Raw genomic sequence first — 57,671 nt, 5'->3', positions numbered from 1 at the left:
GAACTCTCACAAATCTATATTCTACGGTAAAACTTTGAAATGTGAGAACTCCAATATTTTAGTCTTTAAAAAAGGAACTATTTCATTATAAAAAGAACAGTTTCCACTTTCTAGTAAGCTCGTTCTGCGACAACTCAAACAAGAACTACCAAAATCTATACATGTGGGAACTCACACAAATCCGAGTTTTACAAAAGGGAACTTTTTTATGATTGTGATGGCCGCAAAACAGCGATTTTACGCAAAAATTTGATTGGGACGGTCATCTTTTTTTAGATTTTTATAGAAGTCTCAATCACAAAAATCCGTTCAAAACCAATAACTAAACAAACTCAGTGTCAGATTTTTATTTTATGAAACTTAATTTTTCCGTAAAAATAAAATGCGGGAACTCACACTAATTCCAATCGCGAAAAATAAGTATTTAAATATTCGTAATGTGACAAAATTTGTGGGAACTCTTACGTTTAGTATTTGTCCCAAAACCTAAAAGAATTCTATGCAATCATTCTTTAGAAATTTTTAATAAAATAATAGCTCCTACAATTAAATCACATTTGGTAATTTGCGAACTTTCAAGCAGTTCTAATCTCGTTCAATTTTCGTAATAGTTCCCACATTGGACGGTTTTGTGACAAGTTCTCCGTATAAACTTCGATTTTACTGATAGATAAGCTTTTATTTTATATCTAAAAAAGTCGATTATGATACAGCAAGCACCATCAAAGTTCAATTTTGTCGACAAAAACAAAACTTTCCTATTTGAAGCTAAAAAACGATCCAGCATAAACTTCAGCAAAGTTACCCAACTCATAAAAAAATATATTAAAATAATAGAATATATAGTTTCTATAAAAAACCTAATGACCTAAGTTTAACGCGAAATAATCCACTTTCTATCAACCTTTGAAAAATACAAAGGTATCGAAAAACCTTTCGCTTTGTTCGTGATCGGGCTATAACCAGATTGAGAAGTTACAGTGATTACTTTTTGATCCGAGATTAATTGATATTGAAGTTTTTTAAAATCGATCTTATCCAGTTTTCCTTCGATCATTTTGAAAATACTCTCTCGAATCATCATTTTGAAATTCTTTATATATTCTTCAGGTGAATCGTAATAGGCGCGGGCATATTCTTTTGTTTTGAATTCCAAAAGTTTTTTTCATGTTTCCTTTGAAGTACATTGTGTAAATCTACAATACGCTTTTAAATTTTCTCCTTATCTGTTTCGGTCAATTGGATTTTTTCCGCAACTTTCCAAAGCTCACTTCAGTCGGAGTAAAAATAATTTCCTGTTCTGCCGGAGAAAGATTCCCATCCCATTCAAAACCTGTAATTTTTTGTCCGTCGCTTGCCAATTGTTCTTTCTGTGCCAGATAAAGAATCGCGCTTAAATATGGGACAGGTTCATCCATTTTTCTTTTACGGATTCCTTTGATCTTGATTTTGTTTTCTCCGGGAAGAATCCAAACATTCATACTAACTTGCCCAGCTACGTTTTCCTTTTTAGATTCTGAAAGGATCGTAATACCGTTAAATTCTATAGAACCAATCACACCGTCTTTAGAATAAACAAGTGAGTAATCCCCACCAACTTGCACTTGTGCATTGGAAGGAGTAATGAAAACGAATAAGAATAATAACCAAAGACAAAAGTTTCCCAACAATGCTTTAAAATGAAAACAAGAAAACCTGCAAATAGAATTGTCCATTGAATTCTCCATAAGATTATCCAATTATAATTTTAAAAACGAATTGTCAATTCTTGAACGATTCTTCGACAACTTTCCGAACCAAACAAAACAAAACAAATTCAACTCGAAAAGCAATTTACAAAATGTTCGGTTCGATTTCACTAACGGAATCCGAAACATACAAAATCGATTAAAAACAAATGAGGAAAACGTTATGAAATCAGCCGCAGAAATAACCAAAGAATTTTACGAAGCTTTTCAAAAAAAAGACGCAACAAAAATGGGAACACTCTATTCTGATTCTGTCATATTCAACGATCCAGTTTTTAACAATCTTAACGCAACCGAAGCCAGAGGAATGTGGCAAATGTTGATCTCCAGAGGAAAGGATCTAGAGTTAAAATTCGGAGAAATTCAATCGGAAGGAGATACCGGAAAAGTTACCTGGGAAGCATATTATACATTTTCAAAAACGGGAAAAAAGGTGCATAACGTAATTCAAGCAGAGCTAGTTTGTAAGGACGGAAAGATTATAAAACATACGGATCGATTTGATTTTTATCGTTGGTCAAGACAAGCTCTCGGGCTTCCGGGTTTATTGTTTGGTTTTTTACCTTTTCTTAAAAACAAAATTAGAACAGAAGCCAGAAAAGGCCTAGATCTATATCTTAAAAGACAAAAATAGATCAAAGTTTATAACGATTCAATTCATCATTGGAAAAACATTGTTATAAGTTAGTCGCCTTGACTTAAAAGTTTCATTTTAAAATGAAAGCACACTTAATGTTCTTTCACCAAATCATAAGAATTTTAAAAAAGGATTAGATTAAAAAATTCAAAATTACAGTCGTATCTAGTAATTGAAAAATTCTATAAATAATCACAAATATTCTATGATAAGAAAAGATTTATGCAAAAAGCGTCTAACCACAACTTAAAAATAATTGGTTCTGGAAATGAAACCATCGTATTCAGTCACGGATTCGGTTGTGATCAATCTACTTGGAACAAACTCATTCCTCATCTAAAAGATTATTATAAACTTGTACTTTTTGATACGATCGGTTCCGGCAAAACCGATCCTTCTCTTTTCAGTGCAGATCGTTATTCTAATCTTTATTCGTATGCAGAAGATCTAATTTTACTTATGGATGAAATCGGAATTCGAAATTCTTTTTACGTAGGACATTCCGTCAGTGGGATGATCGGACTTATAACTTCGATTCGTAGACCGGAACTTTTTTCTAAACTTACTTTTATCAGTGCATCTCCACGTTATTTGAACGATACAAATTATAATGGTGGGTTCGAACAAAAAGACTTAGATCAACTTTTTGCGGCAATGGAAACAAATTTTTTCTCTTGGGCAGGTGGGTTTGCTCCTATCGTTATGGGCAATCCAGATCGTCCCGAGTTGGCTCAGAGTTTTGCAGAATCACTCAGAGAAATACGTCCGGACATAGGACTTACCGTTTCAAGAACCATCTTTCAATCCGATCATAGAAAAAATCTAAATGATTGCAAATTGCCGGTTCTCATCTTACAACCTTCTTCGGACATAGCAGTTCCGATCGAAGTAGGAAAATATCTCAGCGTAAACATTCCTCAGGCAATTTTTAAATCGATTCCTGCTACAGGGCATCTACCTCATTTCAGTTCTCCGGAATCTGTACTTAAAGAGATTAAATTGTTTTTTTAAGTTTCCAAAATTTGAATGAATGAGTCCTCCAATAAAATTTTTACCGATAAGATCAACGAATTCTATAAACGTTCGTTTGAACTTTTTTCAAAGGGATCTTATTTGGAAGAGATGGACAAATTCTATTCCCTTTGTAAAAACACTTTACATGCAGATTCTATAATTCTTTTAGAAAGCAGGGATTCATTATCTATTAAAATTGCCGAGTCTCTACCTAAATTCGATTTTTCTATAAATCAGACAAATATCAATTTATTGTCCATTTCTTATTCCGAAAACCGACCCGTTTTACCGTATACAATGATGCGCCAAGAAATTAAATTCTCCAACTTTGATGCTCTGGAAGAAATTAATTTTGAACAAATGATTGTATTTCCAATTCCGAACGCAAATTCAGAAGACCAAAGAAAATATATTCTTTTATTTTTATATTCAAAAAATACGGAACATTTATCTGAATTTTTAAAAATCATCCAGGAATTATCTCCCAGGATCTATGAAATTTTTTCAATCAGAAACAAAGAAATTCTGCTCAATTCAGTTCATTCCAGATTGGATTCTATTTTAAAAACGATACCCCAACCAATTATCTTTATGGATTCAAGAACCGGAAACACCTGGATCAACGAAAGTGCGGCAAAACTTCTTTCTATTTCTCATGGAGGAGACGTTTCTTCTTGGAAAGTTTCCACTTCGATGACCGAGCTGATACAATCCGCAGTAAATCAAAAGGAAATTTTTTTAGAAATAAATCAAAATTTATCCGATCCGAATTTGGAAAAATTTTCTACCCAATGGATCTTTTCCAATCCTGAAAAAAAAGTGTTCGAAGTTGTATGTGTTCTTTTACCGGGTAAAACCGCTCCGGGAAGACTTTGGTTTTTCGAAGACATCACTTCTTTTCATTCGCAACAAGAAACATTAGCTTTATTGAATCAAGCTTTGAAAGAAAAAAGTGAAATCGCACAGCAGGAGAATCAGGAAAAAACAGTTTTTATCTCTAACATCAGCCACGAAATCAGAACTCCCATGACCGGAATATTAGGAATCACCGAATTGTTGTTAAATACTCCTTTAAATTCAGATCAAAAGGATTATTTGGAACTTATTCAAAGAAGCGGTAATAATCTTCTTAAAATCGTAAACCACTTGCTTGACTTTTCCAAAGCGGACACTGGTAAAATCGAATTAGAATCCATTCCGTTCAGCATGCAGCAATTATTAAACGATCTTGTTTCCCTTTTACGTACGGAAATTATTAAAAATAAAAATGAATTGAACATACTCATTCCTCCCAACTTTCCAAAATTACTCAAAGGAGATCCTGTCAGAATCGGCCAGATTCTTACAAATTTAGTTTCAAACGCGACTAAATTTACAAAAGAAGGAACCGTCGAAGTCGGATTTCATATATTAGAAAAAACGAATACAGAATTGAGTTTCAGAACCTGGGTTTTTGATACCGGAATCGGAATCCCTCCCACAAAGTTCAACTCCGTGTTTGAACCTTTCGTTCAATCCGACAAATCCATCACAAGACATTTCGGTGGAACTGGATTAGGTTTATCGATTACTAAAAAACTAATCGAATTGATGGGAGGTAAAATTTATGTGGAAAGCCAACCTGGAATCGGAACCAAATTTTGGTTCGAACTCAAATTGGAAATTCCAGAATCTATAGGCGAAGAACTCTCTTTTGCAGATTTTGAAACCGAAGTTATAATCAATGAACCGGATCTCTCCCGTCTAAAGGTTTTGATCGTAGAAGACAATCCGATCAATCAAAAACTTCTCGGTAGAATTTTGAAAAAGAAAAAAATAGAACCTTATTTAGTAGAAGATGGAATGGAAGCGATAGAAAAAGCGCGAAAGTTTCATTACGATTTGATATTTATGGATATTAATATGCCGGGAATCGACGGATTTTCCGCAACGGAAATTATCCGTAAATTTCCAAAAGGAAACTCAATTCGGATCGTAGGACTTACAGCAAACGCCGCCCCTGAAATTCAAGAGATCGCGACCCAAAGAGGAATGGATAATCTACTTACAAAGCCGTATAACGTTTCTCAAATAGAAGAAATTTTAAATCTATTTGAAAAACGTTAATTTTAAACTAACATGAGTTTGGCGTAAGAAAATTAGGGCGAATCCGGCTTGCCACAGGCAGCCGGACCGGGCTCTCCGCTCTGGTCAATAAATTGAATACAGGAAACGTTATATAATAATCTACTTTAGTTTTTCAATTTATTGACCTCGCATCGATCCCTTTCGCGTTCATTCGTTTTATTTAGGAAAATTTAAACTTTTAGAATATTCTAAAAAATTAAATCTTTTACTGATCTCTATAAAATAGGTACCGTTAATTTTATCACAAACCACTGATTTTATACAAAATATTAGGTACTTTATTATATAGTTCTGAATAACATCAAAATCTTAAAAAATCAGAATCATTTTAATTGCTAAACTTCTGTGTAAAGTTCCAACATTTTCAAAGTTTAACCGTAATTTGTATAAGTTCCCCCATTCTAAGATTTTAAAACGAGCCCTATTATTCGGTCGGTTCCAATTGTCTTATTCCATTTTGTTCGTGTCTATATTTTGCAATCGTTTCATATGCAACTTTTCGAATGCGATTAATTCCTCCTAAAGGACGATGTTCAGCCAAAGAATGCCAAGGATTTAACGAAAGATTCTCACAAAAACGATCCTGCTCCGGAGTTGCAAACTCTTGTTTAGTAATTTCTAATCTAGCGACTGTAATAAAAGGAGAATCCTTTTCATTCCAGTGAACAGCCGGGTCTTCAATCGGCATAGAAATCGGATTTCCCTGTTTCTGAATCATAAATTCAAAACAAGCGGATTTCTCATTCAGATGGGACATCATCGTTTGACGTAAATAATTCTCCGCCGGATTTTTTGGAATTTCCAAATTTTTTGTTTCGCAAGGTATTGCGGAATATTTTACAGCACTGATTTCATTTCCTAGACGATACGGAGTTGTACTCCAATAACGGATTTCTAAAACGTCTGGAATTTTTTTTCTTCGAATTGCAATCGATTCCTGCAAAGCGGTCAACTTCCAGTTCCAAGGCATTCCTCCAAAAAAATAAGACATCGGTTTTTTAGCAAACGCAGCTTGAAACAGAGCCAGATACTCATCCGGCGCACCTACGGGAAGAACGGGATGATTGATTAGTAAAAAATCCTGGGTTTTATTTTCGTCCGCAGACAGTTTAGATCCGTCCACACCTAAAAGTTTAATTCCCATTCCTCTAATATCTCCTTCTTGATCCGGCTTTTTTGTAATGGAACCATTTGAAAATCGAATCCAAGCCGAATAGGTTTTAGGAGATTTGAATATTCCGAATTTAAATTCTTCCGGAATAGAAGAAGATACCATAAAATTAGCTCTGACACAGCCGTGTGCAAACGGATGTGCGTCCCGTTTAACTTCGCCTGGTTGATACTTTTCTTTGAGAGAAGAAGCCAAAAGAGAAAGAGTTTCTTCTGTGGTCTTTTCCTCACCTGGAAAAATAAATTCTGCCCCAGGTTTTATATCCTTGGGTATAGAAACCCTAGGACCTTGTCCGATCCAATAAAGTAACAGTAGTAAAAGTAAAATTCCAAGTGTGACATATACGATTTTTTTTCCCATCATTGATACCCCGATTGATCTGAAAGACTCAAATCTTAAATTTTAAAAAATTCTCCCGTTTTATTTTTACAAAATAAGAATTCAAGCTCTTTATCTTATAATTCTATGTATCAAAAATTAACGGTCGATTTTACCAAAGATACAAAAGTTCTCAAAAATTACGTCTAATTCGAAATTGTTGCTTTTTTGAAGAAAATCCATATTCTAATTTTTTGAACAAATACATCAGAGTATATTTATACGGCTTTGTAGTAAATTGCGGCAAATCTTTTCTGCGAATTTTGTTTTAGATAGATAAAGACGCATAACGCGTTTAAGGAAATTAAAACCTAATTCTCAAATAAACTGCAATAAATTATATTTCGATTTGTTTTGAATTAGAACGATTCGATTCCGAATTACTTTTTTTGAATTCTAAAAAAAGCGGAACCAAGTTTGACGTCTTTGGTCAGAAGTGTAGATAATGGGGGAAATCCAATGAAAGGATTTTTTAAAGTTTCCGGTTTGATTCTTTTGGGGACGATTTTATTTACCAGTGGTTGTAGACATTATAGGTCTCCTGAAAAAAGAGCGGAGTTTGTAGTAAAAAAGATTAATTCCGAATTAGATCTAAATGATTCTCAAAAGAAAGAACTCTATCGGATTAAAGATGAGATTTTGTCTAAAAGAAAGGAACTCAAATTACAAGGCCCTAGAATTCCGGCTGAAGTTCTCGCAGAGTTTCGTCAGCCGACTTTAGACGAAAAAAAAATTAACAAGTCATTTGAGTTAGAAATGAATAAGATGATTGAGATGAGAACCTTTATGACAAAAAAGGCAATCGAATTTCATTCAATTCTAACTCCGGAACAAAGAAACCAACTGGTGGATTTAATTACAGAGTTCCAACAAAAACATCGTCATCATGATGACTGAATCCGAATTTACGGAAATCGTTAATTCCACCCGGGACACGGTCCTCTCTGCGATTGAAAAAAATCTCGCAGAGAGGTTTTATTATGCTATAGATGATGTGGCTCAAGAAACGTATTTTCGTGCTTACAAAGCTCTCAAAAAAAATCAATTCCGCCAAGAATCTAAACTCAGTACTTGGTTATATACGATCGCTAGAAACGAATCTTTAAGAATGAACGATAAACTTAGAAGGGAAGAAGCGCGCGCGGAGAGATTGATCAACTCCAAAAAAGAGGAAGACTTTCTAGAAATCAATTCGAATCTGAACGAAAACTCTGAACGGAATTCTCAGGAAGTAATTGGATTGTTACGTTCACTTTTAATTAAAATTCCAAATAAATATAGAAAGGTTCTAGAATTTTATCTTGCAGGGTATTCCGAAAAACAGATTGCAAAAACGATGGGTGTTAAACCTGGAACCGTTAAATCAAGGGCGGCGAGAGGAAAAGAAATGATGAAACGAGTTGGCGCGAAGGAGAAATTTTATGAAGAATGATCGAACTTACTCTATGAAGTCGGAAATCCTCAAAAGAAAAAAAGATCAAGATTGGGTGACACGCATTTCTTCAAACGTAATTCAAATGGATCGAAAAGAAATTAGAAACAAACGTGTGTTAGGTGGTTCTCTCATTTTATTTTTAGGTTTGAGTGTTTATGTTAGCTTTTGGTTTCAGGATTTTGATCCTGGAGATTCGGATCTTTTGAGCACTGGTGTTTTTGAAGAATTGGAGAGTGCTTTGGATAAATGAAATCTTTTTACGTAAAAATTAACCTTCGTTGCTGTAAAATCTGAAAACGGTGATTTCAAGTAATCCTACAGATTCAGTCATATTACAAATTTTTAAACATTCATTTTTCGTGATTGGAATTTGTTTTAGTTCCCACATTTTAGAAATCGACTTATAAAGTTCAACTTTCAACTTTTTCAGAAAAATGAGTCATAGCCGAATTCAAGTTATTTAATATGAGTTCGGTTCGGCGTGAAAATAAGAAAGAATTTTCTAAAAATAGTAGTTCCTACAGATTACGTCTCTTTAGGTGACTACAAACTTTTACATCGTATTTTTTCACCATTAACCTAAAAAGTTGGAATAGAGGTGTTTGTTGGGTTTTTAAAACGACCCTGAGATTGAGTTTCCTAAAATGTGGGAACTACTGCGAAAATTGAACTGCTCGAAAGTTCGCAAATTGCTAATACGACCTAATTTGTAGTATAACCAGCCCGACAATTGAAGAGGATACGCACATTTTTCAAGTGTTCCGACAAGAATGAGCCTTTCTACTTGCAAAAAGTATGTTTTTCTGATAGAGAAAAGTCTCTCATCCCACCTGGATTGACCCATGGAAGCAATTCATTGAGTTGCCACCCACAATTAAAGTGGGGACGAAAGTTTCACGGAAAGATTTATCGTAATTCCGAAAGATTTATATTGAGATCTAAATGTTTGTGGGGTTGGTTATGAAATTGTGGGAACTACTGCATTTTATTAAAAATTTCTAAAGAATGATCGCGTAAAATTTCTTTGAGGTTTGGAGACAAGCTTTTAATTTTTCAATAACTCCACTTTTCTGAAGAGGTTCTATATTCTAATTTTTAGAATCAATTCATAACATTATTTTCATACGCTTTTTATTAAGATCGTCCCAAAATATAAATCCTTCTAAAATTTTAGTTCTTTATCTTATACTCAAGTGATATAAAATAGGCTCGCTTAAACCCAGTCCGGGTGTTCGAAAACAATGTAGGAGAAAATATGATTCAAAAATCAATTTTAATATTTCTGGTCTTTCTTTCCTTCGTGGCTTGTAAGAAAGATTCCAATGATGATGATCTTACAATAGCGGCTCTGGCTGCGCTTTCAGGCGGGTATTGTAATGGAAGTTCGGCTAATACTGGAATCACTGTATCTAAGAGCACGGCAACTTTAGATGCATCTTCAGGCTGCGTTACCGGAGTGACTACTTGTATGGATTCGGCGCTTCCTACTTGGATCAAAAATAACTTTAAATGTTCCGTAGCTTATGTATCTGGTTCCAGTTATATATTCAAATCTCAGAATGTTCCCAATACAAAAAGTTATTATTACGGTTCAAGTTCTCCTTTATTTGAAACACTTCCGGCAGGAAATATGTCCGCAGGAAATAATTCCGTTTCGAGTCAAAAATTTGTTTATACGATTCCTTCCAATCCTACAAAAGGAAGTGGAACTGTCGGAACACAAGGCGGACTTGTGTCGATAGGAATTACAGTAAACGGTCTTGCGATTTTTAATAACGCAGCCAATCCTCCTGATACTCTCGCAGTGGAAGCTCAGACATTTGATAACTTTGGAGGTCATCCTCAAAATACAGGAGTTTATCACCATCACGCTGCGGTAACAAAGGTAAGTAACAACGATTCAAATTTGATCGGAGTGATTTTGGACGGTTATGCGCTTTACGGAAAAAAATGTGATAACGGAACTTCGTCAACTGGAGACGACTTTGTCCCAACCGATCTGGACAATTTGCATGGACATACCAAAGCGACGGTTCACTTTTCTACTCCGACTTACCACTATCACTTTGCTTCCGATGCTACTGCAGGAATTGACACTTTGATGGGTTCTTTTTTTTACGGAACGATAGGAAGTGTTTCCAACTAAATCGTTTTTCATACTTTCGATTATCTTGATGGTCGTCACCTTTGTCGGCTGTCAAGAAGGAGAGACGATTGAAAATATAGATTCGAACTTACAAACGTTCCAAGGCCGATTTTATTATAAAGGGAAACTTTTCACCGGATTTATCAAAAAAGAAATTCCAGTTTTGGGAGAGATAGAAACAACCCAATTTAAAAACGGTTTAGAAGATGGTGAAATGATTTCTAAAAACAAAGCCGGTCAGTTATTGGAAAAAAGATATTTTAAGAAAGGGTTAAAGGAAGGAATTCATAGGGCTTGGTTTCCAAATGGAAACAATCGATTGTATTCCGAGTTTCGTTCCGGAAAGTATATTTACGATCGTTGGGAATGGCACGATAACAATCGCCCTTTTATCTACGAAAAATTTGATGAAAACGGAAAGCTACTCGTTTCTAAAAAATGGAATCGGAATGGACAGATTTTTATGAATACGGTAATTGCAAAGGACGGAAGTTCTATCGGTTTACCCGGAAGCAAAATTTGTGAACCAATCAAAAGTCCGGATTGATCGGCTTTCATTTTTACCGAAATCGAATTTTAAAACGTCTACTTTTAAACAAACGAACTTTTTCATTGTGTTCGAAAAAGTAATTTATTCTTTTTAAACAAAAATGAGCTTTATAGTTAACGCGAGTTTAGTGTAAAAAAGTTATAAAAATGGAACTATCGTACAATAAATTTTTCATTGTACGACTCCGCCAAACGGCAATTTTATGAAGAAATATTTATCCTTGAATTTTATGGTAGTTATCTAAAGTGAAAACTTTGGATTCGACTCTGTTTTTTGCAGAAAAATTATATTAAAAACTCATAAAAAAGACAGAAAAATTGAGTATGAAAATTTTTGAGAAATGTAGGGTTTTTACAAATTATGCCAATTCTGGTTAGATACAATTTTTTGAGAACTTTTCGTCTTTGTAAAATTTGACTGTTAACTTTTGGTATTGTTTTATACGTCTGAGTAGTACAAACTACTTCAAAAATATTATAGAGCGACTATAATTGGATTTTAAGTAAAAATAAAGTATTTTTGAGATGGCTTTTAATAAAAAGTTGGTTTAAAAAAGTAAACTTAGTATGTAATTTATTTATGAAGTTAATATATTATTTTTTTATTATATTATTTTTTGTTTTTTGCGAAGATACAAAAGATAAATACCATTCTGAACTCACTTATTTTTCTTCCCCCCAGGAAGGGGTTCTTCCTTATTTTAAGAGTGAAGTGATGGATCCTTATTGGCCGGAAGCAAACGGTAAATTACCAGACGATCTTAAAAAGGTCCCGGAGTTTACTCTTCTTACCCATGAAAACCATACATTTAACAATCAAAATTTGAAAAATAAATATACGTTAGTCGTATTCTTTTATGCGAAGTGTAAGGGAATTTGTCCCATGATTACCAGAAATATGTTGAATTTTATTCCTAAATTAGAAGATCAAACTGATCTTCAAATCGTTTCGATTACCGTAAATCCTGAGATTGATTCGGTGGGAGTTCTTAAAAAGTTTAGAAATCAATATAAGATTGTTCAAAACAACTGGATCTTTCTTACAGGTTCCAAAAAAACGATTTATGATTTAGCAAGAAATCAGTTCGGCGCGGATATAAAGTTAATTTCTGGAAAGGATGACTTGAACGATTTTGTTCATACAGAAAATGTATATTTGATCGATAAAAAAAATTTTTTACGTGGAATATATAGAGCCAAGGGTTCCGGAGATTTGGAAAGATTGAAAGTAGAATTGAATACTCTGAGAAAAGAAGATAAAAAATTGGCAATCATTTCGTTTAACATAGATTAACGTAAGTCCTGTATAATAGATTGATTTTATAAAACCTGATTTTTCTGTAAAAATAAAATGTGGGAACTAACACAAACTTAAATTTTACAGTTAGATTTTGAAAATGTAGGAACTATTACAAAAGCTAAATTACAAAAAACAAATGTTTAAAAATTCAGAATGCAACTTAATCTGTGGGAACTAACACGTTTTGTTAAGGTTTTAAAAAGAGATTGATTTTAAGGATCAAATTTCTTCATCAAATCGCTTTTTGGTGATCATCAAATCAAACGCTCATTTTATAAAAGTTCTCTCAAAAAAATTTAAGATTTAGGCTCCACTCAGTTCTTGTCAGGAACCGTTGGTTATAGAGGAAAAACAATTTTTCCTTACAATAGGAGTATGAAGAATGAAAAACATAGCGCATATCATTTTGGATGGGAATCTTACTTCCGATCCGGAAATCAAAACCTTAAACAGCGGAAAGAGTGTCGCTACATTTACGATAGCGGTCAACCACGATTATAAATCTACTTCGGAAGAACCAGGAGAAGTTTCTTTTGTAGAAATCGAATTGTGGGATCGTCAGGCAGTAAACGCGCACGAGTATCTCAAAAAAGGAAAAAAAGCAACCGTCATTGGTGAACTTCGCCAAGATCGTTGGAAAGCACAAGACGGTAGTAATAGAAGTAAATTGAAAGTAGTCGGACAAATGATTCGATTTGATGGTTTGCCTGGAAAAAAAGAGAGGGACGTGGCTTAGATTTTTTAAGGGAGAATCTAAAAAATTCTCCCTTAGAAGTTTGTCCCAATTTTAAAACCGTGAGCGTGGGAACTCTTACATTTTCAAAATAGTTTATAAGTCCTTAAAGTGACTTAACTTGTGGGAACTAACACAAATTAAATTTTACAGAAAGATTCTGATGCAGAACTATACGGAAATTGTGTGATAGAAAAAAAATCGTTAAAAACCATAAGTCACAGAACAAGACAAAATCTGTGGGAACTCTCACGTTTTGTTATTAATGACTTAATCATAAATTTGCAAACTCGACGTAAGACATTTGTCTTATAAAACCTGATTTTTCCGTAAAAAATAAAATGTGGGAACTAACACAAATTAGAATTTTACAAAAAGATTTTCAAAAACTCAAACTTTGTAATTTAAAAACGAAAAAGCAGAAGAGAAACTCACAACTCATACGACAAAATATTTAAACGTAAAAAACCAAATTCGAATTTACGATTCATTGATCAATAAAATCCAATCAATGTTCCGTCTCAATTGTGATATCGTCTTTTGAAATTTCATATTTAATCGCTAAACGATCCTTTAGAGAAGAAAGAAGTTGAGTTCCATTTTTGAAATAAAAAAATTCAGGATTCACTTTGATTAGAATACTTCTCAAAGAAGGAAGTTCTTTTAAAAAAAATGCAATTTCTTGAACAAGTTTTTCTATACTCTTTCCGTAAGGACATCCTTTTAATTCAACCCCAACCCCTTTATCTGTGTGAGTAAAAGGAAGAATTTCAAATGGATATTCTTTCTTATCGATCAATGAATTCGTTTTAATTCCCAATGCCTGACAAATTTTTTCGATCAGCACCTGAGTATCGATCGGTTTTAAAAGATAAGCTACAAGTTTCTTATTATACGCAGCCTGAATGATCGTTTCTTTTTCGTTACTTACGGTTAAAAATATAATTGGAGTCATTCGGTTCATATCCGGAATTCTTTCCAAAAGATCAAGACCACTGAGTTTAGGCATCCGATTGTCAGTAAGAATCAAGTCGTACCGAATCTTTCTCAATTTGATTTCGGCGGCGACCCCATCCACAACGTGATCTACGTCAAAATTATATCTTTCTAAATGACGGATTAAAAGTTCCGCATTGCTTTCGTCGTCTTCTGCTAGTAGGATAGGATAAGTCGGCGCAACTTTCATAATTCATCGGGCTCCTTAAAATTTTAAGAATACATATCTATCTTTTCATATTTTTTTGACAATTTTTTTAGGGCCAACAAAGAACGTTTTTCATGTGGAAAATTCTTTTTCAAAAAACGAATTCTTCGAGAAAAACTATTTTCGAAAAAGTCTAGCTTCGTTTTTTACAAAATGAAATCTATCCTTTTAAAGAACTTTTAAGACCGTTATTACCAATCTCTATATAACAGAATATCATGAACTTTGAAACAAATCCCAACTTTAAGACGGATTTTGGGTATTCTAATGTATAACTCTCGATAAAAATAAAGTTCTGCGATAAGAATTGAAAATAACGTAAGAAAATGAGAAAGAATTTTCTAAAAGCATAAATTCTTACATTAGAGTTGTTGAAAAATGAATCTCAATCAGTTTTTTATGGAAACAGTCGATTACAGCAGTTTTGTTAATATGGAATTTTTCAACAACTCTAATATCCTTCTTTTAATTTTCCTCTAGACTTTTTACCCCAAATTATACAGTCGAATGCCCAGAACTCTTTTTTAAAAGGATCCCGGAAGAAAGTATTTGTTCTATATGTTCCGTAAACGTTTCAGAGATCGGTCTATAATTCAAACCTAAATCTTTTTTACTGTAAGAATGATCTAGTTCGAAATCAATTCCAACGTTATGCGAAATATATGCCCAAGACAATCCAAAAAAAGGGCCGATCAAGTAAGTTAAAAATTTAGGAAGAGAATTTTTTGGAATGGGAAAACGATTTCCATATTTCTCACGAATTATGTTTGCAACTTCTAAAAATTTCATCGTAACCGCAGAAACAATATGACGTCCTTTAGCAGAAGGAGTAAAACCTGCAAGTATATGAGCTTTTGCCACATCTCGAACGTCCACAAAACCAATCCTCATATCCGGAACTCCCGGAGCAAACTTTCCGTTGATCATAGAAAGCATAAAGTTCACACTCGTTCCATCGGCTCTTTCTGAAACGGAAGGTCCCATGACAAAAGAAGGATTGATCGTAATTAAATCCCACTTGGATTGTAAATCGGCAATCCTCCAAGCTTCTTTTTCCGCCAAAGTTTTAGAATAAGGATAAGGTTGATGTTTCAAACTACTCGTCTTGTTCCAATGTTCTTCGGAAAAACGATGATTTGGAATCGAAAGAGCTTCCACATTGTCACCCATCACTGCGGCTACGCTCGAAGTTAAAACGATTCTTTTTACCGTCGAACTCGCGTTAGCCGATTCGAGAACGTTTTTGGTTCCGAAAACCGCGGGTTCAACGAGTTCTTTTTGAGGATTTTTGATTCCGTCTATAAAAAACGGAGAAGCCATGTGAAGGATCAACTCAACCCCGCCCTTGTCCTGGATCGCATTTAAAAAAGAGCCTTCTTTTAAAAGATCCGCTTCGTAGAGTTCCAGTTTTCCCGGAAAACGTTCCGCGAGTTTGAGAAGATGGGAGATTTTTTTGGAATCCGATTTGTTTCTTACCGTGGCTCTTACGGAAATTCCGTCTTCCAATAAATAACGAACCACCCAGGATGCGATGTAACCAGCGCCTCCCGTAACAAGAACCGGTTTAGAACGGTCGATTTCTTTCATTTCGTTTCTCCGATAAAATGGAACGAATCATTCCAAATTGATTAATTACGTTTTTCTGATAGACTTTGATGTCCCGGGTGTACTTGAATTCCGGGAAACTTAGAAGCAAGGTCTTTCAGAAAACTTAGACCCGCCTTGTTCTTTTCTTGGTCCGCGGTAAAATCGCCTGGAGGCACGTTATTCTCCCATCCCCAAGCGGTATGACAAGAATCTCCCAAAACGAGTTGATATCCGTTCGAACTTTGAACCAGAAACGCAAGACTTCCTTTGGTATGACCTTCGATGTGAAAAACAAGTAGAGATTGATCTCCGAAAAAATCGAGAACCGGATAAGAAGAATCGTTGGGCGCCGACGCGAAACTCAACTCGGACAAGGCCGGATTCTCACCCAAAAGTTGATTGGTGGTTCCTTGAACGAAGGAGTTGATGAATTGTTTATGAGTTGCCTCTTGCGGTCCCACATACAAAGGAATTCCCGATTGAAAATCCTTAGTTCCCAGAACATGATCCAGGTGCATGTGAGTTAGAAAAATTCCTTCCAACTTCTTAGGATCTTTCTTGAGCCATTCCGACGCAGTCAAATGAACCTTAAACGCGGCGGTATTCATCACGGATGCGACGAGCCAGGAAATCGGCCAGTCCTTCGGATCCTTTCTAAAGGCTTCGGACATTCCGGTATCGATTAGATATCTTCCGAACTTCGGATGATCGATTACGTAAAAGTAGATTTGAATCGGTTCGTCGCCGGATTGAAGCGAAGCCGCTTTCGCCTTCGGATCTTTTAGATTGATCAACCCTCCGCGATCCGCAACCCAATCCGCGGCGAGTTTTTTCTGAAATAGAAGCGGGCCTTTCGGATTCTGTTTTAAGTCCTTTAAATCGAACTGTTTTCCCAAGGTCACGGGCTTGGAAGAATACGAAGTAACCGCACACGAAAGAAACAAGATGAAACAGGAAAGTTGTAAAAGGTATCTCATGTTTCGTAAAATTCCAAATAAACGGAAATCATCAAGACGGATTTGAAATTCGAATATAAAATCTCTCGATCAATAGTCGAATATATGATCCACCTTAAATCCGTTCTTTACCGAGTTTATTAGAATCTCATGAAGTCTTGAAACGGGAGCAACTACAGCCACCCGTTTTTGATTCGGCTCGGTCAAAATATTCCATTCGTATAACACTTCTTCCCGATCTCGAAGATTTACTTCGCAAGGAACGATCAAGGTCAAAAGGATTTGACGATTTCCCGCAATTTCTACAAAGGAAATATTTTTACTTACAAGTTTAGGAACGGTTTGTGTAAAAGTTTGGTATCTAGGAATTGATAAAATATTACTTTTACCATTCTCTTTTATCCAAGCTTTTAACTCTAATGTTTCAGGTTCGTAAACGGATTCGGTTCCCAATCCAATCAATTTTCCATAAACCGCTTTTATAAGAAGTTCAGTCGAGAAGAAGAATCTTCTTTCCCATCTTCTAACAAAACTCGTATTGTCTCCGTCTCGAATCGTCCAAAATTCCTTGAACTTGGAATAGAACGGATACTCGTACCAAGGTCGAAGTCTTACGAAGTCCGTGTAATCCCTTGCAACTTTTTGCATATAGGCTTCCACATTGGTTTCGGACGTAAGCCCGTTGGTCCCGGCAATCCATTCCGTACATCGTCCGAACGTATTTTCATACAAGGACTTCAACATCAACTCCGCGGAATAACTGACTCCAATTACATTGATCATAAGATGATACCCCCAGTTGAATTCATATGAATTCCAGGTTTTTTTAACCACCTTGCCGTAGATTTTCCAAAACTGAATTATACTCGAAAAATATGGAAAATCGCTTGGTAAATTATACTTTAGAAAATTTGCATATTCTTCCGAGCTGAACACGATATACCATTCTGGCAAAGTTAGAAAGGTCTGATCCTCGTTGCGCGTATAATCCTTAAGAGAATCCAGGGTCAGTCTGATTTTCTGATCGTCTTCGTTGTGAAAGTAATATTTATCCCAGAGTTTGTTTCTGAACTTATACTTCGGATCCAGTTTTCTTTTTAACGCGAAAAAACGATTCGCATTCGGATACGCCTTGTGAAACTGAGTTACGGTCGCGTGCAGTTGATACGGAAGATAATAAGCTCCTCCCACGCTCGTAACCGCGTCGATTAATTCTCGGGTCCAAACTCCAACTTCGTTTTTGGCGCTCGCGTAGACGCGTTGTTTATAATAAATGACGAATGAAAAAACCTCGCTTCTTCCCCAAGCCATCAACGAACCCGAATCCTGTTTCGCATGACGTATAGAAATGTTTACTACGTTTACGTCGTGTTTCTGTAAAATCGATTTCATCAAAGGATAAAACTTATCAAACTTTTCTACTGGAATAAAATACTCCTGTAAAACATAAGTACTGATTCTTCGATTAGGAGGCTCCAACTCTTGCACGTCATAGCTAGCCTCGTAGTTTCTCCAGAGAACCCTATCCTTACGATAATATAAAGGATCCGAAACAGCTTCTCTCAATTCTTTTCCGTAAGGTAATTCCGTTAACCAGAAATAGATTAAATTCTCCAACCAATAACTTTCTTTAACTGGAACGATTCTATCGTTTACGGTAACCGCTTCTTCTGTTTCTTCCCAAGTAATCGTATTTACATTTTCATATGCAGGAGGATAAATATCTCCGTTATGAAACTGAGCTTTTGGATTATTTCGTATGTTTTTTAAAAAAAAGTTTTTATATTCGGTAATTGGAATTTTTTTTTACAAACCGTTTTATCTTTTTATTTTCAGTCAGTTCCAAAGTGACTTCTACAATCACTCCAATTCCTCCGTAACCACCAACGGATGCAAAAAAGATTTCTGGATTTTCCTTAGGACTTGCTGTTACGAGTTTTCCATCGCTTAACACTAATTTAATGGAACGCACCGATAAAATCATCGGACCATATCCTACATATCTTCCGTGTGCGTTTACACTTAACGAACCGCCGATTGTAAAATTTGAATAAGTCTGTTTAATCTGAACGGAAAGATCAAATGGGTCGATCGACTCTTGTAATTTTCTCCAAGTGATCCCCGATTCCACTGTGATCAACTTCGTCGTTGGATCAAAGGAAAGAATTTTATTAAATTCCCTCGTATCAATAAATAAAGCGTTCTCAGTTGCGATTTGCCCTCCCATGGAAAACCTACCACCTCCGATGGAAATAGGACCTGAATGATTTTTAATCAATTCTTGAATATCGCCTAACGTAGTTGGAGTAACTACTCGATTTACTCGGATCGGATTAATCTGAGTAACATCATTGACGACCTCTGGATCGGCAAAAATTAAACTTACAAAAACAAAATGAAGTAAAACAAATTTTTTCATTAGGATTTTACAAATGCCATTAAAATATTTTTAGTAGGATCTCCTTTTTGAAGGACATATTTTCTAATAGGGTTGAGTCCAAATTGACTAACTCTGTTTTCAATTTCTACGATCGAAGTAAAATTACGAACTTGTTCAGAAGCTTCTCTCCAAGGAATCCCCAATCCAACATTATACACATCGTGAGCCAAAGACACTACTGATTCCATTTCTTTAGAATTTACATTATGATCTCTTAATATAAATGTTCCTCCCGGTTTTAAAATCCTAGAGATTGATTTGATAAAACCGTCCAATTGTTTAGAAGGAGAATGATGAAAACCTATAAAATTAGTCACTAGATCCAGGCTTCCTGATGGTATCACTTTTTCCTCAATAGGATCATAATTTCCTAATGGAATGAACGTGCCTACCTTTGTAATCTGCCCTCGTTCCACCAAATCTTCCGGACTATATTTAGGTTCTAAATCGTTTAAAACAAAAACGTTTCCTTCAATTTGAATTTTCTTTTTTAGATTTTTTATATATCTTCCTAAAGTACCAATTTCAAGGTAACCATTAAAACGACTTCTTTCTCCCAGCAATTCTAATATTTCCTGCGAAATTTCAGTTTTTTGTTTATTAAGAGCTGGAAGTGCGTACGTTAAAATCCCTGCAAAAGGTTTAATTTCAGGAATTCGTTTCAAGATGGTTTCGTAAATTTCCTGATCTGTTTGTTTCGATTTAGAAATTTCGAATATAAGTTTATGAAAACTTTCCTCAGGATAAAGATGATATACGTTTTGCAAAAATTGAAAAAAATCATCTCTCAACTAAGAGCCGGTCTCAAAACTGTTTGTAGAGAGAAAGGGTAATAATATCAATGTGAAATGGACAAATATTATTCAGAGATACCGGATGCACTTTGGAAACAAATAGCCCCATTAATCCCGAAAGAAAATGTAAATCCGAAAGGAGGTCGCAATCGAGTACCAACACGAGTAGTAATGTCAGGTATCATCTATCGAATGAAAACAGGCTGTCAGTGGCGTGCCATTCCGAATGAGTTTGGATCAGGCCAAACTTGTCACAGAAGATTTCAAGAATGGGAACGAGCAGGAGTATTCAAAAAGATTTATAAATCTATTTTAAAATATTATGATGTAAAGAATCAAATAGCATGGGACTGGGCTTCGATGGATTCGGCAATGGTTAAAGCTCCCAAAGGGGGAGCTTAACTGGGAAAAACCCTACAGACCGTGCCAAATTAGGGGTTAAACGGCATATTCTTACAGATGGAAATGGAATTCCTTTGGCAATTACATTGACTGGAGCTAACGTTCATGACAAACACGGTGTAAAAGATACGTTGAATTCAATCCTAATATTTTCCGGAAAAAGAAGAAAGAAGCCAAAACATATTTGTTTAGATAAAGGTTATGATTTCAAAGATATAGAAGTTTTAATCAAAAGAAGAAACATTCAATCTCATATTCGGAAAAAAGGTGAAAAGCCTCTCATCGGTAAATATAAAGGAAAACCTAGACGTTGTCGTTGAAAGAACTAACAGTTGGCACAATCGATTCAGGGCTAACCTAATTCGTTGGGAAAGAAAATCTGAAAATTATCTTGCATCTCTTTATCTCGCAAGCTCTATCATTGCTTTTAACTTTTTTGATAGGTAGTTTTGAGACCGGCTCTTAGTATCCAAATATACATTTCTGAAATTGGAATTTTGATTAGAAGATAAAAAATTTAATTTGTCATTCTGATCTTTAGAAAACAAATCAAACACGAATCCGCTTAAAAACACATAGAAAAAAGACTTCAAAAATTGTCTTCGATTTAGATCTTTCATACAGGGAGTCAAATTGAAGGATTTAAATTTTTATACAATTTTAATTTCTAAAATCAGTTGCTGTCGAGGGACCACAAAAGCGAGACGTTTGGTTTTCTACTCTGCAATTTATACAGAATGGAATGAGTTACTTGAAAGCGTAAAAACTACTACAAAAATTCAGTATTTGTGGGAACTACTGCATTTAATTAACGTAAGTTCGATGTAAGAAAATGAAAAAGGATTTTCTAAAAATGTGAATTCCTACATTTAGATTTGTTCGTAAAATCGTGATTTGTGGTAGTTCTGACATCATTTTACAGAAAAACCTAAGTTTTGTGTGAGTTCTCAAACTTGAATACGACAGATTCAATTGTTATAAACTTCTATTTTTAAATTGCGGTAGTTCCCACACTTTAGAAATCGATCTGTAAAGTTCAGATTCCGGCTTTTTTCAGAAAAATGAATAGAGTTGTTGAAAAATTAATTCGCTACTAAGTTTTTGTTTCATGAAAACGGTCGATTGAAGCAATTTTATTGATCGTCACTATGAAATTTTTCAACAACTCTAATTATGATCGAACTCACGTTTCGTCGCATTGAGTTTTTTTATTCGCCAAGATTTTCTTGCACCGAATTCATGTTAATTAGAAATTTCGAAAGGACTATTCTTCGAAACCTTAGAACAAGTTCTAAATACAAAAACAATATTTCTGCATGATCAAACCGGCTGACACAAAATTGGCAATATAGTCCGGTTTACTTGAAAACGATCTCAAATACAAATTTGGAGAACCTGTCTAAGACAAATTCTCCATTCAAAAAATTGAATATTATTTTTTGTTCTTTTTAGGAAGTTCCACTTCGACTTCTTCCTGTAAAGAAGCCCACTCTTTTTCGTAAAACTTCTGTTTGTTAGTAGAAGCTACGTGTTGAACCATGGACGCATTCATATCGTATTCAGGACGGAATTTACTTTCGATCCATTCTCTAAACCGATCTATAAATCCAAAAATAGAAGGTACTACCACAAGAGTTACCACTGTGGAAAGTATCAACCCTCCTATGATTGCGATCCCCATTGCGGTTCTAGATTTTGCGGCTTCTCCAAATCCAAGCGCAATCGGAACTGTTCCCATGATCATCGCGAGAGAAGTCATTAAAATCGGCCTAAGTCGAACAAGACCCGCTTCGTAAATGGCGTCGTTTCTAGACATACCTTTTTCTCGCATAGATTGCATCGCATAATCCACAAGAAGAATCGAGTTCTTTGCAACAAGACCCATAAGCAAAATCAAACCGATCATCGAAAAAAGATTGAGCATCTCTCTCGTTAACGCCAACGCGAAAAACGCTCCTGAAATCGCTGGCGGAATTGCAAACAAAATTGTAATCGGAGTAATAAACGATTCGTATAACGAGGCTAAGACGAGATAGATGAACACAAGAGCCAATCCGAATGCGAGAACTATATTCGCTAAAAGTTCTTTGAAGTCTTCCGATTGTCCTTGGAAATTATATCGAATTCCAGGTGGCGGAGGTAATTCTTTTTTGAGAATTTCATCCGTAATCCGAGTCGCATCTTGAACCGCACCCCCCGGAGCTAAATTTGCATTGATCACGATTGTTCTAGCACGATCAATCCGATTGATTCGAGAAGGCCCCGCTGTTTCTTTACCTACGCTGATCGCAGAAAGTGGAATCAATTTGTTAGCGATATTCGGAACCTTAGTTTGGGCATAAGCCATTCTCAAGTTTCTTTGATCGGGACGAAGTCTCATCTTCACTACGTATTCAATTCCTCGATCGTAAAATTTACTGACCTCGTCTCCCGCAATCTGATACCGAAGTTCAGAACCAGCAACTCCTGGAAGAACTCCTACGAGCTGCATTTTCATATTATCTAAATGAATTTGATATTCCGGTTTCCCCGCTCTATAATCTGTATCCAAATCCGCTAGATCGGATAGGGACTTTAATCTTGTAAGTATCTTTTTAGAATAGGCTTCCATCTCCGCTAGATTTTCGCCTTTGATTACAAGTTGAAACGGATATTGAATCCCACCTCCCACGGCGCTATAATCGGATACGGCAGGTCTTGCATATTCAAAAGGTTTTAAGAGTTCTCTGATTCGATCTTTAACTTGGGTTGTAGTCAGTTTTCGTTTTTTAGAATCTACTAATGTAATTGCAAGAGTTCCCGCGTTGGGTTCTCCCCCATCCGGTTTACCGATGGTCACTGCAATCATTTCCATTTCAGGAATTGTTTTCAGAACTTCTAAAACTTGATCCGCTACTTGTTTGGTTCCGTTAAGACTAGTTCCAGGAGGTAAATCTAAGGTAACTAAAAATTCTCCCTGATCGTTTGCAGGTAAGAATGTACTTTTTACCAACTTTAAGGATAAGATCGAAAGAATAAAAATTCCAAGTGAAAGTAAAAGAACCATTCCAGGTCTTCTTAAGGCGATTTTCATTACCTTTCCATACTGTCTTTCCAACCAAGTTTGGAATTTATCGAATAGTTCCACGGCCTTATTTGGTTTTGCGTTGTGATCGATTTTACCAGCGAAGTAAGCAGAAAGCATAGGTGCAACCGCAAGACCGTCAAAGAGAGAAATGAGCATCGCAAAAACTACCGTCAAACCGAATTGTTTAAAAAATTGCCCCACGATTCCGGAAAGAAATCCCACTGGTAAAAAGACGGCAATTACAGTTAAAGACGTTCCAATAACAGCTAACGTCACTTCAGTCGTTCCGGTTTCAGCCGCTTCCATCACTCCTTTACCTTCTTCCAGTTTTCGGAATATGTTTTCTCGAACCACGATCGCATCGTCTACTAACAATCCCACCGCCAAAGAAAGAGCCAAAAGCGTCATAACGTTGATGGTAAAACCCATCATCCACATAAGAACAAAGGCACCTAACATAGAGTTAGGGAGTGCAAGTCCCGTAATGACCGTAGAACGAAAATTTCCTAAAAAGAAATAAACCGTAATGACAGCGAGTAAGATCCCAATTACGATCGCTTCGGTCACGTCCTCTACGTTATAACGAATCCATTTCGATCCATCCCGAATCAAACGGATCTTTGGTTTTCCTTCTAAATTTTGAATTCCTTCGTTGAGTTTACCAATCCTTTTGAGCACTTCATCCGCAACAGAAACCGTATTTGCACCTGATTGTTTATAAACATCTATGAACAAAGCAGGTTTAGTTTCTTTAACTGCAGTTGTGGAGTTTTCGTTTTTGCCTTTGAAAAGATTTCCAATCTTAGTAAAGAAAGAAGCTTTTTCTTCTACTCCTTCTCCTTGGGAAGCCCAAAGATAACCGATTGTTTCTTCGTCTTCGGTTCCGTCTCGAACAGTTCCCAATTGTTTGATTAAAACTGCATTCCCTACTTCACCGCTAAAAGAAACGATTGTATTTTCGATTTGAGAAAGAGATTCATACCTACCTAAAGTTCGATAAGAAGTTTCTTTAGAACCAGATTCAAATTTTCCGACAGGAACGTTTAAACCCGCAGTTTTCAATCGGTTGGCGATTACTACCGTAGGCATCTGATAAGAAATGAGTTTATTCCGATCCAGTTCAATTTGAATTTCTCTTCTAGTTCCACCGATCAGTTTTACCGAACCGACACCTTGAACTTGTTCCAATCTTGCTTTTACGGTTTCTTTAGCGAGGTCATACAACTTTGCCTGATCCAAGTCTGCAAACAACGCAAGACGAACGATCGGTTGGTCAGCAGGATCAAAACGAACTACTTTAGGTTCTTTGATTCCTGTAGGAAGTTTTGGTTTTACGAGGCCGACTTTATCTCTGAATTGTTGTTCCGCGTATTTAATGTCTGTATCAAGAGTAAACTCTCCAAATACCACGGAGACACCTTCTTGATTTCTGGAAGAAATTTTTTTCAGACCAGAAATTGAAGACAATTCTTCTTCTAAAGGTTTAGAGATAAGTTCTTCGATTTCTTCCGGACCAGCCCCTGGATAAATCGTAGCAACGGAAACAACGGGAATGTTAACATCCGGAAAAAGATCCACTCCCATTCTTCCCATAGCAACCCAACCTGTAAGAAGCATTAGGAGGACAATACTACAAATAAAAATAGGTCGTTTGATCGAAAGGTGGGCGATATTCATAGAACTACCTCAAACATTACTACCAGTGAGTATTCAGCTTATTAAAAAAGAAATCAATATCAAATTTTTGTGAAGAAATTTTGAATATTCTTAAAATAATTTATTGTATAGGTGATTTTATTTTTAGACTCAAATTATATTCTTAAAATTAGTTCTTCTAGGGAAACCCAATCATTTTGAATTTTTTCCAAAGAAATAGGACGTGAATTCGACATAAGAAAACTATAAAAAAGTAGTAGTTATCAAGATTCAGTGGCCCTTATATGAATTTAATCTGGTTCTTACATCAAACCTACGGAAACTTTTATAAGATTCAAAAGTGTATTAAAAATTCTTAGAATTTTGGATTTATTTTTTTCTAATCGCTAATGTTATGACTTCCAATTTTCAAAAAAAGAAATCTATACACGTTATTTGGAATCAGAAATCAGCTCTACTTTAAAAAGAATCAGTTAATGAGCAGGGCGTAAGGCATTCATTTTTCTGAAAAAGTTAAGATCTGAATTTTATGGATCAATTCCTAAAATGTGGGAACTCATACTGTTTAAAAATTTGTAATGTGACTTAACTTGTACGAACTACCACAAATCACGATTTTACAAACCAATTCTTAAATTGTTAGAAACTCACTTTTTGGAAAATCATTTCTCATTCTCTTACGCCCTGCTCACGTTAATTATGAGAATCACTTCGGCAATTACAATGGGAAAACTGGATTGGCTTCTCAGACGCAAGTCCTCATTCTATTAAACCTTAATTTTTTGCTTCTATCTTCTTGCAAAATTCAAGTGATAAAAGGAAGTAAGATTTATTTTATCATTCTACAATTACCCGGAATTTTTTATACTCCTACAGAAATTTACCCCTCGTTAGACGGCGTTACATGATACCCGGACCAGCTTTTTATTTTTACTTTTTTTATGGTAATTATTTTCGGTTTTTGTGATGGACGAAAACTTTCCACATTATCGGGAGTTTATTAGAGTTGTTGAAAAATGAATTCTCCATCTGCTTTTGTTTTATGAAAACTGTCAATTGAAGCAGTTTAGTTAATCGTCCCTATGGGATTTTTCAACAACTCTATTGTTATTTTTAGTATATTATAATATATTTTATTTCTCAAAAGGGTATATTTAAAATTCATTCCAAAGTTTACACGACTCCTCCAATCTATTTTAACGTGAGTTCGGCATAACAAATGCGAAAGCGATTATTATGCTGCGATCCATAGTGAGCAGCATTGAGTTTGAAAAATTCCGAAGGAATTGGAGCGAAAACGAATAACTCAGCGTCTCGCTTCTATGGTCGCTCGGGAAACTCAAAACGTTGCTGCCTGCTGTCGCAACGTTAGGTCGTGAGCCATTTTAACTATGAAATTTGCGAGCTGCGACGACGACCCGTAGAGAGTCGTTGCATTGAGTTTATTATTCGCCCCAATTTTCTTACGTCGAACTCACGTTATTTTAGATCGATGATTTTTCGGAATTGTAGTGGGTGTTATTAGTCAAAGATACAGAACGTCTTTTATCTGAAATTTTCGAAAAAGAAAAATCAAAACTATCTAGGCGATTGGCCAATTTGTTTGGGAAGAAGTAAAATAGAAACTTTTCAAAGAAAAAGTTACAAATCGAATCTATGAAATAGAACCAAAACCTTCAGGAAGAGCTACCTTAGGGGATTCGTTCGATTCCGGAATTAGAATTGATTTACCTTGAAATCGAATTTCAGCTCCGTCTATCGTTTCTTCTAAAAAAGGACTGAGATCAGAAAGACAATTTCGATCTAGTCTGAATTTTAGCTTTTTATGATTTAAAGTTTTAGCAAAAAGGCAACCGTTTACGTCTAACGCAAAAATCAAATCCTTTAACGAATAGACAAAACTAGACTCTGCAAGAAAAAATAACATGTTTTCCGATTCTTTACAAGCGGTGAAATGGATCGGATAACCTTCCAATTCCAAATAACCGTTTTCCCTCAATTCTCCAAAACGATTGTCTATGTAAATTCCAAGTTCATCTTCGTGAAGGTTTTGGCGAAAGTAAGATAGGATTTCTTTTTGATCGATTCGATTCCCCCTAAAGATCCAGAGATCTTTAGAATCTACGAAAATTTCGCTATTAAATCTTCGAACAGAATAATGATCTGTAGAATCCTTCATTGCAGATTATCCTTGTAACGATAAGCAACACCTTCAATCACTCCCATTTCGTTGTTTACATAACCAATTACAACCGTATTACCGTCTCCGTTTCCGGAATGGACTAAAACGGGTGGAACGTTTACAATTCCTTTTCCAGTAAAAATAACACCATCCATATGGTTGATAAACAATTCTTTTTTGAGATTGGTAATCAGATAGTCCGGGATTCTACCATCTGCAAATGAACGAATAATGATTTTGCCGTATGTACGATATGGTTTTGGAGGAGAAGTATTACGAATTTCGATTTCGTTCCAAGAACTTTTATGAGAAAAACCGAATTCTTCTCTTAAAATTGTATCTGGGATAAATTCTATAGACTCGCAAGAAAAAAGAGTGGAAAGTAGAATTGGTACAAAAACAATCTTCGAAATCTGTAAAAAGATGCGAAATCGTAAATCGTTTTCCGTTTCCGGACACATGAGTTCCATTCAGAAAAACCGGAAATTAGGTGCAAGTGTTTTAATCTTGTTTCTTTGTGATTGAGAAGCGAGTTGTTCAAAGTAAATTCAATGTTATGATAAAACGGGATAAGGGAAAACAAGCTCGGATTTCAATCTTGCCGTTCTCTTAAAACTTCAAAATGGAAGATACAGAATTAGGGAAAAAGTCCAGGGAAAACGTATTAAAAATCGGTTATTGTTCTTTGGATGAAATCGAAGAAAAGGTCAAAGCCTTTCGAGTAATGAATCAGGGCGCGACCAAAAAAAGATACATTATTACGAGAGAACCTGTCCTCGATTCTTCTGGAAAAACAATTCTTACTAAGGCCGCCGAGATAGATATATCTGCAGCAAAACTTTTGAGAAGACATTTCAAAGGTTCTCAAATGTTCAAAACATTTCAACCGGATGAAGGGATTGTTATTATTTCGGACATGACTTCTGCGGAAGGAGTTTCCTTTACGATGGATATTGTAACACAGATCATGAACTTAGGCGGCGGTGCTTACGAAGGTTTTATAGATCGTGTAGATAGTTTTGCAGAATTTATAAATTTATTACAAAAATCTCTTTTTCCAAAACTGATCATTATTGGTTACATTGCACAAAGTCAGGTTCAATCCGAGTTGTTGCATTTCGTTCGAGTTAAAAGAGTAGATAACTATCTGAGAGCGGTTGAACTTTCTCACAGTCATTATAAAGCGGTTCCTTATTTTCCGAAAATTAAACAGGTCGAAATTTCACAACACGATTCTAAAAGTTGGGGACGTTTTGTAGTAGAAATCATTCGAGAATATACCCGTCCTTATCTTTTGGAAGAAATCTAGAATAGAGTTGTTGAAAAATAAATCCTCCTTTCGTTTCAAACTATATTCATTTTTTATTATATTTTTCGCAAAACCAAAATGTGGGAACTCTTACAAATTTTTAAGGGCGATCTTTTCTAAGAGACTGAATCTGTGAGAACTAACACATTTTTTGCTGGGAAACCAAATACGATTGAACAACCTTCTAATCAAACGATCGTAGATTTTATTTTATTCTTTTAAATTCTAAAAACCAAAAACGCGCAAAAACCTTTAATAAACGAAATGTAAAATAACATAAGTTTTAGCGTAAGAAATCCACGATTCATTTTCTGAAAAAGATTGGAATCTGAACTTTGCAGATCTATTTCCAAAATATGAAATTGCACAAAGTACCAATTATTCTTACAAACCATCTCGAAATAAAAAAGAATTGAAAGTTGATTTAAAAAACGAAAAAGCCTGACAGGTTCCACTAATTTCTCAATTCTAAAAAATTAGATTTCAGAACTTAAACTTTAAAGAATTCCAAGTTCTCACGCAGAGGATCTGGAAGGCTTCCCAAAGCGTTGAGATACTTTTTATAACGGTTTTCTATTTCAATATATTTTCGATTTCTAATATTAATAAATCGGTTATGGATCTCTGCAAAAGCGGGAGTTTTAGCCACTTTATCCCGAACCTGTTTACTGAAAGGAATATGTCTGTAAAAAATTCCACGAACCACTTTATTCAATCTTTGAACGCTTTCCGCTTCGTATTTAATCCAGAGTTGATAATCGTTTGCAAATATATCTCTATCGTTTCTAAAACGTTTGAAGTCGGAGGCCAACTTTTCTTTGATCTCCATCGAAAGATCTTTATTTTTCTTAAAAAATTGAATGTAATCCGTGTAATCCGCGGTAATAGAAGGGTTACCCACATTATTCCACTCGGCACCTAAAATGGATTTGGTGAGTTCCCAACGAAAAGCGGCCAAAGCATCAGCTACCATCGTTTTCAAGTCCCCTTGTGCAAAAATAGGAATTACAATTCTTCCAGGACTTTCTTTGGAACCGGCACCTCTGTGAATGGAAAGGTCCTGCCACATCATCACCTTAGTTCCGATAGAAGGAACTAAGATAAAATCTGGGATCACACATTTTTGAATGAATTCTTTAGTAATTCCTAATTCGTTATTATTATAAATTATTTCTCTATGAAAAATAGAATAATCGATCGCCATCAGATCGTGAACTACTTCTTCCAGAATTTTTTTGGTAACATAAGACTTATCAATCGCCATCTGACTATGAAACTTAGTCAAAATCGGAAAGTGAGTCGCAGGACTACCCGAAGTGAGCCTAACGTTTGCCTCATACAGTGAAGCGAACTCAAACTTAAGCCTAGTTTCTGGATTGTCCAACTCAGGCGGAATATCCGATTCTTTTTTGATATTGATGTTTCTATTTTCGAGTTTTACTTTTTCAAAAAAGTTCTGCCCCATCTCGTCCAAAGAAGTAGGAACTTCCCTTTTAAATACCTTTTCTAACCATTCAGTTCCAAGTGAAATGGGGACATTGGAAGTAAAGCTGGCTGGATCTTTCTGAGTGTACATAAAAGCAATTTGAGAATCGTCTACTAACGTTTCATCGAAATAACCGTACTTTAACATGAGTTCAACTGGTTTAGGAACGTTTCGGTTAGAGTTTATGTACTTCGTAAAACATTCCTGGTACATATCCCAGTAGTGTCTTCCCAAAGTTTTTCTGATCTTTCTATTATCACCTTCCGGATCGAGAGGGTTCTTTAGGCTTTTTACCTTTACCATGAGAGCGGAAAATTCTTTTACTTTTTCTGCTTCCAATCCGGAAAATTGAATGATAACAGATGCGGAATTATCTAACTCTTTACGAATCGCATCAACATCCACTCCCGCTGCTGCTGCTGCAGAAGATGTAACTGTAGTTTGAACTTTGGGAGCAGTCTCTTCCATTTTTTTCGCAAGTGTAATTGCTTTGGATTGAAACGCTTGTGTGTTGGGAGAAATATTCGCCACAGGAACACCAAAAAGAGCCTGATGTCCATTTTTATACTTTTCGATTTTGCCCGCAAAAGCGCCTAACACAGGTACTACGAATTCTGTGGGAGCAGTGCCGTAACCAGAAGAAGTAATATCTAAAATGAGATAGAATTTTTCTACGAGACTACTTTCACCGACAAAAAAAATACGAAATGCTTCGTCCAAATCCGTAAGACAGGTTTTGAGAATTCCGGAAATTTGATCCAATACGTTTGCTAGTTTAGAACAAACATAGGCGAGCATGGAAGGATCTGCGGTAAATAACGCATTCAGAATTTTAGGATCTTGCATTACCAATTTGCGAATAAAATTGAATTCTGCATCTTGAAAATCGATTTCTTCGGGATAAAGTCTTGTAAGTTGAGATTCGTGTTCTTCTTCTAAAAATTGAGGACTAGGTCTGTCTGGCAGAATACCTCCGTTATCAAAAAACAATTTCAAGTTTTCTCTACAAAGACGCATAACCGGATCGACTACGTCAGCCGAAACCTCTGGAATTGGAGAACCAGGTTTAATGTCCGGAAATCCACTGGGATTGAATTGATAATATAGAATCGATAGGTTGTCGTTTACCTTTTCGATTTCAGAAGTAATCTTTCGGATCTGATTGGATTTTTTAAAAAGTTCTGTGATTTCTCTCAGTAGTGTCCTTGCGATCATAAGCCCTAAAGAAACACGAGAACCTACACTTTTAGAAATCGTATCTCGATTCATTGCATAAGTAGAAATAACGCAGGCTTCTTCCGCTTGAAGATGAAACGGATATCTACCGCTCGTAAAAAGAGCTACGGACCCAGGAGTCAAATTGGCTCCATTCAGTTTGAAAAGTTCTAGTTTTCTACCACCTGGAACTTCGGTCAGATAACGAACCGTTCCACTATGAAGTAGGTTTAGAGTATTTGCGGAAGAACCTTCTGAAAACAATAAAGTTCCCGCAGGGGCTTGTGCTTGTTGTTGTGGAACGGAGGGATCAAATGCCATATTGGGATTAATGAAAAAGAAACTATTTCTTATCCATAGAGAAAACAATTTTTTGGAAAAAGAATTAAAAAACCGTTTTGAATCGGCTTACTTTTGAGTGTAATTCTCGTTAAACTTGACTCCTTATGCCTCTTAAAGAGTATATCGGAAGAATGAATAAAATTGAAAAGTTGCTTCGTATTTCCAGAATTGGAATGATCACTAATCAAAGCGCTTTTGGACCAAATGGAGAATATCATTTTCAATCCATTCATAAACGTTACAATCTAAAAAAAATATTCCTTCCCGAACACGGACTTTTTGCAGAACTTCAGGATCAGGTTTCCGGTTCCAATCTGAGATATAATCTGGACGAAGTAGAATTTATCAATCTTTATGGAGATCAAGAATCTAGTTTGGTTCCAGATTCGGTTTCTTTAGAAGGATTAGACTTAATCATTATAGATATCAGAGATACTGGAGCACGTTATTATACTTTTCTTACAACTGCTTATTATTTTTTAGAAGAGATTTCTAAATGGAATTCTTCAGGAAAAAATGAAATTTCAGTAATTGTTTTTGATTCTACCAATCCTGCGGGGAAAAAAGTCGAAGGATCTCCCCTTCAAAAAGAATTCGAATCTTTTGTAGGAGTGAGAAGTGTTTTACATCGTCATGGTTTGACTCCGGGAAAATTACTTTCTTATTACCAGAAAGAATTTTACTTAAACGTAAAAATCAAAATCGTAAATAAAGGATGGTACAAAAAGGAAAATTCCGAATTTAATTGGATTCCACCTTCTCCGAATATTCCATTTCGCTCAACTTGTTACGTTTATTCGGGTCAATGTCTTTTGGAAGGAACCAATCTTTCCGAAGGAAGAGGAACTACAAGACCTTTTGAAACTTTCGGGGCCCCCTATCTAAACGAACAAAACAATCGTATTCGAAACGTTTTAGAAGAATCTCAAAGAGGAAGTTTAGTCTTAAGACCTTTGAAATTTATTCCCACCTTTCACAAACATAAGGATCTAGTCTGTGGAGGTTTTCAAATCTTGTTAAAAAAACCGGAAAAGTTTCACAGTCTATTTTTTACCCTAAAACTGATTCGTATTCTTGATGAAGAATATCCGAACGATTTTGCTTATAGAGCCGGTGCATACGAATTTAGATCGGATCGTCCCGCAATTGAACTTTTGGTAGGAGATCGCTTTCTTTTGGATTATTTAAAAGGAAAACATTCTGATTCTATTGTATTCCAATATTTAAATGAACAAGAATACGTTTGGAAAAAAAAGTGCAAAGAGATGGGATTACATTAAAGCCGAGAGGTTTAGACTTCTTTGACAAACTCTGAATTTTTTGATTTTAAATCATTACTCTCATCTCTGCATGAAACCTTAGTTTTATGTTCATCGCAAAAACCAACAATCCGTTTTATAAAAGTTCACAGAATGATTCCATTCCTGATCCACGTTAATCTGTAGGACCTCCTTCAAAAAAGCCAACTCCGAGCTAAACGTTGTTTTTGAGTCTTACTGTAAAATTTAGATTTGTTCGTAGTTCCCACAAATTCTGTCTCATTGTAAGTTCATTATGGTTTTTGAAAGTCGTGTGGTAATTAAACAACGTGAGAGTTCCCACATTTCAAAGTCTTACTGTGAAATTTAGATTTGTTCGTAGTTCCCACACCAAAGAAGCGTGGAGACTCACGATTTTCCAAAGTATTCCAATCTTTTGTTGTGTTCGATTGGCGGATCATTCATTTTAGACGATTTTATAGATTGTCCGAAAGAAATTCGTGTCCGGGTGACTATGACAAAAAATCACCTCAATTTAAGTCGAAGAGAAAAATTATGATAGAAAATCAAAAAATTACAATTAAGCGAAAAACGTTTATTATACTCTCGTTTCTTTTTATTCTTCCAACAGCTTTGTTTTCTTGGGGAACTCATTATCTCATTATGGATCAAACGTTAGAACATCCTTCTATGAGATTTATATCTGGAGAGGTAGAATCCGAATCTTTGGATTCTTTCGTAACAAAAGAAAGAAACTCTTTAAAGATTCTATTCGACGAATTTGCAACTTGGAAAGAATCCAGAGGATCGAAACGATTTAAAAAAATTGAATTTCATCCAGAGACAGCATCGGTTGTAGAATTTTTAAAAGCCGCAAGGCTAAATCCCACTACTCGATTTTTAGAAGTAGAAAGAATTCTTCCCGGTTCAAAACCAATGATTGGAAACGTTCCAGTCGCCTCGATCACTGTTTATCTATTAGATCATCCAGAACTTCCAGCAAAGTTCCAATCTGCGATTGGAAAAAAAATCAAACCTAGAAACATTCTCTATACTTTTATCGATGAACCAGATTGGGGAATGGATCATAATCTTTGGAGTTTTCAAGAATATGGATATGGAAAACAACCCTATGGAAAGGCGGAAGGAGAAGGCAGTAAGGCTCCTTTTCACATGCAATTCCAAAATGAAAATTGGATCATTTCCCTTTTTGCTCCCGAAGTTGTAAAAGGTGGAATGATCTTGGACCGGATCGAGCTGTTTTCTCGCCTTTCTAAATTGGCGGGAAAAACGGGACACGATTATTGGAAATATCGTTTTGCTGCTTGGGCCTGTCATTATATCCAAGACATAGGACAACCGTATCATTCTAAAGCAGTTCCAGATGCAAACTTCTCGTATTACGCCCGTTATATCTTTTCATCAAAAGAAACAAAAAAGGACATGAAAGTCAAAACCACTCAACTTGTAACCAATCGACATTTTTTGTACGAAGATTTTATCTCCTACAATTTAATAGACTTTTATAGAAATCCAACTTCGACTACCAGGACCTTAACTGAATTTTTAGTACAAAACCCACAAGATTTTCATCCCTTTTCGTCTAACGAAGATTTACTGAAGTTCGTAGGAAAAGAAGCTTCCGATCACGCTTTTCAAATTAATCGAACAATTATAGACACGTTCGGGGAAAAATATACAATGAAACCTGAATATGATTTAGAAAAGGAACTCGGAACCAAAATGAAGGAAATTATTCCCACATTAAATCCCGAAAAAAGAAATCTTCTATTACAAGAAGCTGGCAAAGATATTTCTCTAACCGGTTTTGCAACCAGAGAAATGTTACGTTTGCTTTTACAGAATTCTAATCATAAAAATTAGATCTCAGCGGCAATATTTGTTTTTCGGTTTCGACAAATGTTTTAAAAACTTATCCGGAAATCTCAAAGAAATCATCTTGAATCTTTTAACAAACTATAGTAATTCTTACAGATTAGGTTTGTTTGTAACTGTTTAAGAATTTTTGAATGATATTCTTTTATCAAATGCCGGGTATAATTCGTAAATTTTTTATAAAATGCAGTAGTTCCTACAAATCAGGTTTCATTTAGCAATTTGCGAATTTTCGAGCAATTTAATTTTTGGTAGTAGTTCCCACATTTTTGTGGAACTCAATTTAGACGCTCTCTCAGTGTCTCGCTTCTATGGTCGCTCGAAGTAACTCAGCAAACACCTCTCTATGGATCGGTGTTTAGGATTTGGAAAAAATTCCGAGTATAACGTTTTATATGCAAAAATTACTACATTTAGATTTTTTACCGATAACTATATAATGAAATATTCAATATTTTGCAAAGAAACAGAACTTTGCGATAAAACTTATGATATTCTATTAGATAGGGATCTGTAATATTTTCCACCAAACTCAAATTAAATGCAAAAAGAATTTATCTTTTATAAAAACTATAGAGAAAAAGAAAAACTTAGAGAAGCGTTTTTTCAATTTACTCCCAAAGCGCTTTATGGAGCTGATTTTCGTATTTGGCATCGACTCGGTTTTTGGGAAAATTCCTATATTCCTTATTCTTTTTTTAAAAACGAAATCATGGTATCAAACGCATCTGTATGTGAAATGAAGATCGTATTAAACGGAAAAGAACATAACGCTATTCAATTGGCAACAGTTGGAACTTTGCCGGAATATCAATACCAAGGCCTTTCTCGCAAACTCATTGAACGTATATTAGAGGATTACGAATCTAAAACTCCATTTTTCTTTTTATTCGGAAACGAAAACATATTAGATTTTTATCCTAAGTTCGGGTTTCAAAGAATAGAGGAATCTTGTTTTGTTTGTAAGAATCTAGATCGGTTTCGCAGAAAAAAATCTTCTCCGAACTTTCAAATCTTGAACCCAAATTCAGAAAAAGATAGAATTTTATTTCGCAGAATTACCTCTTCTTCTAAACCGACTACAAATCGATTTGGCGTTATACAATATGGATTTATTTTATCTTTTTATTGGATTTATGCGTATCCGGAAAATTTCTATTATTTTCCGGAAAGCGACTCTATTTTGATTCTACATTTGGACGGAAAAGTTCTATGGATATATGATATTCTTTGTAAAAATTCCTTTTCCATTTCTGAATTTCTTTCGGATTGGATTTTAGATGATTTAGAAAAGATCCGTTTTGGCTTTTGTCCGGATCAATTCGATTTTGCAGATTTAGAGATCGAAAACTTTCCTACTCAAACCGATTCTCCATTGTTTGTAAAAGGTTTTCAATCGGCTCTTAAATCTAGTTTTTTATTTCCAATGTTGGCACGCACTTAGTTAACGTGAATTAAAAAAATCAAGTCTCAGTTCTGGTAAATAAATTGTATATAAAAAACGTAATACGATATTTCGACTTAAGCTTCAATATAGAACGCGATTCATAGAGAGCGTTCTGTTTTAGTTCACCGCATAGATCCCTTTCGCAATTATATTAAATTTATATTACTGATAATTAAGTACTGTTAATTTTAATCGTAAAACCCTATTTTAATACGAAATATTGAGAACTTTATTATATAATTCTGAATAATTAACGTGAATTCAATATAAGAAATTCATTTTTCTGAAAAAGTTAGATTTTTAAACTTTACGGACCCGATTTCTAAAATGTAGGAACTTACGTACAGAGTGAATGTTTAAAAATTCGTAATATTATTTAATCTGTAGGAACTATTACTAATCGCAGTTTTACAAACAAATTCTAAAATTGTAGGAACTCACATTTTTAAAAAATTCTTTTGTATTTTCTTACGTCGAATCTATGTTAAATTAAAATAGTAAAAATGATAAAATCAATTTAAAACTTGCAGCTTTTTTAATATTCTAGAATCTATTCCACCCACATATCAGAATTACATCAAATGATAGAAAATCTCATTTCGGAATTTATAATAGAGTTTTTGAAAAATTTTATAGTGATGATCAATAAAACTGCTTCAATCGACCGTTTCCATAAAACAGAAACTAAGTGGCGATTCATTTTTCAACAACTCTAATTATAATCTCGGCTTCAAAAACCAATTTATAGAAAACATAGAAAGAAGTTTTATTTCGATTAACCTATATTAGTCGAAAAATAAAATACGTTTCATAACATCTCCATCGTTTGGAAATTTAAATTTGCGGAAGTTCCTACATATTTTATCACATTATAAATTCATTATAGTTTTCGAAAGTCAGGATTTAGGCCAAATGTTTTTAGAGGTTAAAACCCGAATAGCTGCCGCCTTTCTACGATTTTGTGTGATTTCTCGATTTGATTTTACCTTCTCAACTAAATGAGAAGTAGCTATGGTAGGATGTCCCGAAGTAAATGGAGGAGCCGGATTGTATTCAATCATAAGTTGAATTTCCTCAGCAAGTTCAGAACCAAAAAATTCCGCAGTTAAAAAAAGAGCAAAATCGATTCCAGCAGTAACACCTCCTCCGGTAATTCGATTGCGATCTTTAACAAAACGTTCGCCAGAAATCTGAACCGGAAATAATTTTAAAACATCTAAAGATAACCAATGAGTAGTGGCTTTATAACCGTCAAGAAGACCGGCAGAAGCAAGAAGCAAAGAACCGGTGCAAACAGAAGTAATAAATTTAGAATTTACCGTTTTTCTTTTGAGAAAATCCAAGATAGCAAATTCTTCCATTAGAAGAGTGATTCCGGGACCACCAGGTACAAGTAAAATGTCAAGATCTGGACAATCTGAAAAGTCGAAGTCAGGAATCAATTTCATACCTGATTCCGACTGAACGGGATCTTTAGATTGTGCAAATAAAAATATTTTTACATTCGGGATTCTTGAAAAAACTTCATAAGGCCCTGTAAAATCGAGTTGAGTAACTCCTGAGAAAATAAAAATTCCGATAGAGAAATTAACATTCGGCATAAATTAAGAGGATAGATCTTGTAAAGTGACTTACAAGCATTTTTAATTTTAAAATTCTTACGGAGATACAAAAAATCGGGAGTAAATAAACTAGGTCTGTGAATTATCAAAAATATTTATTTTTAGATGTAGGAGATACAATTCTTCATCTAAAAAAATCCGCTGGAGAAACATATCTCGAAATCCTCTTACAAACAGGATTACAAAAAAAAGAGAATGCTGGAGAAACTTATAAAAAAGCATTTATCGAGTCTTGGCAAAAGATGCAAAAAAACGCTCCACCGGAACATAGAGATAAATACCAATCTCATCCAGGAGGAACTCCAGGTTGGTGGAAGGAATTACTTGAAGACTTTTTGAAAAGAGTTCCAGACCAAGTCTCAATTGAAAAAGCGTTTCCAATTATATATCATAAATTTGCAGACCCGGAGCTATGGACTTTGGATCCGGGTTTTTGGAAACTTAAAGATTATTGCAAAAAAGAAAACTGGGGGCTCGGAGCAATTTCAAATTGGGACCACAGACTCAGGGCTCTTTTAGAAACAAAAGGAATATTAGAGTATTTGAATCCTGTAATTGTAAGCGCCGAATTCGGATACGAAAAACCTTCTCCAAAAATATTTGAAGAAGCAATGCGTTTGGTGAGGCTTTCGGGTGATTGTTTGGTTTACTGCGGAGATAAATACGAATTGGATATAGAAGTACCAAAATCATTAGGCTGGAGATCTTATTTAAAAGGAAAAAAAGGAGATCTGGAAACTTTATCCGAGTTGATCCAATTTTTATAAATTGAATCTATAAAAAAAGAACAAAAACCGCGTATTTCTTGCAGTCACAATATTATACTTCATTTTTTTACTCAGAACTATATAAAAAACTAATTCAATAGTTTATAATTCAATAATGTAACTTCGGAGAAAGAAAACAAGGGCGAATCCGGCGTTGCCGGACCGCGCCTTCAGCTCCAGTCAATAAATTGCATGAAAGAAAGGTAATACTATATTTCGTCTTTAGTTACAATTCAGAACACAATCCCATAGAGAGCGTTTGCTGGTTTCTCTACGCTTCAATCGCTTTCGCATCGAATTTACTTTATCTACAAAAAGATTCAATACCATTTCCTCAACTCCTTTACACTGAATTTTATTTATTATAATAAATTATAATATACTAAAATTTTAATTCAATCTACCAAATGGAGCGATGAAACTCTGTAAAACCGTAAACGTCTCTAAAAGAAACATTTTTTTCTGCAGAGCGAAATTTACCCGAAAATTTCCCAACAAATTGTCTGAAATACAATTTAGAAACGATTAAATTCATTTTATCTTTTCTTTCTCCTTCCGGAATGAATGTGAGATTTACGAAGCCGTCCTCGTCATAAATCTTCCAAGGTTTGGTTGGATCTTTTTGAGAAAAATCGAAAATCACTCTGGAAATTCTTTTTCGTTTCCGATTGATCCAAAATGCGTTTTCGGAAAAAAAGGTTTCGTTTACTAAGGCAGCAAAGTTAGCGCCGATTGAAGTTCGATTGGGAAGAATTGCACCTAATGCCGCCCAGTACCAATTGGTTTCCTTTCTAAGATAACCTCCGGACCAATCATAAAGGATTGTAGTTTTTTTACGATCGAATTTGAGAGGTTTACCTTTATAAGAAAGTTCTAATGAATTTGGAATCAAAGGAGAACATTTTTCAGTAAAAGTCCAATGAGTAGGTTCAGAAGGATTTAGGACCCTCAAAGGAGAATGACTTTTAAGGCCGAAGTCTGCTTGGAATTGAAATTGCAATTTATTTCCTAAAGAAGCATTTACGTCAAGTTTACCTTTAGAATGTGATTTGTATATATTTAGAAAAGAATTTCCTTTTTGGAATTGTATCCTATATTCATCCGGGTTAACTGGAAATTGTAATCCGTTTTCGTTATCTAAACCTTTGGTATCAAACTCAAATAAAATTCCATCTTTGTAATGATACAAATAAGCAAACACGTTATATACATACCCAAGGCTGACAGCAGCAAAACCAATTAAGAATTGGTCTGTGATAATTCCGATATAATTGAATTTTTTAAATGCGAAACGTTTTCTAAATCCGCTTATTTCTTTACCAAAAAAATCTAACAGCTGAAATTCTTTATGATTGAATTCAACCGGACCATCAAATACTCCGTAGTTGACTTTATTTTCAGTACCAATGATTTTCATTTAGATCGATTAGATTAATACAAAAGGTTTAAAATGCAATGTAAAAATGTTATTATATACAATTTCGCTTTACTTTTCTTTTTTTTAGATCAGCATTGGCCTCCAATTCAAAACCCATGGTAGAAACAAAAAGCCAGAAATCTTATAGCCTTGATGAGGCCGATCTTAAAATTCTAAAATCTAAAAAGACATCCCGTGAAATTTCTATCTTACTTTATCGAGTTCTTTATAGAACGGAAGAAGTACAACAAGGTACGGTTAAAGTTCTAAAAGAAATGTTATTGAGAACTCATGCCAATCATCCAGATTTATTTCCAATTTTAAACCGAACTCAATTTACCAAAGATATGATCGATCTTTACAAAACTTCTTCGTCTTTAATTTCTGATAAGTTAGAATCATTCTTTAACGCGGTTCATATATCTTTTCAAAACGAGATTCTTTATCTAGTTGGCAAATCCGTTCAATTTTCTTTCGATATTATATTTGTCGTAATCGAAACGATTTTAAATGAAATGAATCTTCCCGAACATGAAAGAACCGTGAATATGAAGGACAGGGAAACAATTCTGAAAAATTTCAGAGCTTACAACGATCTTTCCAAAATCTTTAACAAAATTGGAAATACAAAAGTAGTGATCGATAAAAAGGATGATATTATCACCGAAATTTCTATTCTCCATAAAGACATCACGATCATATCGATAGAAAGTATGTTTCGTCATATATTGGCTCAACTCTTACTTTCTAAAAAATATAACTGTGGAAATTTAATCGAAAAGTGGGCTCAAGAATACGGAATGGAAGATAATATTCCTTCGATGAAACGTGTAATACCAGAAAAAACTTCTCTTACGGAATTCAGACTTCAGTTTACAAACGCAGTCAAAATTCTAAAAGAAGAGAATGAAATGGATCTGATGTTTTTAAGAACTTTGGCAAATTATTATTCTTCGTGGGTAACTCAGGTATCGGAACAAATTCCATCTTAATTAACAACATAATAATATTATAATTTTTTTAATAATCAAAGCATTATGTAACTCGCCTTAGGAAATTTTTAAAAGCACGGTTCTTTCGAGAAAAATCATAAAAATGATGGCTTTCGTTTTAGATTTCAGCAATATTGTATTCTTCTACTTGAGGTTTCTTGAACCAATCTAATTTTGATGCAGAGATTTTTAGATCACTAACGTGAATCCGGCCTAAAAAAGTATTTTCTAAAAGTAGGAATCACTATAATTTTAAAATTTGCTTGTAAAATCGTAATTTGTAGTTGGTTTTCACAATTCAAAGTTTTACTGTAAAATTCAAATCTGTGAAAGTTCCCACAAATTCAGTCTTATTGAGAATTTTTAAATAATAGAGTTGAAAATTCCATAGTTAAAATTAATAAAACTGCTTCAATCGACCGTTTCCATAAAACAAAAACTAAGTGGAGAATTTATTTTTTAACAACTTCCCTACAACTTTAGAATTGGTTGGTAAAATCGCGATTTGAGGTAGTTCCCACATTTTAGAAATTGATCCACCCCAACTCTTTTTAGAAAAATGAATTCCTTACGCCGAACTCACGTTAAATAATATTTTTACCGTTAAACCAGTGTTAGTAGTTCCCACATTTTGAAGTTTTGGAACAAAAACTAGTTCAATCGTTTGAGAGAAACACTTAGAGAAAAAACCGCAACGGCTAAAACAACGTGAAAAATATCTACGTTCAAAATCGGTCCCCTAGAACCAGTTGTTCCAATCACAAGCCCAGCAAGAATAAAAAGAATCGCGCCTAAAATTCCATACAAAGCCGGGACTTTATTTTCTCCAGAGTTTTTACGAATACAGACAAGAATTGCAGTAATCATAGAAATTCCGCCTAACGCAGTAGATAAGATTGGAAGCGGAAAAACATAACTAAAAATCAAACAAAGAAACAACAAAACTCCCACAACTGGATAAAGATTATTTTTTTGCAACTTTTTGATTCCAATATGAAAAAAACCAGTCCCAATCAATGGCACTCCCACAAAAGAAGCCAAGCTTACGGTAAAACGATAAATCGGATCTAAAACTTCGATTCCTAAAAAGTGAATCGTTCCTAAACCGGCAGAAATTCCTATCATAAGAAATCCTATAAAACCCGTTGATCTTGGATAAGAAGTTTCATTTCTGATTTGAATCGCAACAATGATGGATACAAGACTTAAAATAAAATCGGAAAAAACAGTACTCAATTGCATGGAAAATGATCCTTGTTATGGAAATAAATTTTGCAATTCTTTTTTAAAGACAAACGACCATATTGTGTAATTTGTTTAAATAAATCTACATATTTTACGCCAAGATAAGCTTATATGCGTAATTTAGAATACGGTTTTTGGGATCAAAAATTATAATTTAGATTCAATAATAAATTTCATGAATCATACTACTCAGAACTACATAATAAAGTACCAATATTCTGCATTTAATTTATATGAATTCGATATAACGCAAAAGGGATCGATGCGGGGAACTAAAGCAGAACGCTCTCTATGAATCCGCGTTCTATATTGAAACTAAAGACGATATATCGTATTATATTTCTTGCATTCAATTTATTTACCAGAGCTGAGAGCCCGGTCCGGCTGTCTGTGGCAAAGCCGGATTCGCCCCGATTTTTTTACGTCAGCCAGGGTTCACGTTAATTAAAGTTTATGATAAAATTTAACGGTTCTCAATTTTATAAAAATTAGTAACAAATATTCTCTTCATAATTACTGGCAACTTTACTACAAAATAAGTCATTTCGCAGATCTTTCATCAATCTGTGGATTATAAGGTTTTAAAGAATTCTTTTAGAGAACTTTTATAAAATTATAAAATCTAAAAAAACATTTTTATTACGAGAACTTATCAAAATAATAATAGATTTGTTAAAAAATTCCATAGTGGTGTTTAACAAAACTGCTTCAATCTACCGCTTTCATAAAACAGATGAGGAATTTATTTTTCAATAACTCTATTATGGATTTATCAAAAAGATAAAATGTACAAACTATTTCAAAAAAGCCGTAAATTCCGGAATAGCCAGATCGATTAATAAATTCTACGGATTGCCTGGGAAATTCTTTGAATATTATCCTTTGTTAAATTAGGATAAATTGGAATACAATGACCTCTTTGAAAGAGCCTTTCTCCATTTGGGAAATCTGTATTAGGAAGTTCTAAAATATGATGAATCGGTTCTTCCATTACTTTTTGGGTTCCGATTTGTAAAGAGCGAAAATATCTTTCCACTTGTTCGTAACTTCCAGGAGCAAGAATAATAAAACGATTGAACGTATCTAAATTTGGATCTCCGTACCAAGTTTTAACTGAAGTTCCTGAGATCGATTGTAGATAAACTTGTGCGATTTTTCTTTTTCTTTCTAAGATGATTCCAATTTTGGAAAGTTGTTCAATTCCAAGCGCTGCTTGGTAGTCGATAAGATTATAATCTAACTTAGGTTGTCCTTCTTTTCTTTGGTATGGCTCCTTACCTGTTTTCATCGCTCGAATTTTTTTAGCCAGTGGTTCTTGATCTGTAATGATCATCGCACCGTTTCCGGTTGTGATCATTTGATCTACGGAAAGTCCGCAAACGGCAAGACTTCCTTGTTTCCCCGGAATGAAAGTTGCATTTTGTGCGCCTAAAACTTCGGAAATATCTTCGATAACTGGGATCCCTTTAAAGTCGTAACGTTTTGCATCTACGATGGACCCAAAAGAATGATCTAAAACAATCGCTTTAATAGAAGGATCTATTAATTTCTGTGTAAGTTCTTCCGAATTAAGATGAAAAGAATTTTTATCCAGATCGATTACAACCGGAGTCGCTTTTAGAAGAAAAATGGCGTCAAGCGCCGAAACGGGTGCAAATGTAGAAAGTACAACTTTGTCCCCTGCTTGAACATCCAAGGCAAGTAGTGCAAGATGATAAGCAGAAGTCAGATGATTTGTGGAAATAACTTGTTTATAACGGAAAGTGGAAGCAAATGCTTTTTCAAAACGTGTAGTTACATTTCCGGTTGTGAGATGGTCTTCTACAAGACATTCTAAAACCGTTTTCAAATCTTCTCTGGAAAGAGTAGGCTTATGAAATTCAATTTCTGTCTTTTTTTTAGAATTCTTTTCTAGAATTTCAGTTTCGCTACTGCTCATATCCAACTAACTCAGTTTCTGATAATTTTATTATGTCGCATTATGTATTTGAATTCGATCTCGTAAAGACCTTTTTCTACATATTATAGACATAAGTTATGATGGGATCAAAAAAGTACAAGAAAAATCTTGTCCTACGACTGAAATTTTGTGGGAACTACTGCATTTTAAAACTAAAACGAACCAACTTTTTAGAGCCCGTCCAAAACCTTACAATGAATCATTTTTTAATCTTTGATAAAATGTGGTAGTTCCTACAAAACCGGTCGTATCGCATGATCTACAAGCTTTTAGTATTTTTTTGTTATTTTAACATGAGTTCAGCGTGAAAAATTCATTTTTCTGAAAAAGTTGGGATCTGAACTTTATCGATCAGTTCCTAAAATGTGGGAACTCATACAAAAAATATATGTTTAAAAATTTGTAATGTGACTTAATTTGTAGGAACTACCGCAAATTGCGATTTTACGAACGAATTCTTAAATTGTTAGAAATCCACATTTTTGTGAAACTAAAGCGCCTCACTTCTATTGGCGTTCGAGAAACTAAAGCGTCTCACTTCTATTGGCGTTCGAGAAACTCAGCGTCTCACTTCTATTGGCGTTCGAGAAACTCAGCGTCTCACTTCTATTGGCGTTCGAGAAACTAAAGCGTCTCACTTCTATTGGCGTTCGAGAAACTCAGCGTCTCACTTCTATTGGCGTTCGAGAAACTCAGCGTCTCACTTCTATTGGCGTTCGACAGGCTTTTGATTTTAGCAATGGCTCCACGAATTTGGAAAATACGTCCTTTTATTACAAATGTGTATGAAACTAATATTATGAGCTTGTCGAAACAATCAAATGTAGGATCTCCTTCAAAAAATAACTATATTCCGAAATAGACACAATTTGTAAAAACTTCGCATTTTTCTCCAAGCCCACGATCATTTTTACACCCATTTTCATGTGTCCGAATGGTAAATGAGTCATTTAAGGAAAATGTTAAGTCAAAATTAAACTATCGTAATAATGGAACTGAAAAAATTCAGGCTCTTGAGTGAGTTCATTACCGATAAAAAGTTAAACACAACCGGAGTTGTAAACTTCGAGAACTCGACCAGATCCAATCTAACTACCCTATTGCCAAATTGCGAAAAACAAAAGAACCATGATTGCCCATGTAATTTGAAAATAAATTATAATTTATATATATTCTAAAAAGATAAATTACTACTTCTGTCTTTTGAACAAGTTTTCTCGTAAAAACTTATAAATTTTCACTTACGAATTAAGGACTGAGTTTGTATAAAGCTCACTATATCTGATTCAAATTGAGGCCCGTATTCTTGATAAACAAATTTAGGAGGAGAGGTGACTTGTTTTAAAGCGTTACATCCCATCCTACTACATTCTTTCGGAACGGATGAAACCCATATTGCACCTAAAACGGAATATCCATGATTGTACTTAATGGATGTAAGTTGATTTAAATTTTTATCATAAATTTTGATTTCGGTTCCAGCTTGTAAGGAAGCATAACTTGGAATCAAACCAAAACTTATCACGGAAAAAACAGAAGAGAATAATTGAATTACACTACTTCCGAAATGTTTCGGTGTTTGAAAAGCAGGAGTATGAATTCCCAACACATAATAATCAGTTCCGATATCTTTTAACTTAAAGATACGTTCTTCACCTTTTTTTTCGACACTTGTTACGTACGTCAATTCGAGAACGCCGCTTTCTTTCACTTCATTTAAATAGTCTTGGACAAACTTTTTTACCTTATCAGAAGAAACGTCCTTTCTATAACCGACTGATTTTAAATCAGACGCATAAACTCCATTCTGAAATTTGAATATAGTTCTGTCAGGATAAACCAAATTTGCAGTATAAACACGAGTTTCAGTAGAAGATTTAGTAATTTCAGTCTCATAAGGACGAAAACCTATATAAGTAATTTTTACTTTAGATATAATTGGAATTGAAGTATTTTCCGAAATGTTCTTTTGCACGTAATAACGGTAATTACATTTTAAAAAAGTAAAAATCATTATCAGAAAAGTCGAAGAAACAAAAATTTCCTTCCAAGAAACATGTATCTTTTTTTTCTCTAACTTGGTTATACAGTTCATTTCTCGCTCTAAAAGTAAATTTGGATTTGTTTTATGAATCATTTAGTTTAACTCCATTCAATCGAAGTTGAAAAATAATCACCTCTATAATAAACTCTCTGAAATAAAAACAAATCGACTGTTACTCAGAACTATAGAATAGAATACCTAAAATTTTGTTCTCGAAATAGAAATTCATTTTTAAAATTTACGATACTCTAATATATAGGATAAGTAATATTATATAAAAGTCCCTAATACTTCGCACTTAAACGAGCTTTTGTGATAAAAGTTCGCGATAATCTTTTAGAACTTGTCCTAAAACCTCAAAGAATTTTTTACACGATCATTCTTTAGAAATTTTTAATAAAATGCAGTAGCTTCACAAATTAAACCGCATTTGGTAATTTGCGAGTAGTTCTAATATCGTTACATACTTCGTAGTAATTCACACATTTCTATGAATTCAGCGCCTCGCTCCTATGGGCGTTCGAAAACTCAGCACACACCTCTCTTTGGACCGATGTTTAGATTTTGGGACAAGTTTTTATAATAGTTCTTAGGAATCCCTAAAATGATTCTAAAATGAATCCTAATTTTTTTTCAACTTAGATTTATATTCTGACTGGCCTATAACTTGAATAAGGGAACTAAAATTCCACAGCACTACCTTGGTACTACATATAAAGTATCCAAAATTCTGCTCCACAACAGATCTTTGTAATAAAAATTTAGGGTATTCTATTTTATAGAAAACAGTTTTGTCAAAAGCTTGTAGCATTCTATTATGCAAAAATAAACAAAGAGTTGAATGCGCATGTTTTAAAATTTTAAACTCTCAAAAAACTGATAAAAAAGAAAATCTGAACTTTATTTTTTATCTTTGAAAGAATTAAAACATAAATCAGTCTAAACCCAATTTCCATCATAATGTTTTACAGAATAAAAGGTGTCTTAGAACAATAAGAATCTGTATTTTGATAAAATATAAAGTATTTTTGATATATTTTATAGAAGTAAAATAAATATATTATACTATTATAAAATATAAATTCTTCTCAAACAACTTATAAAGACCGATTAACTTGTTGTATCTTTTTTAATTTTATATTTAGTTTTATAAAAAATCTTAAACCACAAAATATTTGTTCGAGTTTTTCAGATTTTATCCCCAAGCCCAGTTGTAGAAATTAACACATGAATTTAATGAAAAAACACAATTCAAAGTTCCTACTAAATGTTATTATAATAAAATATCCAAAAATTCTACGCTAAAGCAGATTTCGTTTTAAAATTCATGATACCATTTCTTCTTTGGATACTTTCAGACTATAATTCACTTTCCAGAATAGAATCCGAATTTAAACTGACCGAAAGAATTCAATCCGGAAACAGTGTAACCGAGCTTTTTTTGAAAAAATTTCTTTTACTTTTTTTTACCTTTATCTTATTACTTTTGGCGTGGTATCTTTTTCGTATCTCTAAAAATTTTTCCGAGTTTATCAATTCGTCATACGATTTCAAAAGTGATACAAAAAAAAATGAAAAGAAATTCTTAGCATCCACTTGGTCTTCGGATATAGTCGCGATGACACAAAATGTTCATCTATATGACGAGATTCATCCCTTTCTTTATACTTTAGAAGGAGGTAGAACCAACACTGGCAATATAAAATCCATTTGGAATCATGAAGCTCAAGAATTTTATATTTGGACTTTAAAAACAATTTCCCCAAAAACTAAAATCATTCCTACGATATTTCGATGGGAAAATGATTTCGAAAAAGTTTCGGATGTTATCGGACTCAATGGAAACGTAAAAATTCGAGATTATCATATTCAACAAATCTTAAAAGAAATTGATACTTACGGCTACGACGGAATCGACATCGACTACGAAGGAATGACATGCGACAAAAAGGAAAGTTTCGAAACGTTTCTTACCCTTCTTTCTAAAGAACTAAAAAAGAAAAATAAATTATTATCAGTTGCAATTCATCCTAAAACATTCGCAGAACAGCCATTAGATTATTTTTGCAAAGAAAGCGGCAAAAAGATGCAGGTTGATTTTTATGAAGCTTACCGAGGACAACTTTCGCACGACTACGAATTTTTAGGTAAAGTAGCGGATAAAATTAAAATCATGGCTTACGAATTACATCCTAGAAAAAACGCTTTTCCGGGTCCCGGACCACAAGCGCCATCTTGGTGGATCGAAAGAATATTAGAATATTCTACTAAAAAAATTCCTAATTCTAAACTATATATGGCAATTCCAACGTATGGTTACGATTGGCCGCTAAATTGCGATATTCCATCCAAAGCGGTTTTTTATTCCCGCGCTCAATTTATCAAAACGAATTGGAATCCGAAAATCGAAGAACCTACGGACGTGATTAAAATTTATAAAAACGCTAAAAAATCAGGTGATTGGATTTATCTTCGCCCTTATTTGTATCGACACGAAGGACATATTTACGACGATCCTTCTCTTTGGTATACTTTAGGCAACTGTGATCGTGTCGCTTTTTATATAAACCGAAGGTCCTTTGAAACAAAGATGAATCTATTAAGAAAATATAAAATACGTGGATTTTCCTTTTGGCAACTGATCCAAGATAACGACCCGGAAATTCACTCTTACTTAAAACAAATAATCGAAAATCCGGAAAAATTAGATCTTTAAAAGTTTTGAACATCGACCTTACATAGTCGTCCTTGAAAAAGTGTTCAAATGGGGATGATGAATCCAGCCTTCTCAATCGACAATCCCCAACCGCTTGGAACAAGGTCTCTCTCTCGCATCCAGCTCAGGGCTTTATCTAAGCGATCTTTATATTTTTGTTTTTTAGAATCCCAATTCAAAAAGTCCTGTTTTAAAAGCTCATCCTCAACAGGTTCACCTTTGATAATTCGGTTATTCCAAACTGCATACAAAGTAGAGACGATTTCTACCTGCTCATAAGTTGCCTTTCGAAACAACTCGATCAGATTCAGAACGGATTTTAACTCTTCTGCAGAAAAATAGTTGTACGTTTTAATCGAACTCTCGTGCTTCTCTCCCCGTCTGAAAAGAAATTGTTTTCCCGTTTTGATTCTTTGAAACCAACGATCCTTTTCAATTTGTTGGAAAAAAGGAATCGTAAATTTATTATCATAAGGCCCTGCTACCTTCTGGATATAATGCTGTCCGAAATTTCTTTTAAGAATATGATATTCCGATAGGTGCAAAAGTTTTTCGAACTTTACGTCTCCGAAATGCGGATCGCTTAAGCTTTGATTGATGATATACGATCCGAGAATTTTTCTTTTTACGAAGAATTGTTCTTCTTTTTTGGATACGGAGGTGGTGGTTGTTTGATTCGCTGTCTCTGTTTGAAACTTTTCTTTTTTCAAATTCCTTTTGGCAAAATCTTAGAATCCTTCATCCTTTGAAAAACCTTCCGGACTTCCAACTCATCAAAAATCTTTTTGCGACCAGACCATTCATAGAACATTTTCATCAACAAAGGCTCGGAGAATGTTTCTTCTTGCTCGACTATATTATCTAAACAAGCATAGAGAGTTGCCACAATTTCCACCGTATCCGACTTAGTAGTCTTAAATTTCTTAATAAGGGAGAAAATCCGTTCTTGTTCCAAAGAATAATACTTCTGAAAATCCAATTGGTGTTGGCCTACATTTGCCAGGGGTTCGTATTTCAAAGGATTGTCTTTATTATACCGAAACCATTTCTTTTCTTGCAATTGCTTATCGATAGATCGCATGAACCGCGGATCATAAGGACCCATTGCCTGTTGGGAAAAATTCACCGGTAATTGCATATTCGAAGTTCGTATACAAAGATATAACAACTTTTGCAATTTCAAATGTCCGAATGTAGGCTCCTTATGAAGTTGCCACACGATCTCGGCAGCTAATACGGTTCGTTTGTAGAAGTCTACATTTGTTGGTTTTAATTTGAGAAGTTTCCCTGATTCCTGAGTAACTTTCTTTTTTAGAGTTTGTGTTTTTATAGGAGATACAGTATTTTCTTCTGTAAAAATAAGTTCTCCTCGAAATGCTTTCTGGCTTAGAGCCGTATAAAAGGTTTCAAATTCTTGCAAACTATTTTGGTAGGATCTCTTTTGTAAATCTGCTTGTATTAAAAAATTTGCGAACTGGATTTGGGCAGAAATAGGAGGAAAAATTAACTCTAATCTCTTCAAAATTTCCAAATTGATATTTGCTCTCGCTGCCTCTGGTGCATTTTGAAGCAAAATTGGTTTCCAAAATCTCAAGGTAAACTCTAAGAATAAATTATTGAAATTAGTAATCTCCATACAGTTTATTCCAACAATACTGTCAGTTGCATAAACGTCTAAGTCCAGTATCGCAGTTGCTCCAATCGTTGCCCCAACAATTGCAATTACAATGGTACCTTTTCTAAATTGTTTACTTACTTTTATCCCTTTTTCATTTAATGTTTGGGTATAGTGCCTCAAATAGCCATCTGATTTACTAATATCTCCAGTTTGGATAAAAGGATAATTTCCATCGAAGTAGGATGGATCGTTTCTTGGTCTCGGAGAAAATCTTCCTCTCTCTAAACGAGCGATATCCCCTAACCTCTTCACCTCCCACCCTTTTTCATTCTTCACAGGATCCCCGAACATCTCCAAAAACTGGCTCTTGACCAGCTCATCCAACAAACGAATGCTTTCTTTGCGTTGGGCGATCAGAGTCTCGGCTTGGGTGAGAATTTCAGCGATTTGAATTTGCTCGGAGAGAGGTGGGAGGGGGATTTGAACGATTTCAATAAACCGCCTTGATATTCCGCCGACGGTTGCACCACGGAAATCATTTAAAATTTGCTTACTCCCTATCTTCGATCTCAGGAATTGAAAAACAAATTGTGGACTAGCTATTTGTTTATCTATTTTCAAAGTAAAAACATGTTCATTGACAGCTGCTTCCTTAAAAGGAAATGCAGATGAAACAAAACTAGTTTTTCCGGTGGTAGCTCCATCCTTAACTATCAAAATGTCTTCCACTTTAATGATCCCATTAGAAAGTTCTTTATAATATTCTACAGGAATATATTTAATATTTTTTAAATTAAATCCTCCATCATTACTGAGATGCTCCGCACCGATTGAAGGTATTGCTCCAGCTATTTCTTCGATAGCTCCACCCTTGGGTCGACCACCAGATTCAAGAGATAAAACAAGCTCCGCTAATTTTACATTTTTCATGAAAATTTTATTTCCAATCTAATTACAAAAAGATTCATACCTCACCAACCAAAATCCTAAACAATCGAAGGATGATATAATAATTCGAACGCCCTAATTTTTCTTCTTGAAGAAAGCCTTCCTCACACAGTTCCTTCAAATATTTAGAGGCGGTGATCCGAGTTACTTTTAGATCCCTTTCTATAAACTCGATCTTTATATTAGAATAATAGAATAGATTACGAATTAGGTCCTGACTGTAAAACTTGCAGGAACTCCGTAAGGAGGATATGAAAACATTTTTTAAAAAAGCGAACATATTAAAGCCTGGATTTGAGCTCTTTAAGTCCGGTTTGAATCTGCACTTCCAAGATCTCTAGTTTTTCCAGAATTAGCTTGGGAGACTCGTATTCGATCTCCTCATAGACTTCTTCCTTATATTTGTTTAAAGAAAGATCGTATTTACTTTCCTCTGGTTTATCACCAACGATTTCCTGCTTTGGAACAAAGAAGGCTTTTTCCGTTCGGTTCGTATCCTTTTTTGGATTCCTAGACTGGAATCGACTGACAATGTCCATGAGATCGCTTTGTTCGATCTTAGATCTCTTATCATCCAGACTATATCCGTCAGCTTGCATCTCATAGAACCAGGTATGTTCCGTTTCCCCGCCCTTGGTAAAAATTAAAATGGCGGTGCTCACTCCGGCATAGGGTTTAAAGACACCGCTCGGTAATGTGATTACCGCTTTGAGCTCGCATTCTTCTATAAGTTTTTTACGAAGAGTTACAAATGCCTTTCCACTTCCAAAAAGTACACCTTGAGGAACAATGACTCCGGCAGTTCCTCCCATTCGAAGCATATTAAAAATTCTTTCTACGAATAAAAGTTCCGACTTTGTAGTTGGAAGCTTCAAATTTTCGTTAATATCTCCGGCATCGATATTCCCTGTAAAAGGAGGATTTGCTAGAACAATATCATATCGTCCATCTTCATTAAACTTCTTACTTAACGTATCCCTATAATCGATATGAGGCTCGTCGATTCCATGCATCATAAGATTCATCAGCCCAAGCCTTACCATCGTCGTATCGATATCATACCCATAAAAGCTATCGTCTAAAATCGATTTTACTTTTTTATCTACGACTGAACTTAGAGCCCCTCTTTCAAAGCCGTCTTCATCCAGAACAATCTTTTTAGAATCTTTTTTTCGAATATAATCCGTGAGCATAAACTGATAAGCACCAAGTAAAAATCCTCCTGTTCCACAGGCTGGATCGGCAACTCGTTGCCGAAGCTGAGGAGCCACGAGTTCCGCCATCAATTTTATAATGTGTCGAGGAGTTCTAAATTGCCCGTTCTTACCTGCGGTTGCAATTTCACTCAATAACATTTCATACACATCTCCTTGGATGTCCTGAAACGCATGTCCTCCTTCGTTCGCATCTCTCTCGATTTCGGAAAAAATCGATTCTATGATGTTGATCGTTTCCGCTAAAAGAGAAGCTTTCGGTATTATAAAAACCGCATTTTGCATATGATGTGTAAACGGAGAAGCGTCCCCGTTCAATTCTTTCAAAAAAGGAAAAACTTTGGTTTGGATATGAAGTAGAATTTCGTTTGCGGTAAAATGTTTGAATTTACTCCAACGAAGATTCTTCTTATCAACAAACTCTTTACTACCTGGAACCTTAAATTTCCCACTAAACCTGGATTTATATTTTTCTCCGATAAATTCTGCGTCTCTCTCCCGCTTGGTCTCTAAATCATCCAAACGTTTCATAAAAATTAGATAAGTGATCTGCTCGATTGCTGTTAATGGATTACTAATACCTCCGCTCCAAAAATTATTCCAGAGCTTGTCTATGAGAGATTTTAATTGAGGATTATTTTGTAACATTAAGCGGCGATTATCTTATCAGCTAATTCTATAATTTCTTCGATTTCTTTCGGGTCAAAAATTCCACGGATCCCTTCTGGGTGTAAAAGAGTGAAAGGAGATTCAATCAGATTCCTTTTATGGAGTTCGCCCTTTTCCAAGATATAATTTTTCAATACATCTAAAAACTGCAACTGGCGACTAGTCAAATAACTATGGTTCTGGATAAAAATCTCAAAAGCCTTACTTACAGTTTCCGAAAAACTCTCCAAAATCTCTATTCCAAGGATATGTCTAATGAATTGCACCAACTCAGCTTTTCTGTGATTATAAACTCTTCTCAGTAAATCAATCGTGATATGAGGGTGCTCATTATAAAGTTCTTCTGCTAACATCTCCGTTTCTACGTCCGAGATCTCCTGACCTTGTTTGATTTTTTTCAAAATAGGACTTCGAGAAACCAGTTCGTTTACTTTTTCTTCTACGAGTTCCCGATATCTCGCCACACTCAAGGCTTCGTGCGATGGCCCAAACTCCACAAATTCCTTTTCGTGAACGATATCTTGTAGATCAAATTTAGCAGGTCCTTTGGTAAAGAACTCGTCTTCGTTGAACTTCATCAAAGGAGACAATTTTTCGATCAATGTATCGAATTTGGATTCGTTTATCGTAGCCCAGAAAGAATTTGTCAGTGAAGTTTGGATCAATTCTTTTTCTTTAGCGACAATATTAACCTCAAGAGGCAAATTTCCAATCTCCTCTACTATCGATTCTTTTAAAATTTCAAACCGCTCTTTTTTTTCAGAAAGGTTCGCCAAAGAAACTTCTACAATGTTTTTCTCAAATCGCATCGCCTTAAAATCGGTCTGCGAAACGGTTCTAAAAAGTGGTTGTATAATAGAACGCAAAAACTCCAATTTTTCCCGGCTTAAATAATTCCAAAAATTTTTGTCTTCCACTTTCCGAATTTCGTTTTGAGCTTCTAAAATTACTACGGACATTTTCGGTAAGAAAGAAATTTGTCTTTGTAAATTTAAAGTTTCCTTTTGTCGGATTAAGTCCTCGCCCAGCTCAATGGCTTTCTCAACTTTATCCAACCGAAGTCCAAAAAGTCTAACGGGTAAAGGAATTTGTGAAGTCACCCTCTTTCCTTTCGGATTTAGTTTAAAGTATTCAAAATTATCCCAAAAATCTAAAACCAAGAAGGAGGATTTTTCAGGACACCAAGATCTGATCTTATCCTGCTCTAAAAGACGTGTTCCACGACCTATCATTTGCCAGAATTTTGTATATGAATAAACAGGTTTTGCAAAAACGAGGTTTACAACTTCTCTGACATCGATCCCCGTATCTAACATATCCACACTGATTGCAATTCTTGGCATATCATTCTTTATAAATTGATCCAGTAAACCGCCGTTCCCATGCACACGCGGATCTTCGCTGACCAAAACTTTCGCTATTTCACCTTTGTATTCAGGATACAAAGAATCAAAAATTTCTTCCATTCTCCTCGCATGCGATTTCGTCATACAAAAGAAGATGGTTTTTCCTGGAAGAACCCCATCAGGATCCTTTATACATTCTTCCATAAACTCCCTAACAATGAGAGAGTTTGTTCCTTTATTAATTACCGTTTTTTCAAGTTCCGTACCTTCAAAATTGATTTCAGTAATTTCTTTCCCTTCTAAAATCAATTTTTTCTGATCTGCTAATGATATCGTGCGTTTGTTTATTCCAGCTGCTTGAAACCTAGATTTAATCTTCTTTACTTGAAAATTGCATAAATAAGGAGGGATATGATTCACAGCTTCCTCATAAGAATACGCAAAAGTCGGGACCCCATCCTCGCATTCGAATAAACGAAACGTATTATGATCGATCACATCCGTCGGAGTGGCCGTGAGACCTAAAGTTATAGTATTAAAATAATCTAAAATTTCCTGATAAGTATTATAAATACTTCTATGGCTTTCATCTACGACGACTAAATCGAAAAAGTGAGGACTCAGAGATCGCCTTTCATCACGAATGCTATTCAGCATTGTTGGGTATGTGGATACATAGATCCTACGTTCGCTGGAAATCTCTTGTTCCCCACTTTTCGGCCAAATTGGCTCGTTAGGAAGATATTCCTTAAAAGCATCCAGTGTTTGTTTTCGAAGTGCAATTCGGTCCACAAGAAATAAAGTTCGATTTATCCAACCAGAACGCATCAACACGTCAACCAAAGCCACGCAGGTCCTTGTTTTCCCTGTTCCGGTTGCCATCACCAAAAGAAACTTTCTGCGCTTTTTCTCGATTGCCTCCATAACGGCACGAATCGATGCAATTTGGTAATCTCGACCGGCAATATTTGTATTAATCAACTCGCTCGCTAAAGGTTTGCGTGCATCTCTTAAGTAAGAATATCTTTCTAAATCTTCACGTGTCGGAAAACCATATACCTTCTTTGGTGGATAAATTTCTAAATCCCAAAAATAGATATCGTATCCATTTGTATAAAAACAAAATGGAAGAGGTCCTCCGTATTTTTCTTGTATAAAATAGCAATATTGCTTGGCTTGCTCTCTCCCAAGTGAAGCATCTTTAGATGTTTTTTTTCCCTCAACGACCGCGAGTGGCTTACCATTCTTACCTAATAATACATAATCACTAAATTGACGTCGAGTAGCTGATGAGCGAGCATTCAAAAATCCATTGGAATTTTTTACTTCGATGTCGAATTCTTCGATTACTTGAGTTCGGTCTTGTAAATTCCAACCGGCCTCTTGTAACCTTTGATCGATAATGTCTTTACGTGTTTCTTTTTCCGATTTCAAAACAATCTCGAATGTATATTTACTTCATCGACTAACGTTGCAAGTTCGACCAGGTTGATATTAGAGATCTATTAAATAGTTCAAGATTAAATTTTGTCAAAATTAAAAAGAGTTTGCAAAAATGAGACTTAATCATGGAAACTTGGAGAATATTATATTTACTACTCGGACGCATAAATAGAATACTTGGATTAGGTTGTTTCAATAATTTGAATGTTTTAGTCCTACTCCAAAATGCCGTAAATCCCGCATTTGCTTCATTTTTTAAGTACTGCTATTTTTTTCCCAAATTTGGCCGCTAATAACTTGGTAATATTTTCATACGTCCGAGTAGTAAAGCGATATCAAACCATTAAAAGGGGATTAATCTATTTCAATTGAGTTTTACATGCAAAGCTGATTGTGATTAACATTGAAGTGCGAAATCTATCTATACGACCTTGACTTTTAATAAAAAACTTCGGACTTTCTTCCGAAAGAAATCTTAGAAAAACTAATTCTCTTATTATCTCCTTGCGTCCCTGTATTCTCCCCACCTCAAAACTCCAAAAATTCGATGTATTCTTTTTTGGCTGGATTTTTCTGATTTTGGTCGAAGGCGACCCATTGTGTTGTTCCGTCTAACGATATCCAAAACACAAAAGCCAGACCGACTTAGCCTGGCTTTTCTTTTGATCCGAATATCCGGCTGTTTGATCGTCATTCCTTAACAACATATATCCTGCGATGAGAGAAATGTAAATGTTTTCTAAACTGAAATGTTCATTCGATTTTTTTCTGATGTTGTTGCTATTAGCAAGGCCTTGAATGTCTTCAAGACTTTCGTAATATTGTCAAGCCTCGCGACCAACCGCAAAACCGAAAGCGACAAGACCACTTCGCATGTGAGGTTAGTATCTATTCCCCACATGCGTGGGGGGTTGATTCGAGGATTTCGTATCTTTCATTTCTCGCTGACCTCTGGTATTCTCAAAAAAAGTAAAGGCCAAGCTTTTTGAGCTTGGCCTTTACTTTAGTGATGCAGCAAACCACTGATTGATTGTAGTTCCTTAACAAAATATATACTACGATAGAGAGTTTGTCCTATTTGAAATCTTCATCCGATTTCTTCCTGGCGTTGTTGCTATTAGCAAGGCCCCCGAGTGTCCTCAGGGGTTTCGTAATATGGTCAAGCCTCACGACCGATTAGTATCACTCGA

At 34.9% G+C, this 57,671-nt stretch carries 34 protein-coding genes and 6 pseudogenes; 18 read left to right on the top strand and 22 right to left on the bottom strand.

The features are described from left to right. Window positions 1–874 precede the first annotated feature (874 nt). A pseudogene (locus LEP1GSC059_RS24900) lies at window positions 875–1,715 on the bottom strand (hypothetical protein). Between the two features lie 196 nt (window positions 1,716–1,911). Here LEP1GSC059_RS24900 and LEP1GSC059_RS14940 point away from each other — a divergent pair. The 3 genes from LEP1GSC059_RS14940 to LEP1GSC059_RS14930 all read left to right on the top strand — a co-directional run bounded on the left by LEP1GSC059_RS14940 (window position 1,912) and on the right by LEP1GSC059_RS14930 (window position 5,505). Beyond that, window positions 1,912–2,382, top strand: a complete 471-nt coding sequence (locus LEP1GSC059_RS14940) for a nuclear transport factor 2 family protein (protein WP_020980998.1) — start codon at window positions 1,912–1,914, stop codon at window positions 2,380–2,382. 225 nt (window positions 2,383–2,607) lie between these two features. Continuing rightward, entirely contained in the window at window positions 2,608–3,396 is a 789-nt protein-coding gene (locus LEP1GSC059_RS14935; protein ID WP_017214009.1) for an alpha/beta fold hydrolase, read from the top strand. A gap of 15 nt (window positions 3,397–3,411) precedes the next feature. Further along, entirely contained in the window at window positions 3,412–5,505 is a 2,094-nt protein-coding gene (locus LEP1GSC059_RS14930; RefSeq protein ID WP_002180175.1) for an ATP-binding protein, read from the top strand. A 445-nt stretch (window positions 5,506–5,950) separates the two neighbouring features. Here LEP1GSC059_RS14930 and LEP1GSC059_RS14925 read toward each other — a convergent pair whose 3' ends face one another. Beyond that, window positions 5,951–7,057 (bottom strand): catalase family protein, encoded by a 1,107-nt coding sequence (locus LEP1GSC059_RS14925; protein ID WP_017214008.1) that lies wholly within the window; start codon window positions 7,055–7,057, stop codon window positions 5,951–5,953. Window positions 7,058–7,534: 477 nt separating this feature from the next. On the opposite strand from LEP1GSC059_RS14925, the gene LEP1GSC059_RS14920 reads away from it, so the two are divergent. From LEP1GSC059_RS14920 to LEP1GSC059_RS14890, 7 genes are all read left to right on the top strand, one after another. Next, entirely contained in the window at window positions 7,535–7,972 is a 438-nt protein-coding gene (locus tag LEP1GSC059_RS14920; RefSeq protein ID WP_002180213.1) for a Spy/CpxP family protein refolding chaperone, read from the top strand. Continuing rightward, complete coding sequence (locus LEP1GSC059_RS14915; RefSeq protein ID WP_002180252.1) at window positions 7,962–8,507, top strand: RNA polymerase sigma factor; 546 nt, start codon at window positions 7,962–7,964, stop codon at window positions 8,505–8,507. Before LEP1GSC059_RS14920 ends, LEP1GSC059_RS14915 begins: the two co-directional genes overlap by 11 nt. Then, window positions 8,497–8,760 (top strand): hypothetical protein, encoded by a 264-nt coding sequence (locus tag LEP1GSC059_RS14910; protein WP_017214006.1) that lies wholly within the window; start codon window positions 8,497–8,499, stop codon window positions 8,758–8,760. Before LEP1GSC059_RS14915 ends, LEP1GSC059_RS14910 begins: the two co-directional genes overlap by 11 nt. A gap of 1,005 nt (window positions 8,761–9,765) precedes the next feature. Beyond that, on the top strand, window positions 9,766–10,656 hold the full coding sequence (locus LEP1GSC059_RS14905) for a YHYH protein (RefSeq protein WP_002180137.1): 891 nt from the start codon (window positions 9,766–9,768) through the stop codon (window positions 10,654–10,656). Continuing rightward, a complete protein-coding gene (locus LEP1GSC059_RS14900; protein WP_017214004.1) occupies window positions 10,643–11,203 on the top strand; it encodes a toxin-antitoxin system YwqK family antitoxin in 561 nt (186 codons plus the stop codon). Before LEP1GSC059_RS14905 ends, LEP1GSC059_RS14900 begins: the two co-directional genes overlap by 14 nt. Before the next feature lie 582 nt (window positions 11,204–11,785). Beyond that, window positions 11,786–12,499, top strand: coding sequence for an SCO family protein (locus LEP1GSC059_RS14895; protein WP_017214003.1), 714 nt, complete (start codon window positions 11,786–11,788; stop codon window positions 12,497–12,499). Between the two features lie 388 nt (window positions 12,500–12,887). Beyond that, window positions 12,888–13,241, top strand: a complete 354-nt coding sequence (locus LEP1GSC059_RS14890; protein ID WP_002153428.1) for a single-stranded DNA-binding protein — start codon at window positions 12,888–12,890, stop codon at window positions 13,239–13,241. 505 nt (window positions 13,242–13,746) lie between these two features. On the opposite strand, the gene LEP1GSC059_RS14885 is transcribed toward LEP1GSC059_RS14890, so the two are convergent. The 5 genes and pseudogenes from LEP1GSC059_RS14885 to LEP1GSC059_RS14865 all read right to left on the bottom strand — a co-directional run. Further along, on the bottom strand, window positions 13,747–14,424 hold the full coding sequence (locus tag LEP1GSC059_RS14885) for a response regulator (protein ID WP_002180235.1): 678 nt from the start codon (window positions 14,422–14,424) through the stop codon (window positions 13,747–13,749). Window positions 14,425–14,937: 513 nt separating this feature from the next. Beyond that, window positions 14,938–16,029: an SDR family oxidoreductase gene (locus tag LEP1GSC059_RS14880; protein ID WP_017214001.1), complete on the bottom strand. Its 1,092-nt coding sequence runs from the start codon at window positions 16,027–16,029 to the stop codon at window positions 14,938–14,940. Between the two features lie 41 nt (window positions 16,030–16,070). Beyond that, complete coding sequence (locus tag LEP1GSC059_RS14875) at window positions 16,071–17,006, bottom strand: MBL fold metallo-hydrolase (RefSeq protein ID WP_017214000.1); 936 nt, start codon at window positions 17,004–17,006, stop codon at window positions 16,071–16,073. Window positions 17,007–17,075: 69 nt separating this feature from the next. Then, window positions 17,076–19,404 (bottom strand): annotated as a pseudogene (locus LEP1GSC059_RS14870) (FAD-binding oxidoreductase). Beyond that, window positions 19,404–20,213 (bottom strand): annotated as a pseudogene (locus LEP1GSC059_RS14865) (class I SAM-dependent methyltransferase); the annotation flags it as partial. The pseudogenes LEP1GSC059_RS14870 and LEP1GSC059_RS14865, both read right to left, overlap by 1 nt. Before the next feature lie 81 nt (window positions 20,214–20,294). On the opposite strand from LEP1GSC059_RS14865, the pseudogene LEP1GSC059_RS23205 reads away from it, so the two are divergent. Continuing rightward, window positions 20,295–21,068: pseudogene (locus tag LEP1GSC059_RS23205) on the top strand (IS5 family transposase). An 8-nt stretch (window positions 21,069–21,076) separates the two neighbouring features. Here the strand turns inward: LEP1GSC059_RS23205 and LEP1GSC059_RS23200 are convergent. From LEP1GSC059_RS23200 to LEP1GSC059_RS14840, 4 genes and pseudogenes are all read right to left on the bottom strand, one after another. Further along, a pseudogene (locus LEP1GSC059_RS23200) lies at window positions 21,077–21,241 on the bottom strand (class I SAM-dependent methyltransferase); the annotation flags it as partial. An 812-nt stretch (window positions 21,242–22,053) separates the two neighbouring features. After that, on the bottom strand, window positions 22,054–25,365 hold the full coding sequence (locus LEP1GSC059_RS14850; protein WP_036027109.1) for an efflux RND transporter permease subunit: 3,312 nt from the start codon (window positions 25,363–25,365) through the stop codon (window positions 22,054–22,056). Between the two features lie 1,633 nt (window positions 25,366–26,998). Further along, on the bottom strand, window positions 26,999–27,523 hold the full coding sequence (locus LEP1GSC059_RS14845) for a hypothetical protein (RefSeq protein ID WP_017213994.1): 525 nt from the start codon (window positions 27,521–27,523) through the stop codon (window positions 26,999–27,001). Beyond that, window positions 27,520–27,987: a hypothetical protein gene (locus LEP1GSC059_RS14840; protein WP_036057768.1), complete on the bottom strand. Its 468-nt coding sequence runs from the start codon at window positions 27,985–27,987 to the stop codon at window positions 27,520–27,522. The genes LEP1GSC059_RS14845 and LEP1GSC059_RS14840 overlap by 4 nt, the downstream gene beginning before the upstream one ends. Before the next feature lie 161 nt (window positions 27,988–28,148). Here LEP1GSC059_RS14840 and LEP1GSC059_RS14835 point away from each other — a divergent pair, with 161 nt between their 5' ends. After that, complete coding sequence (locus LEP1GSC059_RS14835) at window positions 28,149–28,835, top strand: hypothetical protein (RefSeq protein WP_002180119.1); 687 nt, start codon at window positions 28,149–28,151, stop codon at window positions 28,833–28,835. Window positions 28,836–29,325: 490 nt separating this feature from the next. Here LEP1GSC059_RS14835 and LEP1GSC059_RS14825 read toward each other — a convergent pair whose 3' ends face one another. Then, window positions 29,326–31,857: a cyclic nucleotide-binding domain-containing protein gene (locus LEP1GSC059_RS14825; RefSeq protein WP_017213991.1), complete on the bottom strand. Its 2,532-nt coding sequence runs from the start codon at window positions 31,855–31,857 to the stop codon at window positions 29,326–29,328. A gap of 125 nt (window positions 31,858–31,982) precedes the next feature. Here LEP1GSC059_RS14825 and LEP1GSC059_RS14820 point away from each other — a divergent pair, with 125 nt between their 5' ends. The 3 genes from LEP1GSC059_RS14820 (at window position 31,983) to LEP1GSC059_RS23440 (ending at window position 36,477) form a co-directional block, all read left to right on the top strand. Continuing rightward, entirely contained in the window at window positions 31,983–33,158 is a 1,176-nt protein-coding gene (locus tag LEP1GSC059_RS14820) for a DUF1343 domain-containing protein (protein WP_017213990.1), read from the top strand. A gap of 534 nt (window positions 33,159–33,692) precedes the next feature. Then, a complete protein-coding gene (locus tag LEP1GSC059_RS14815; RefSeq protein ID WP_017213988.1) occupies window positions 33,693–35,021 on the top strand; it encodes a phospholipase C/P1 nuclease family protein in 1,329 nt (442 codons plus the stop codon). Between the two features lie 553 nt (window positions 35,022–35,574). Then, complete coding sequence (locus LEP1GSC059_RS23440; RefSeq protein WP_017213987.1) at window positions 35,575–36,477, top strand: GNAT family N-acetyltransferase; 903 nt, start codon at window positions 35,575–35,577, stop codon at window positions 36,475–36,477. An 899-nt stretch (window positions 36,478–37,376) separates the two neighbouring features. Here the strand turns inward: LEP1GSC059_RS23440 and LEP1GSC059_RS14805 are convergent. Further along, window positions 37,377–38,081 carry a DJ-1/PfpI family protein gene (locus LEP1GSC059_RS14805; RefSeq protein WP_002180187.1) on the bottom strand — a complete coding sequence of 235 codons (705 nt, stop codon included), beginning with the start codon at window positions 38,079–38,081 and terminating at the stop codon, window positions 37,377–37,379. A gap of 98 nt (window positions 38,082–38,179) precedes the next feature. On the opposite strand from LEP1GSC059_RS14805, the gene LEP1GSC059_RS14800 reads away from it, so the two are divergent. Continuing rightward, the gene (locus LEP1GSC059_RS14800) at window positions 38,180–38,869 is read left to right on the top strand and encodes an HAD-IA family hydrolase (RefSeq protein ID WP_020981036.1); all 690 of its coding nucleotides are present in this window, start codon (window positions 38,180–38,182) and stop codon (window positions 38,867–38,869) included. A gap of 400 nt (window positions 38,870–39,269) precedes the next feature. On the opposite strand, the gene LEP1GSC059_RS14795 is transcribed toward LEP1GSC059_RS14800, so the two are convergent. Further along, on the bottom strand, window positions 39,270–40,286 hold the full coding sequence (locus tag LEP1GSC059_RS14795) for a DUF2804 domain-containing protein (RefSeq protein ID WP_002180134.1): 1,017 nt from the start codon (window positions 40,284–40,286) through the stop codon (window positions 39,270–39,272). Between the two features lie 116 nt (window positions 40,287–40,402). Between LEP1GSC059_RS14795 and LEP1GSC059_RS14790 the strand changes: the two genes are divergently transcribed. Further along, window positions 40,403–41,278: an LIC_13029 family protein gene (locus tag LEP1GSC059_RS14790; protein WP_002180211.1), complete on the top strand. Its 876-nt coding sequence runs from the start codon at window positions 40,403–40,405 to the stop codon at window positions 41,276–41,278. Between the two features lie 651 nt (window positions 41,279–41,929). On the opposite strand, the gene LEP1GSC059_RS14785 is transcribed toward LEP1GSC059_RS14790, so the two are convergent. The 3 genes from LEP1GSC059_RS14785 to LEP1GSC059_RS14775 all read right to left on the bottom strand — a co-directional run bounded on the left by LEP1GSC059_RS14785 (window position 41,930) and on the right by LEP1GSC059_RS14775 (window position 46,569). Next, window positions 41,930–42,520, bottom strand: coding sequence for a DUF6962 family protein (locus tag LEP1GSC059_RS14785; protein ID WP_017213986.1), 591 nt, complete (start codon window positions 42,518–42,520; stop codon window positions 41,930–41,932). An 838-nt stretch (window positions 42,521–43,358) separates the two neighbouring features. Then, complete coding sequence (locus LEP1GSC059_RS14780; RefSeq protein WP_017213985.1) at window positions 43,359–44,462, bottom strand: DegT/DnrJ/EryC1/StrS family aminotransferase; 1,104 nt, start codon at window positions 44,460–44,462, stop codon at window positions 43,359–43,361. A gap of 1,258 nt (window positions 44,463–45,720) precedes the next feature. After that, window positions 45,721–46,569 (bottom strand): Lp29 family lipoprotein, encoded by an 849-nt coding sequence (locus tag LEP1GSC059_RS14775; RefSeq protein ID WP_420323982.1) that lies wholly within the window; start codon window positions 46,567–46,569, stop codon window positions 45,721–45,723. A gap of 1,399 nt (window positions 46,570–47,968) precedes the next feature. Here LEP1GSC059_RS14775 and LEP1GSC059_RS14765 point away from each other — a divergent pair. Next, window positions 47,969–49,243, top strand: a complete 1,275-nt coding sequence (locus LEP1GSC059_RS14765) for a glycosyl hydrolase family 18 protein (RefSeq protein WP_036057765.1) — start codon at window positions 47,969–47,971, stop codon at window positions 49,241–49,243. 44 nt (window positions 49,244–49,287) lie between these two features. On the opposite strand, the pseudogene LEP1GSC059_RS22265 reads toward LEP1GSC059_RS14765, so the two are convergent. The 5 genes and pseudogenes from LEP1GSC059_RS22265 to LEP1GSC059_RS14740 form a co-directional block, all read right to left on the bottom strand. Continuing rightward, window positions 49,288–49,899 (bottom strand): annotated as a pseudogene (locus LEP1GSC059_RS22265) (hypothetical protein); the annotation flags it as partial. Window positions 49,900–49,949: 50 nt separating this feature from the next. After that, window positions 49,950–51,791, bottom strand: coding sequence for a restriction endonuclease subunit S (locus LEP1GSC059_RS14755; RefSeq protein ID WP_017213980.1), 1,842 nt, complete (start codon window positions 51,789–51,791; stop codon window positions 49,950–49,952). A 34-nt stretch (window positions 51,792–51,825) separates the two neighbouring features. Further along, window positions 51,826–52,089, bottom strand: a complete 264-nt coding sequence (locus LEP1GSC059_RS24355; RefSeq protein WP_036057733.1) for a hypothetical protein — start codon at window positions 52,087–52,089, stop codon at window positions 51,826–51,828. A 1-nt stretch (window position 52,090) separates the two neighbouring features. Further along, window positions 52,091–53,671 carry a type I restriction-modification system subunit M gene (locus tag LEP1GSC059_RS14745; RefSeq protein ID WP_017213979.1) on the bottom strand — a complete coding sequence of 527 codons (1,581 nt, stop codon included), beginning with the start codon at window positions 53,669–53,671 and terminating at the stop codon, window positions 52,091–52,093. Continuing rightward, window positions 53,671–56,472: a type I restriction endonuclease subunit R gene (locus tag LEP1GSC059_RS14740; protein WP_017213978.1), complete on the bottom strand. Its 2,802-nt coding sequence runs from the start codon at window positions 56,470–56,472 to the stop codon at window positions 53,671–53,673. The genes LEP1GSC059_RS14745 and LEP1GSC059_RS14740 overlap by 1 nt, the downstream gene beginning before the upstream one ends. Between the last annotated feature and the right edge of the window lie 1,199 nt (window positions 56,473–57,671).

The organism is Leptospira noguchii serovar Panama str. CZ214 (assembly GCF_000306255.2).
GTDB classification, from domain to species: Bacteria; Spirochaetota; Leptospiria; order Leptospirales; family Leptospiraceae; genus Leptospira; species Leptospira noguchii.
This window is presented reverse-complemented; position numbering and strand designations above follow the sequence as displayed.

What these genes read in the sequence shown, in the direction of transcription:
- LEP1GSC059_RS14825 (WP_017213991.1), bottom strand. Translation starts at nt 31,857, where the DNA reads ATGGCATTTGATCCCTCCGTTCCACAACAACAAGCACAAGCCCCTGCG.
- LEP1GSC059_RS23440 (WP_017213987.1), top strand. Translation starts at nt 35,575, where the DNA reads ATGCAAAAAGAATTTATCTTTTATAAAAACTATAGAGAAAAAGAAAAA.
- LEP1GSC059_RS14910 (WP_017214006.1), top strand. Translation starts at nt 8,497, where the DNA reads ATGAAGAATGATCGAACTTACTCTATGAAGTCGGAAATCCTCAAAAGA.
- LEP1GSC059_RS14885 (WP_002180235.1), bottom strand. Translation starts at nt 14,424, where the DNA reads ATGAAAGTTGCGCCGACTTATCCTATCCTACTAGCAGAAGACGACGAA.
- LEP1GSC059_RS14780 (WP_017213985.1), bottom strand. Translation starts at nt 44,462, where the DNA reads ATGAGCAGTAGCGAAACTGAAATTCTAGAAAAGAATTCTAAAAAAAAG.
- LEP1GSC059_RS14795 (WP_002180134.1), bottom strand. Translation starts at nt 40,286, where the DNA reads ATGAAAATCATTGGTACTGAAAATAAAGTCAACTACGGAGTATTTGAT.
- LEP1GSC059_RS14905 (WP_002180137.1), top strand. Translation starts at nt 9,766, where the DNA reads ATGATTCAAAAATCAATTTTAATATTTCTGGTCTTTCTTTCCTTCGTG.
- LEP1GSC059_RS14895 (WP_017214003.1), top strand. Translation starts at nt 11,786, where the DNA reads ATGAAGTTAATATATTATTTTTTTATTATATTATTTTTTGTTTTTTGC.
- LEP1GSC059_RS14745 (WP_017213979.1), bottom strand. Translation starts at nt 53,671, where the DNA reads ATGTTACAAAATAATCCTCAATTAAAATCTCTCATAGACAAGCTCTGG.
- LEP1GSC059_RS14755 (WP_017213980.1), bottom strand. Translation starts at nt 51,791, where the DNA reads ATGAAAAATGTAAAATTAGCGGAGCTTGTTTTATCTCTTGAATCTGGT.
- LEP1GSC059_RS14915 (WP_002180252.1), top strand. Translation starts at nt 7,962, where the DNA reads ATGATGACTGAATCCGAATTTACGGAAATCGTTAATTCCACCCGGGAC.
- LEP1GSC059_RS14785 (WP_017213986.1), bottom strand. Translation starts at nt 42,520, where the DNA reads ATGCAATTGAGTACTGTTTTTTCCGATTTTATTTTAAGTCTTGTATCC.
- LEP1GSC059_RS14935 (WP_017214009.1), top strand. Translation starts at nt 2,608, where the DNA reads ATGCAAAAAGCGTCTAACCACAACTTAAAAATAATTGGTTCTGGAAAT.
- LEP1GSC059_RS14875 (WP_017214000.1), bottom strand. Translation starts at nt 17,006, where the DNA reads ATGAGATACCTTTTACAACTTTCCTGTTTCATCTTGTTTCTTTCGTGT.
- LEP1GSC059_RS14920 (WP_002180213.1), top strand. Translation starts at nt 7,535, where the DNA reads ATGAAAGGATTTTTTAAAGTTTCCGGTTTGATTCTTTTGGGGACGATT.
- LEP1GSC059_RS14850 (WP_036027109.1), bottom strand. Translation starts at nt 25,365, where the DNA reads ATGAATATCGCCCACCTTTCGATCAAACGACCTATTTTTATTTGTAGT.
- LEP1GSC059_RS14880 (WP_017214001.1), bottom strand. Translation starts at nt 16,029, where the DNA reads ATGAAAGAAATCGACCGTTCTAAACCGGTTCTTGTTACGGGAGGCGCT.
- LEP1GSC059_RS14835 (WP_002180119.1), top strand. Translation starts at nt 28,149, where the DNA reads ATGGAAGATACAGAATTAGGGAAAAAGTCCAGGGAAAACGTATTAAAA.
- LEP1GSC059_RS24355 (WP_036057733.1), bottom strand. Translation starts at nt 52,089, where the DNA reads ATGTTCGCTTTTTTAAAAAATGTTTTCATATCCTCCTTACGGAGTTCC.
- LEP1GSC059_RS14925 (WP_017214008.1), bottom strand. Translation starts at nt 7,057, where the DNA reads ATGGGAAAAAAAATCGTATATGTCACACTTGGAATTTTACTTTTACTA.
- LEP1GSC059_RS14815 (WP_017213988.1), top strand. Translation starts at nt 33,693, where the DNA reads ATGATAGAAAATCAAAAAATTACAATTAAGCGAAAAACGTTTATTATA.
- LEP1GSC059_RS14845 (WP_017213994.1), bottom strand. Translation starts at nt 27,523, where the DNA reads ATGAAGGATTCTACAGATCATTATTCTGTTCGAAGATTTAATAGCGAA.
- LEP1GSC059_RS14930 (WP_002180175.1), top strand. Translation starts at nt 3,412, where the DNA reads ATGAATGAGTCCTCCAATAAAATTTTTACCGATAAGATCAACGAATTC.
- LEP1GSC059_RS14890 (WP_002153428.1), top strand. Translation starts at nt 12,888, where the DNA reads ATGAAAAACATAGCGCATATCATTTTGGATGGGAATCTTACTTCCGAT.
- LEP1GSC059_RS14805 (WP_002180187.1), bottom strand. Translation starts at nt 38,081, where the DNA reads ATGCCGAATGTTAATTTCTCTATCGGAATTTTTATTTTCTCAGGAGTT.
- LEP1GSC059_RS14790 (WP_002180211.1), top strand. Translation starts at nt 40,403, where the DNA reads ATGGTAGAAACAAAAAGCCAGAAATCTTATAGCCTTGATGAGGCCGAT.
- LEP1GSC059_RS14940 (WP_020980998.1), top strand. Translation starts at nt 1,912, where the DNA reads ATGAAATCAGCCGCAGAAATAACCAAAGAATTTTACGAAGCTTTTCAA.
- LEP1GSC059_RS14840 (WP_036057768.1), bottom strand. Translation starts at nt 27,987, where the DNA reads ATGTGTCCGGAAACGGAAAACGATTTACGATTTCGCATCTTTTTACAG.
- LEP1GSC059_RS14820 (WP_017213990.1), top strand. Translation starts at nt 31,983, where the DNA reads ATGCCTCTTAAAGAGTATATCGGAAGAATGAATAAAATTGAAAAGTTG.